Origin of the sequence: Enterococcus saccharolyticus subsp. saccharolyticus, assembly GCF_029023825.1 — a bacterium.
Classification (GTDB): domain Bacteria; phylum Bacillota; class Bacilli; order Lactobacillales; family Enterococcaceae; genus Enterococcus_F; species Enterococcus_F saccharolyticus.
On the sequence record NZ_CP118957.1, the window covers coordinates 2,485,643 to 2,543,313 of the forward strand.

General features: G+C 37.9%; 46 protein-coding genes and 1 riboswitch (2 of these 47 running past the window's edge). Of the genes, 11 read left to right on the forward strand and 35 right to left on the reverse strand.

The genetic code is table 11. The annotated features are described in order from the left end of the window. The 4 genes from PYW32_RS12640 to PYW32_RS12655 form a co-directional block, all read left to right on the forward strand. Positions 1-778 carry the 3' portion of a LacI family DNA-binding transcriptional regulator gene (locus PYW32_RS12640; RefSeq protein ID WP_016173916.1) on the forward strand. It extends 230 nt beyond the left edge of the window, so only the last 778 of its 1,008 coding nucleotides appear in the window; the start codon falls outside the window, past its left edge; the stop codon is at positions 776-778. Then, complete coding sequence (locus tag PYW32_RS12645; RefSeq protein WP_016173915.1) at positions 779-2,149, forward strand: glycoside hydrolase family 1 protein; 1,371 nt, start codon at positions 779-781, stop codon at positions 2,147-2,149. A 13-nt stretch (positions 2,150-2,162) separates the two neighbouring features. Beyond that, complete coding sequence (locus PYW32_RS12650) at positions 2,163-3,023, forward strand: ROK family protein (protein ID WP_016173914.1); 861 nt, start codon at positions 2,163-2,165, stop codon at positions 3,021-3,023. Between the two features lie 118 nt (positions 3,024-3,141). Then, on the forward strand, positions 3,142-5,181 hold the full coding sequence (locus PYW32_RS12655; RefSeq protein WP_016173913.1) for a methyl-accepting chemotaxis protein: 2,040 nt from the start codon (positions 3,142-3,144) through the stop codon (positions 5,179-5,181). Positions 5,182-5,287: 106 nt separating this feature from the next. On the opposite strand, the gene PYW32_RS12660 is transcribed toward PYW32_RS12655, so the two are convergent. The 8 genes from PYW32_RS12660 to rpoB form a co-directional block, all read right to left on the reverse strand. Then, positions 5,288-6,904, reverse strand: coding sequence for a glycoside hydrolase family 13 protein (locus tag PYW32_RS12660; protein ID WP_016173912.1), 1,617 nt, complete (start codon positions 6,902-6,904; stop codon positions 5,288-5,290). 12 nt (positions 6,905-6,916) lie between these two features. Continuing rightward, complete coding sequence (locus PYW32_RS12665; protein WP_016173911.1) at positions 6,917-7,768, reverse strand: carbohydrate ABC transporter permease; 852 nt, start codon at positions 7,766-7,768, stop codon at positions 6,917-6,919. Beyond that, positions 7,765-8,634 carry a carbohydrate ABC transporter permease gene (locus PYW32_RS12670; RefSeq protein WP_016173910.1) on the reverse strand — a complete coding sequence of 290 codons (870 nt, stop codon included), beginning with the start codon at positions 8,632-8,634 and terminating at the stop codon, positions 7,765-7,767. Before PYW32_RS12670 ends, PYW32_RS12665 begins: the two co-directional genes overlap by 4 nt. Before the next feature lie 9 nt (positions 8,635-8,643). Beyond that, positions 8,644-9,891: an ABC transporter substrate-binding protein gene (locus PYW32_RS12675; protein ID WP_016173909.1), complete on the reverse strand. Its 1,248-nt coding sequence runs from the start codon at positions 9,889-9,891 to the stop codon at positions 8,644-8,646. Positions 9,892-10,046: 155 nt separating this feature from the next. After that, complete coding sequence (locus PYW32_RS12680) at positions 10,047-11,069, reverse strand: LacI family DNA-binding transcriptional regulator (RefSeq protein WP_016173908.1); 1,023 nt, start codon at positions 11,067-11,069, stop codon at positions 10,047-10,049. Between the two features lie 216 nt (positions 11,070-11,285). After that, positions 11,286-12,476 carry a methyl-accepting chemotaxis protein gene (locus tag PYW32_RS12685; RefSeq protein ID WP_016173907.1) on the reverse strand — a complete coding sequence of 397 codons (1,191 nt, stop codon included), beginning with the start codon at positions 12,474-12,476 and terminating at the stop codon, positions 11,286-11,288. Positions 12,477-12,715: 239 nt separating this feature from the next. Continuing rightward, positions 12,716-16,366, reverse strand: coding sequence for a DNA-directed RNA polymerase subunit beta' (gene rpoC / locus PYW32_RS12690; protein WP_016173906.1), 3,651 nt, complete (start codon positions 16,364-16,366; stop codon positions 12,716-12,718). 128 nt (positions 16,367-16,494) lie between these two features. Then, positions 16,495-20,109, reverse strand: a complete 3,615-nt coding sequence (gene rpoB, locus PYW32_RS12695; RefSeq protein WP_016173905.1) for a DNA-directed RNA polymerase subunit beta — start codon at positions 20,107-20,109, stop codon at positions 16,495-16,497. A 360-nt stretch (positions 20,110-20,469) separates the two neighbouring features. Here rpoB and PYW32_RS12700 point away from each other — a divergent pair, with 360 nt between their 5' ends. Genes PYW32_RS12700 through PYW32_RS12710 form a run of 3 tightly spaced genes read left to right on the forward strand, consistent with a single transcriptional unit; the run spans position 20,470 to position 23,102 of the window. Continuing rightward, positions 20,470-21,789 carry a DUF1576 domain-containing protein gene (locus PYW32_RS12700; RefSeq protein WP_016173904.1) on the forward strand — a complete coding sequence of 440 codons (1,320 nt, stop codon included), beginning with the start codon at positions 20,470-20,472 and terminating at the stop codon, positions 21,787-21,789. Then, on the forward strand, positions 21,767-22,120 hold the full coding sequence (locus tag PYW32_RS12705; protein WP_016173903.1) for a hypothetical protein: 354 nt from the start codon (positions 21,767-21,769) through the stop codon (positions 22,118-22,120). Before PYW32_RS12700 ends, PYW32_RS12705 begins: the two co-directional genes overlap by 23 nt. A gap of 25 nt (positions 22,121-22,145) precedes the next feature. Next, positions 22,146-23,102 carry a biotin--[acetyl-CoA-carboxylase] ligase gene (locus PYW32_RS12710; protein ID WP_016173902.1) on the forward strand — a complete coding sequence of 319 codons (957 nt, stop codon included), beginning with the start codon at positions 22,146-22,148 and terminating at the stop codon, positions 23,100-23,102. A gap of 89 nt (positions 23,103-23,191) precedes the next feature. Here PYW32_RS12710 and tenA read toward each other — a convergent pair whose 3' ends face one another. The 7 genes from tenA to pplA form a co-directional block, all read right to left on the reverse strand. After that, positions 23,192-23,848 carry a thiaminase II gene (gene tenA / locus PYW32_RS12715; protein ID WP_016173901.1) on the reverse strand — a complete coding sequence of 219 codons (657 nt, stop codon included), beginning with the start codon at positions 23,846-23,848 and terminating at the stop codon, positions 23,192-23,194. Between the two features lie 21 nt (positions 23,849-23,869). Then, complete coding sequence (locus PYW32_RS12720; protein WP_016173900.1) at positions 23,870-24,514, reverse strand: energy-coupling factor transporter transmembrane component T family protein; 645 nt, start codon at positions 24,512-24,514, stop codon at positions 23,870-23,872. Then, positions 24,511-25,839, reverse strand: a complete 1,329-nt coding sequence (locus tag PYW32_RS12725) for an ABC transporter ATP-binding protein (protein ID WP_016173899.1) — start codon at positions 25,837-25,839, stop codon at positions 24,511-24,513. Before PYW32_RS12725 ends, PYW32_RS12720 begins: the two co-directional genes overlap by 4 nt. Continuing rightward, the gene (locus PYW32_RS12730) at positions 25,836-26,399 is read right to left on the reverse strand and encodes an ECF transporter S component (RefSeq protein ID WP_016173898.1); all 564 of its coding nucleotides are present in this window, start codon (positions 26,397-26,399) and stop codon (positions 25,836-25,838) included. Before PYW32_RS12730 ends, PYW32_RS12725 begins: the two co-directional genes overlap by 4 nt. A gap of 109 nt (positions 26,400-26,508) precedes the next feature. Continuing rightward, a riboswitch (TPP riboswitch) is annotated at positions 26,509-26,598 on the reverse strand. A 48-nt stretch (positions 26,599-26,646) separates the two neighbouring features. Then, complete coding sequence (gene menA, locus PYW32_RS12735; protein WP_016173897.1) at positions 26,647-27,591, reverse strand: 1,4-dihydroxy-2-naphthoate polyprenyltransferase; 945 nt, start codon at positions 27,589-27,591, stop codon at positions 26,647-26,649. Positions 27,592-27,608: 17 nt separating this feature from the next. Then, positions 27,609-28,718: an FAD:protein FMN transferase gene (locus PYW32_RS12740; RefSeq protein WP_016173896.1), complete on the reverse strand. Its 1,110-nt coding sequence runs from the start codon at positions 28,716-28,718 to the stop codon at positions 27,609-27,611. Between the two features lie 129 nt (positions 28,719-28,847). After that, on the reverse strand, positions 28,848-29,798 hold the full coding sequence (gene pplA / locus PYW32_RS12745) for an extracellular electron transfer flavoprotein PplA (RefSeq protein ID WP_016173895.1): 951 nt from the start codon (positions 29,796-29,798) through the stop codon (positions 28,848-28,850). Between the two features lie 271 nt (positions 29,799-30,069). On the opposite strand from pplA, the gene PYW32_RS12750 reads away from it, so the two are divergent. From PYW32_RS12750 to PYW32_RS12765, 4 genes are all read left to right on the forward strand, one after another. Beyond that, entirely contained in the window at positions 30,070-32,001 is a 1,932-nt protein-coding gene (locus tag PYW32_RS12750) for an NAD(P)/FAD-dependent oxidoreductase (protein WP_016173894.1), read from the forward strand. A 122-nt stretch (positions 32,002-32,123) separates the two neighbouring features. Further along, complete coding sequence (locus PYW32_RS12755; RefSeq protein ID WP_016173893.1) at positions 32,124-32,546, forward strand: NusG domain II-containing protein; 423 nt, start codon at positions 32,124-32,126, stop codon at positions 32,544-32,546. A 12-nt stretch (positions 32,547-32,558) separates the two neighbouring features. Then, the gene (locus tag PYW32_RS12760) at positions 32,559-33,110 is read left to right on the forward strand and encodes a Gx transporter family protein (RefSeq protein WP_016173892.1); all 552 of its coding nucleotides are present in this window, start codon (positions 32,559-32,561) and stop codon (positions 33,108-33,110) included. 14 nt (positions 33,111-33,124) lie between these two features. Beyond that, the gene (locus PYW32_RS12765) at positions 33,125-34,111 is read left to right on the forward strand and encodes a polyprenyl synthetase family protein (RefSeq protein WP_016173891.1); all 987 of its coding nucleotides are present in this window, start codon (positions 33,125-33,127) and stop codon (positions 34,109-34,111) included. 242 nt (positions 34,112-34,353) lie between these two features. Here PYW32_RS12765 and PYW32_RS12770 read toward each other — a convergent pair whose 3' ends face one another. From PYW32_RS12770 to PYW32_RS12865, 20 genes are all read right to left on the reverse strand, one after another. Then, positions 34,354-35,211 carry an aldo/keto reductase gene (locus PYW32_RS12770; RefSeq protein WP_016173890.1) on the reverse strand — a complete coding sequence of 286 codons (858 nt, stop codon included), beginning with the start codon at positions 35,209-35,211 and terminating at the stop codon, positions 34,354-34,356. 24 nt (positions 35,212-35,235) lie between these two features. After that, entirely contained in the window at positions 35,236-35,520 is a 285-nt protein-coding gene (locus PYW32_RS12775; protein ID WP_016173889.1) for a DUF2316 family protein, read from the reverse strand. Then, positions 35,517-35,948: a MarR family winged helix-turn-helix transcriptional regulator gene (locus tag PYW32_RS12780; RefSeq protein WP_016173888.1), complete on the reverse strand. Its 432-nt coding sequence runs from the start codon at positions 35,946-35,948 to the stop codon at positions 35,517-35,519. The genes PYW32_RS12775 and PYW32_RS12780 overlap by 4 nt, the downstream gene beginning before the upstream one ends. A 104-nt stretch (positions 35,949-36,052) precedes the next feature. Then, positions 36,053-36,883: an energy-coupling factor transporter transmembrane component T family protein gene (locus PYW32_RS12785; RefSeq protein ID WP_016173887.1), complete on the reverse strand. Its 831-nt coding sequence runs from the start codon at positions 36,881-36,883 to the stop codon at positions 36,053-36,055. Continuing rightward, positions 36,880-38,586: an ABC transporter ATP-binding protein gene (locus PYW32_RS12790; protein WP_016173886.1), complete on the reverse strand. Its 1,707-nt coding sequence runs from the start codon at positions 38,584-38,586 to the stop codon at positions 36,880-36,882. The genes PYW32_RS12785 and PYW32_RS12790 overlap by 4 nt, the downstream gene beginning before the upstream one ends. A 106-nt stretch (positions 38,587-38,692) precedes the next feature. After that, complete coding sequence (locus PYW32_RS12795) at positions 38,693-39,241, reverse strand: ECF-type riboflavin transporter substrate-binding protein (protein ID WP_016173885.1); 549 nt, start codon at positions 39,239-39,241, stop codon at positions 38,693-38,695. 2 nt (positions 39,242-39,243) lie between these two features. Further along, complete coding sequence (locus PYW32_RS12800; protein WP_016173884.1) at positions 39,244-40,107, reverse strand: SAM hydrolase/SAM-dependent halogenase family protein; 864 nt, start codon at positions 40,105-40,107, stop codon at positions 39,244-39,246. Between the two features lie 138 nt (positions 40,108-40,245). After that, complete coding sequence (gene gor / locus PYW32_RS12805) at positions 40,246-41,589, reverse strand: glutathione-disulfide reductase (RefSeq protein WP_016173883.1); 1,344 nt, start codon at positions 41,587-41,589, stop codon at positions 40,246-40,248. 67 nt (positions 41,590-41,656) lie between these two features. Continuing rightward, the gene (locus PYW32_RS12810; RefSeq protein WP_016173882.1) at positions 41,657-42,109 is read right to left on the reverse strand and encodes a GNAT family N-acetyltransferase; all 453 of its coding nucleotides are present in this window, start codon (positions 42,107-42,109) and stop codon (positions 41,657-41,659) included. Positions 42,110-42,226: 117 nt separating this feature from the next. Next, a complete protein-coding gene (locus PYW32_RS12815) occupies positions 42,227-43,465 on the reverse strand; it encodes a peptidase U32 family protein (RefSeq protein WP_016173881.1) in 1,239 nt (412 codons plus the stop codon). A 12-nt stretch (positions 43,466-43,477) separates the two neighbouring features. Then, positions 43,478-44,398: a peptidase U32 family protein gene (locus tag PYW32_RS12820; protein ID WP_016173880.1), complete on the reverse strand. Its 921-nt coding sequence runs from the start codon at positions 44,396-44,398 to the stop codon at positions 43,478-43,480. A 168-nt stretch (positions 44,399-44,566) separates the two neighbouring features. Next, on the reverse strand, positions 44,567-45,271 hold the full coding sequence (locus tag PYW32_RS12825) for an HAD family hydrolase (RefSeq protein WP_016173879.1): 705 nt from the start codon (positions 45,269-45,271) through the stop codon (positions 44,567-44,569). A gap of 133 nt (positions 45,272-45,404) precedes the next feature. Then, positions 45,405-48,269: a DEAD/DEAH box helicase gene (locus PYW32_RS12830; RefSeq protein WP_016173878.1), complete on the reverse strand. Its 2,865-nt coding sequence runs from the start codon at positions 48,267-48,269 to the stop codon at positions 45,405-45,407. Between the two features lie 13 nt (positions 48,270-48,282). After that, positions 48,283-48,681, reverse strand: coding sequence for a (deoxy)nucleoside triphosphate pyrophosphohydrolase (locus PYW32_RS12835; RefSeq protein ID WP_016173877.1), 399 nt, complete (start codon positions 48,679-48,681; stop codon positions 48,283-48,285). Positions 48,682-48,748: 67 nt separating this feature from the next. Next, positions 48,749-49,150 (reverse strand): NAD(P)-dependent oxidoreductase, encoded by a 402-nt coding sequence (locus tag PYW32_RS12840; protein ID WP_016173876.1) that lies wholly within the window; start codon positions 49,148-49,150, stop codon positions 48,749-48,751. 35 nt (positions 49,151-49,185) lie between these two features. Continuing rightward, a complete protein-coding gene (locus tag PYW32_RS12845) occupies positions 49,186-50,421 on the reverse strand; it encodes a TIGR02679 domain-containing protein (RefSeq protein ID WP_016173875.1) in 1,236 nt (411 codons plus the stop codon). After that, entirely contained in the window at positions 50,414-54,493 is a 4,080-nt protein-coding gene (locus PYW32_RS12850; protein WP_016173874.1) for a TIGR02680 family protein, read from the reverse strand. The genes PYW32_RS12845 and PYW32_RS12850 overlap by 8 nt, the downstream gene beginning before the upstream one ends. Beyond that, a complete protein-coding gene (locus PYW32_RS12855; protein WP_016173873.1) occupies positions 54,490-55,602 on the reverse strand; it encodes a TIGR02678 family protein in 1,113 nt (370 codons plus the stop codon). The genes PYW32_RS12850 and PYW32_RS12855 overlap by 4 nt, the downstream gene beginning before the upstream one ends. Further along, positions 55,599-57,071 (reverse strand): TIGR02677 family protein, encoded by a 1,473-nt coding sequence (locus PYW32_RS12860; protein ID WP_016173872.1) that lies wholly within the window; start codon positions 57,069-57,071, stop codon positions 55,599-55,601. The genes PYW32_RS12855 and PYW32_RS12860 overlap by 4 nt, the downstream gene beginning before the upstream one ends. A gap of 170 nt (positions 57,072-57,241) precedes the next feature. Continuing rightward, positions 57,242-57,671: the 3' end of an IS3 family transposase gene (locus PYW32_RS12865; RefSeq protein ID WP_016173871.1), read on the reverse strand. The gene runs 449 nt beyond the window's last position; the window shows 430 of its 879 coding nt (coding positions 450-879); the start codon falls outside the window, past its right edge; the stop codon is at positions 57,242-57,244.

The following is a 57,671-nucleotide window of genomic DNA, read 5'->3' on the forward strand; positions in this document are numbered from 1 at the left end:
TGCCAGTGTTTCTGATGAATTAGAAAAGCTTGGTTATAGCATTGTTGTGAGTGCTTTACGAGATGATGCTAGTCGGTTAAAAGAAAAACTCGATTTTCTAATGACACGACAAATTGACGGTTTATTGTTATTTGAAATTGAACCTACTGCAATTGATACGCAATATATCGAGCGCTTAACCATTCCTGTTGCATCCATTAATACACCCCTACCTTTAGCAAATGTTGATTCGATTGTGATGGATAATCGGCAAAGTACACAAACAGTAATTGAAAAAATTATTGAGTATGGTCACGAACATATTGGGATTATCGCTGCACCACAACACGACCCTATTGCAAAAGAACGTCTCGCTGGTATTCAAGCGGCAGCTGCTAACCATCCTGACGTTGTTACCACCATCTACTTTGGTGACTATTCAAAAAAAAGTGGGCATCAAGGCATGCAAGAATTACTTACAAAGAACGTTTCGGCAGTCTTTATCTGTAACTACAAAATGGCACTCGGAGCACTACAAGCCATTTACGAGAGCGACAAACAAATTGGCGCAGACATTTCCTTTGCTAGCTTCGATTACTTCGATTTAAGTGAGATTGTTTATCCTAAATTAACTGTTTTACGGCAACCAATCAAAGAAATTAGTCAATTAGCTGCCAAACGCATCATCGAACGTATTCAAACAAAAGAAACTGTCACATCAACTACCTACGTATGCAACAATGAAATCTTATGGCGCGATTCTATCGCTAAAAAACATCTTTTGGAGGACAATAAGTAAATGAAAAAATTTCCCAACAACTTTCTCTGGGGTGCTGCTATCTCCGCTCCCCAATCAGAAGGACATAGTTTAACAAATGGTAAGTCTGCTTCAACATGGGATTATTGGTATCAAACCAATCCTGAAAAATTTAACGACAATCAAGGGCCCACAGATACATCCAATATGTACGAACAATATAAAGAGGACTGCCAACGCATGCAAGAAATTGGATTGAATTCTCTACGTACTTCCATTGCTTGGACACGTCTCCTGCCTGATGGTCAAACCGTCAATGACGAAGCCGTTGCTTTCTATCGCGATTACTTCCAAGAAATGATCAATCACGGCGTAGAACCAATTGTTAATTTGTTCCATTTTGATATGCCCATGTGGCTAATGGAAAAAGGCGGTTGGGAAATTCGTGAATCTGTCGATGCTTTTGCTTTTTATGCAAAAACAGCCTTTGAATTATTTGGCGATCTTGTTGAAAAATGGACGACCTTTAATGAGCCTTTGGTGCATATTGAATGCGGGTATCTATTTGAATTCCATTATCCAGCGATTGTTGATTTCAAAAAAGCAGTCCAAGTCGGTTACCATACCTTAATAGCCCATACATGTGCGGTCAAAGCGTTTCGTGAAGTCTTACCTAAAGGACAAATCGGGTTAATTTTAAATATCTCGCCTGCCTATGCCCGCAGTGAGTCACTAGAAGACAAAAAAGCCAAGGAAGTCTCTGATTTATTGAATACTCGTAGTTTCCTTGATCCCGCTGTCCATGGTGAAGTGCCCGCAGCATTGATCACCTTATTAAAAGAACACAACTTAACACCGATGACTCAAACAGAAGATAAACAACTCTTACGAGAAAATACCGTTGATTTTATTGGCTTAAATTATTACCAACCACGTCGTGTCCAAGCACCTGAAAATCCAGCGTTTCCAGCGAAAATGCCGAGTGATTTATACGGACATTACGATTGGCCAGAAAAGAAAATTAATCCTTATCGCGGTTGGGAAATTTACCCAGAAGCGCTTTATGACGTGGCCATTATGATGAAAAATGAGTACAACAATCTTCCTTGGTATGTTAGCGAAAATGGGATGGGCGTTGCGGAAGAAGAACGTTTTATGGAAAATGGCATGATTCAAGATGATTATCGTATCGAATTTATGCAAGATCATTTAGCTTACTTGCACAAAAGCATTGTAGAAGGCAGTAACTGCTTTGGTTACCACACTTGGACGTTTGTTGACTGTTGGTCATGGTTAAATGGGTACCGCAATCGCTATGGTTTCTATCGTGTCGATTTGGACAATAATTTCGCTCGTAGTTTGAAAAAGAGTGGTCTTTGGTACAAAGAATTAGCAGAAAATAATGGATTTTAAAGGAGAAAATGACATGAGTATTGCAGTATTTGACATTGGCGGTTCTGCCGTAAAATATGGCTTATGGGAAAATGAAACATTGCAACACACCAACCAATTTCCAACACCAACTACTTTTGAAGCACTTCAATCCCAGTTAAAAGTAGTGATTGATGCCTACGAAGAAACAATCACTGGGGTCGCAATTAGCGCACCAGGCGCAGTAAATGTACCCGAGCGTCGCATTGATGGCATTAGCGCAGTCCCCTATATTCATGAACGTCCGATTTTTGATGAATTAGAAGCTTATTTAGGTTTACCCGTTGCAATTGAAAACGATGCGAATTGTGCGGGAATTTGTGAAATTGAAAGCGGTGCCGGTCAAGGTGTGAATCATGCGGTCTTTGTGGTCATCGGCACTGGTGTCGGTGGTGCTATCTTCATTAATGGGAAACTGTACAAAGGTGCCCATCTATTTGGTGGCGAATTCGGCTTGATGCAAAATCATAATGGGAATACCTTAAGTTACAATGGTACGGCGGTAAATACTGCGGCTCGTTTTTCTGAACAAATAGGCGAAACAATTACGGGGAAAGAATTATTCGAACGAAAAGATGCCGGTGATACACAAGCAACCAACGCATTGAATGAGATGTATCAAAACATCGCCGAGGCCCTTTACAATATTCAAGTATCAATTGATCCAGAAATGGTTATTATTGGCGGGGGTATTTCCGCCCGTCCAGAAGTCACAGAAGAAGTCAAAGCACGTTTGTTGGCATTATTAACAGCATCTGGTGTCCCTTCTGTGATGCCAAAAGTTCGTGCCTGTGAATACCAAAACAATGCCAATTTAATTGGTGCTGCTTTTAATTTCCACCATCTCCATTCTTAAGATAAAAGATGCAACAAATCTGCTGTAAAAAACTTTTTATGTCTTAATTTTCGTTAACTGTAACCGATTAAAAGAGTGAAGCAATGAAATTTCTTCCACACAGAAAGGTTGACTGTCAATGAAACAGAAACAAAAAAGTATCGGCACATTTGTCGCTCTTATTTTAATTTTTACAGCGTTAGTTCCTTTAGTTGCAATGTTGCTCAGTTCTTTACAAAGTACGACAACATTGTTAACAGAACGCAATGGCGAAACACAAAAAAGCGCCGCAAATACGATCATGGCGATTAAAAACGACTTAATGGATGCCACAAAATACCGCATTGAAGAACTTGAAGCCACACCAGAACTTCAAAATACCTTCGATTTACCAGCGATTACTAAGCTACTAGAGACTTCAGGAAGTGCGGATATTAATGTCAGATATATCATTTTTGCGAAAGCAGATGGCGCCTATGCGGAAAGTGTACCCTACCCTGAAGATCCAACCTTTGACCCGACAACCCGACCTTGGTATCAAGCAGCTATGCAACAAAAAGGAGAAGTCATTCGAACACAACCTTACTTAGATGCAGGTTCGGAAACGGATTATGTAGTGACGTTGGCGAAAGCCATTCAAAATAAAGATGGGGAAGAAGGGGTCATCGCAGTTGACGTATCTTATCATAGTGTCAATACGGCATTAAATAATTTAACAGTTGGTCGGACTGGTGAACTGTATTTTGTTTCTTCTGAAGGACAAGTATTAAATGCGTCCAACGAAGAAGAAGTAGGCAAGAATCTCGCTGATACTGCAGATTTCAAAAAAATTAAGGCATTACCTGACGCCTCTGGTTTTGTGAATGAGGGACGTAACAGTATTTATTTTAATAAAGGTGGCGCAGATAGTACAACTTGGGTACTGATTAGCGCGAAAAACAGTGAATATCAAGCAGAAAAAACATCATTACTACTCAATTCCGGCATTGTCGCTCTCGTTATGATGGCCATCGTCGCAGGAGTTGTCTTTATTACGACATCGCTTGTTCGCCAAATTGTCGCTATTTTAGCACAACAATTTGACAAGATTAGTCATGGGGAATTGGCACGTTTAGACACGATAAAAAAAGCGGAAAGTGGCAAAGGAATTCACGGGTTCGCGCGTCGCTTTGTGTCGCCAAAAGAAAAAGGCAATGAAATTCAACAACTCGTTGCTCGCTACAATAGGATGATTGAAACAATGGGTACCTTGATTCGTAAAGTCCAAGGTGAAAGCAATCATGTCGCAACCATGTCTGACGCCTTATTAGAACTCTCGCAACAAACCAACGCCGCTACCGAGGAAGTGACCGAAACCATTACTGGTATCGCTGAAGTGACAGGGACACAAGCGCAAGAAACAGAAGCTAGTGTGAATCAAGTACAACAGCTTTCCGATGTTGTCCAAGAATTACAAACCAATGTCACACGGATGAACGAACAATCTCAAGAATCAGTCGGTATCAACCAACAAAGTATGGAAATTATGGCAGAAGTCAATACGAACTGGCAAAACGAGTTAGCGCAAATGAGCCAATTAGTCACTAAAATGAATGCTATGAATACCAATATTCAAAATATCAATCAAATTATCACTGTGATTAACGATATTTCTTATCAAACCAATTTGTTGGCGTTAAATGCGTCCATTGAAGCCTCACGTGCTGGTGAATCTGGTAAAGGTTTTGCAGTCGTCGCAACCGAAATTCGTAAATTAGCTGAACAAAGCAAAACGTCCACGCTGGAAATCGAACAAATTATTGCCCAAATTCAAGAACAATCACAAGATGTCGTTGCCCAAACCTCTCGTTCGGTGAATGGTGGCGAAAAACAATCGCTATTGATTGAACAAGCGATTACCTCTTCAGATGAGGTCTTTGCACATAGCAGTGCCGTTATTAACAATATTGCCACCATCCAACAAGCAACCGAACGAATTGTGGCTATTCAAACCGCTGTGTTAGAAAACTTGGAAAATATTTCTGCTTCGACAGAAGAAAATGCTGCGGGAACGCAAGAAGTTTCTGCTAATGCCGAAGAAGTTCTCGCAACGATGGAAGAATTCGTTGGACATGTCGCTGAATTACAAACCATTTCTGAAGGTCTCCATCAACTAACAAATCAATTTGACGTTAAATAAAAAGAAAACACTTGATGAAATCAATGTTTAACAACAGATTTCATCAAGTGTTTTCAATTCTCATTCATTAGAGTAGACGAACCATTAAGGCTGTGCGCTACTTATTTTAATTGACTTTCACAACAAAAGCTTGCCATGGCTGTAAGGTAATGTCTTTTAGTGTGGTAACAGATTCACCATTATCAATCACATGTGCACTAATTTCATCTTCTGCTGTAAATGGTTGTGCTTCGTTGGAGAAGTTTGTGACTACTAACCAACGTTCGCCTTCATATGTGCGATAATAACTAAACACCTCATCCACCGTTGACACTAGCTCGAAATCGCCCCAAATCATAATTGGGTTGTCTTTACGTAATTGCACTAATTGCTGATACGTGTAGAAAATGGACTGCGGATTTGCTAATGCTGCTTCTACGTTGATCTCTTGATAGTTAGCATTTAATGCCAACCAAGGCGTCCCTGTCGTAAAGCCACCATTTTCTGAAGCATCCCAAGCAATCGGGCGACGTGCATTGTCGCGCCCTTTCGCATTGATTGACGTTAAAATGTCTGCTTCCGTATATCCTTCTGCTAAACGCTCATGATACAAGTTAATGGTTTCAATATCTTCTGCTTGAGAAATATCAGTAATTGGCGTATTCACCATACCAATTTCTTCCCCTTGGTAAATATAAGGCGTCCCTTTCATCATATGCAGTAAAATAGCGAGCATTTTAGCGCTGGCTACACGATATTCTTGGTCATTGCCCCAACGTGAGAGCATCCGTGGTAAATCATGGTTATTCCAGAATAATGAATTCCAACCTTCATCTCCTAACTCTGTTTGCCATTTGACTAGAACGGCTTTTAATTCAGCAATATCAATTGGTTTTAAATCCCATTTTTCTTTCCCCGGTTGTTGATCTAAACCGATATGTTCAAATTGGAAAACCATAGATAACTCATGACGTTCTGGGTCTGAATATAATTTGGCAATTTCTGGAGTTGCTCCCCAAGTTTCACCAACAGTCAATAAATCATGTTGGCCAAACGTGGCTTGATTCATTTCTTGCAAATAATCATGTAAATGTGGCCCATTACCAGTAATCCCTTCTAAAGGAACTTTACCGACTAGATCAATGACATCCATGCGGAAACCGCCAATCCCTTTGTCAATCCAAAAATTCATCATGTCATAGACTGCTTGACGAACGTCTGATTTCTCCCAATTTAAATCAGGTTGTTTTTTACTGAAAAGATGCAAATAATATTGCCCACTAGCGTCATCAAATTCCCACGCAGAACCAGAAAAAGCGGAACGCAATTCATTTGGCGCCTGACCGTCAACTGGATCAGCCCATACATAATAATCACGGTACGGATTGTTTTTGCCTTTTTTAGCTTCAACAAACCAAGCATGCTCATCTGACGTGTGGTTGACCACTAAGTCCATCACAATTTTAATCTGGCGTTTGTTCGCTTCAGCTAACAATTCATCCATATCTGCCATTGTACCAAACTCATCCATAATTGCTTCGTAATCCGAAATGTCGTAACCATTGTCATCATTTGGTGATTGATACACAGGTGACAACCAAATTGCCCCAATGCCTAACTTTTCAAGATAATCTAATTTTTCAATAATCCCACGTAAATCGCCAATTCCATCCCCGTTACTATCATTAAAACTACGGGGATAAATTTGATAGACGACCACTTCTTGCCACCAATGTTTGTTCATGTTTTCTTCCTCCTATTTGACTGCACCATCTGTAACACCAGCAATAATCCATTTTTGACAGAATACATAAATGATTAAAACTGGCAAAATAACCAATAAGTACGATGCGAAAGCTAAATTGTATTGTGTTGAAAATTGTCCTTGGAAAATAAATTGTGATAACTGTAATGTTTGGTCATCCGGATTGCTTAATAAAATCAACGGCATTAAAAAGTCATTCCAGGTCCACATGAAACTTAAAATTGCCACTGTCGCATGAATCGGTTTTAACATCGGGAAAATGACCAAATAAAAAATTTGAAACGGTGTTGCACCATCAATCGCAGCTGCTTCGTCCAATGCTTCTGGAATTTTTTTGATAAATCCAGTATACAAGAACGTATTCATTGGCAAACCGAAAATAATATATAAGAAAGTAATGCCTAAAATATTATCCAAATTAAACGCGGCAGCTTGTTTTACTAATGGCAACATCAACACATTAAATGGAATAAACATCGCACTAATAAAATAATAATACAGCATATTAAACCATTTTGACTTTTTGCGGTTTCGTGTAATAGCATACGCCGCCAAACTATTGGTTAAAATGGTAAACACTAAATTAATCGCTGTAATAAACAACGTATTCGCAAATTTTCTCGGATAATCCGTCAATGTCCAAGCATCTCTAAAGTTACTCCAATGAAATTTTGTTGGAAAACTTAAAATATTGTCCATCTGTGTGGGATCTTTTACCGCAATTAACAGCGCCATATAAATCGGGCCAGCAATCGTAAACAATGCGAGAAACAATAATAAAATCGTTAACGGCCAATTGATGCGGCCATTGCTTTTTCGAAAGAAATTTGTCAGAGTGCTCATTGCATTTTTGCCTCCCTTTTTTCAAGTATCCGTAATTGGAAAATAGAAATAATGACAACCACTAAGAATAAAATGACTGAGTTTGCTGATTGATACGCAAATTGTCCGCCGGTAAATCCTTTTTTATAGATTAATAATGAAATTGACGTTGTCGAAACCCCTGGACCACCATTTGTCATCGCCACGATTTGGTCAAACGCCATTAAGAACCCTTTGACAGATAAAACCATATTAATCGTAAAGAATGGCGCCAATAATGGGAAAGTAATTTTTCTAAATAGTGTAAAGCCACTGGCACCATCTAAATCAGCCGCTTCATAAATATCACGGTCTAATGTTTGTAAACCAGATAAATAAATCAATGTGTTAAATGCTAATGATTGCCAAACCGTCACGACAACAATGCCTATCCACGCATGCTCGGTTCCTAAAATATTGACACTTAAAGCTTCGATTCCTGCCGCAATTCCAAATTGTGGCAATAAATGAGCAAAAATAAAGTTAAAGACATAACCAACAATCAACGTTCCTAAAATATATGGCATGAAATAAACTGCTTTTAAGAATTTTTGAAATTTAATTTTGGCATTTAAACCTAGAGCAATCGCTAAGCCAATGATGTTGACTAAAATAGTTGCTGTTAAGGCAAACTTAAAGGTAAACAAGTAGCTATTGGCGATGTCTTTATCTTGAAACATATGCAAATAATTGCGTAACCCAACAAAATCCCATTCACCATACCCACGCCAGTTAGTAAAACTATAGAAAATTCCTTGTAAAAAAGGAATCGTATGGAAAATAAAGAATAAAATAGCTAATGGCATGACCATTACAAAGAACGACCAATGTGTTTTATTTTGCTTCATTTTGTCCTCCTATTCTACATATGATGCATCATATGCTTCATCCATTTTGATTAAAATTTGCTTGATATTCGTCTCTAAATTTTGCGGTTTGCTGGTTTGATTCATAGCAAATTCAGATAATAATGCTCCTAAGTCGTACCCATTTGGTAACAGATGATCGACAAAGTCATTAACTTTTCCAGATTCAATTAACGGACTTAAATCAGCTAAGGACGCATCTTCTTGTGTGACACCTTCTACCGCTGAAAAAGCAAATTGATCTTCACTATAACGTTGTGCTTGGTTTTTTTCTGTCAAAAATGTAATAAAACGTAAGGATGCTGCTTGATTAGGGGTTTCTTTGCCAATCATTAACATGACATCGACACCACTCGTCGCAAAATTATCTTCTGCAACATCACTGGCAGGTAAAGCAAAAATTTTCACGTTAGCTGCTTCATTGGCTTTCATGACTTCTGGGATCGCCCATGTCCCATTGATTAACATTGCCGCTTCCCCTTTTGCTAACGCCTGTACACCGTCTGCATAACTTGTTCCCATCGCATCTTTTTGCGTATAGGTCATGATTGTGGCTAATTTTTCAAAGACAGGTTGCCATTCGTCTTGGAAAAGCTGATTACCGTCACGACGCTCACGCATGAAACCTTCTGGTGATAAAATACCGGCTAAAGGATTAAAGACTGATTGCAACGTCCATGCATCTTTAAACGTTCCTTCAATTGGTGTAATACCTTCTTTTTTAAAGAACTCACACAATGCAATAAATTCCTGCCAGGTTTTAGGTATTTCTAAATGATATTTTTCAAATAAGTCCACATTATAAATAACGCCTGAAGCATTTGTCGCATAAGGAATGCCATATAATTTCTCTTGATCGTTTTGCAAATCTTTGGTCATTTGTACATAGGCTGGGGATAAATCGCTTACAATTTTTTCTTGAGAAAAATCCTTTAACATGCCCACATTTGCTAGTTCCGTATAGGTCATATCACCACCATAGGCAATGACATTGGGAATATCATCTTTAACCAATCGAGTACGCAATACCGTACCTGCATCAGCTGGGGATGTAAAAACAACATCAATGTCAGGATTTTCCGCTTCAAACTCTTTGACTAAATCTTGAAAAATCAACTGATTCTCTGATTTACTACTGAATACTTCAATTTTGGTTTTCGAACTTGTATCTTGTTTGCCGCAAGCAGCTAAACCAATAACCATTGCTAAAAACGCTACCATTAAAATTTTCCGTTTCACTCGTTTTGCCCCTCTCAGGTGTTACGTAACACCTAATTGTATTTTTTTACCAGAATAAAAGAAATCCTTTTATTCTGGCGTTGGAGATTGATTTAGGTGTTTCGCAACACCATCTGTTAATACTATACATTTTCTGACAACAATAGTCAACGCTTTCATTTTATTTTTTTGACTGATTGTCCTTCAAGAAATATTGAATCAATTTGAATGTTCCGTTGTCGAATTGTTTGTCCAGTAATATCAGCTATTAATAATTCGATGCCTTTTTCGGCTTTTTGCAAAATATTTTGATAGATAGTTGTAATTTGTGGCGTAGCTAATTTAGCTAATAACGTTCCATCAAATCCGACAATCGAGAAATCTTCAGGTACTTGCCAGCCATGATTGTATAACACAGACTGCGCACGAACTGCCATCAAATCTGAAGCGAAAAATAAAGCAGTTATCTGATGTATATAGTTTTCAGCAAAATCTTTGATAAATACTGCAAAGTCCTCTTCATTTTTAGGAGCAATAAAATAATGTGGTTGTAAGTGATGTTCGTCTAAGGCCTTTTTAACGCCTTCTGCCCGTCTGGCATCCACACCAACCCAATCATCAAATGATTCTCCAAAAGCGATAAAAGCAATCTCTGTATGTCCGTTATCAACTAAATAATGCGTCATCTCATAACTTGCTTTTAAATCATCTACACCAATATTCAAAATTGCTTCATTATGCAGTGGATACATATCTAAAAAGACAATCGGAATATTTAAGCTTTCTGTCCATTCTTGTAAATCTTTCGGTGAGGTCCCAGAGAGAACGACCCCTTCTAAGTCCCACATCTGTACTAATTTCAATCCCTCATCAATTGACGACACGCGTTGAAACATCATAAAATAACCGGATTCTCGAATCGCTGTTTCAGCGGCCTGTACAAACTCTCCTAAATACGGATTGTCATATGTATGCATAGAGATAGCGCTATCATCCTGAAAGATCACACCAATAATTCGAGAACCATTCTTTGCCAATAATCGTCCGCCCATATTGGAATGGTATTTTAATTCTTTTAAGGCTTTTTCCACTTTTTCTTTCGTTTCTTCCGAGACTTTAGACGTCCGGCCATGAATCACATTGGAAACTGTTGTTGGGCTCACTCCTGTGTAATTTGCAACATCTTTAATTGTTGGCATCGCTTTCCCTCCTTCCACTCTCTTATCATACAATACTTTAGAGCGAGATGCTATCATCGAAAAAAAAGAGGCTGTAATCTAAGCTTCTGTAGGAATAAAGTATCCGAACAATAGAGAGCTTACTTCTCCGGTCCAGTGGAGCCTCGTCGAAAACGCTCATGTTTCGTTCAGATACTTTCGTCTTCATTTTACTTATACTAAACCTCTTTTTGATACTTATTTAATAAATGTTAGTGCCGACATCATGCGTTTCAAGTCGGTAGCAATTCCTTGCAACTCGCTGACATGTCCCACAAATTCTTCCATTGTCGCTAAGACTTCTTCCGCATTGGCAGAAACTTCTTCCGTTCCAGCAGCATTTTCTTCCGTTGATGCGGAAATACTTTCCAGATTGCCCAGTACTCCACTCTGAATCGTCACAATATGATCGTTTGAAGCCTCAATTTCTTTGATATTTGCCAACATTGCTGAGGTTCGTTCAAAGACATCTTGTGAAGAAGTGATGGCTTGGTTAATCAAATGCGTTTGATTTTCGCCACCTTCTAATGAACGAGAGGCTTGGGCTACCATTTGCTCAGATTGTCCTTGAATCATACTAATAATCGTTTCAATTTCTTTTGTTGAGTTTTTACTCTGTTCGGCTAGCTGACGGATTTCTGAAGCAACCACCTCAAAACCTTTGCCCGATTCGCCAGCACGTGCCGCTTCAATCGAAGCATTTAATGCTAATAAATTCGTTTGATAAGAAATATCATTAATCACGTTAATAATTTGGTTAATTGCTTGAATGCTTTGATTCATCCCATTCATTCCAGAAACCAAGTCACCCATTTGTTCCATTTCTTTTTGCCAACTCGAATTGACTGCATTCATGACTTCCATACTCTGACGATTACTTGAACTTGCATCTTGCGATTGGTTATTCAATGCAATCACATTAGAAGTTAATTCTCGGATGACATCTGACAATTGTTGCATTTGACTCACACTATATTCTGTTTCTTGTGCTTGTGTTCCTGTCATTTCCGCTACACCTGTAATCGTATCAGTCACTTCGCTAGTTGCAGAGGTTGTTTGTTGCGCTAATTCTAATAATGAATCAGCCATTTCCGCAACTTGCTCACTTTGTCGTTGCGATTTAACTATCAATTCTTCCACGCCATCAATCATCGTATTAAAATTAGCGGCTAAGCGCTGGATTTCAGTCCCATGTTCGTCAGGATAGACCGAGCGTTGTGCTTTCGCTTTAAGATTAAAACGAGTGCCTTTTTGTTTTTCTGGTCGTTTAATTCTACGATACGTTCCGCCTTTCATTTCATTGAAATACGATTCAAAAACAAGAATAATCTCTTTTACTAAGTTCTGAATAGCCAACGCAAACACAATCACCACAACCAACAAGACCACTGCGACAACCGCTAAAGAGCGTAGTAACGCTCCAGTTTCACTCGAATATTCGTTGTCAAGAATCGAAGCAAAGGTAAATGTTTGACTGCCTTCACGTCCCTTATTGAAATAAACATTTGCAACATTCGGTTTATTTCTATAAATATTAATGCGGAAGAAGTGTTTATTTAAAATTATTTTTGACTATAAAAAAACGAGAGACTGTCTCATAAGACAATCTCTCGTTTAAAAATAGTCGTTTATTTAAACTCATTCAGTGCATCTTCCGCAGCCATTTGTGCTTCGATGTCTGAAATACTATAAACATTTTCACTAGCAACAGTCACTTCTTTTGGCTCCATGTTGCGGTAACGAGGCATACCAGTACCAGCTGGAATGATCTTACCGATGATAACATTTTCTTTCAAGCCTAGAAGTGGATCTTTCTTACCACGAATGGCAGCATCAGTTAACACACGAGTTGTTTCTTGGAATGACGCAGCAGATAAGAAGCTGTTTGTTTCCAATGACGCTTTCGTAATACCTAGCAATACTGGACGAGAAGTTGCTGGTACACGACCAGAAATAATCGCTTCGTAGTTGCGGTCTTTAAAGTCAGCAATATCCATCAATGTTCCTGGCAAGATATCTGTTTCACCTGGATCCATGACACGAACTTTACGTAACATTTGACGAACCATTACTTCGATATGTTTGTCGCCGATTTCTACCCCTTGCATACGGTAAACGCGTTGTACTTCACGTAATAGATAGTTTTCTACTGAAAGTACATCACTAACTTGTAGCAAGTGTTTTGGTTCAATTGACCCTTCAGTCAATGGTTCACCACGATTAATCATGTCGCCTTGCGCCACTTTCATACGTGCAGTGAATGGCACCACATACGTACGTGTATCAGTTTCGCCTTTGATTGTTACTTCTTTCGTACGTGTTGCTGCATCTTCAGAAATATCAACCACATCACCTGTTACTTCAGTGATGACCGCTTGCCCTTTCGGATTACGCGCTTCGAAAATTTCTTGGATACGAGGAAGACCTTGTGTGATATCGTCTCCGGCAACCCCACCGGTATGGAACGTACGCATGGTTAACTGTGTACCAGGTTCCCCGATAGATTGAGCGGCGATTGTCCCAACTGCTTCTCCAACTTCAACTTCGTTACCAGTTGCCAAGTTACGGCCGTAACAATGTTTACATACACCATGTTTCGTGTTACATGTGAAGACAGAACGAATCGATACTTCTTCGATTCCTGCATCAATAATTTGTTTTGCGATATCTTCTGTAATTAGTTCATTTGGTCCAATTAATGCTACACCTGTTTCAGGATTGACCACTGATTTACGCGTATAACGGCCAAGTAAACGTTCTTCAAGAGATTCGATAATTTCGTTTCCTTCGCGAATTGCTTGGATAGTAATACCGCGGTCAGTGCCACAGTCATCCTCACGAATAATAACGTCTTGGGCTACGTCTACCAAACGACGAGTCAAGTAACCTGAATCGGCTGTTTTCAAGGCTGTATCGGTCATTCCTTTACGAGCCCCATGGGTAGAGATAAACATTTCTAAGACGGTTAACCCTTCACGGAAGTTAGAAATAATCGGTAATTCCATGATTTTACCACTCGGAGCGGCCATCAAACCACGCATACCCGCAAGCTGCGTAAAGTTAGAGATGTTACCACGGGCTCCAGAATCAGACATCATGAAGATTGGGTTTTTCGCATCTAAAGATTCCATCAGTTTTAACTGAATCGCATCTTTGGCAGCGTTCCAAACAGCAATTACACGTTCATAACGTTCATCATCTGTGATTAAACCACGACGGAATTGTTTGGTAATTGATTCCACTTGTTTATGTGCTTGTTCGATAATATCGTGTTTTTCATGCAACACCATGATATCCGCGATACCAACAGTGATACCGGCATGTGTTGAATGTTTGTAACCTAAATCTTTCATACGGTCCAACATACGAGATGTTTCCGTCACGCGGAAACGTTTGAAGACTTCAGCGATAATATTTCCTAAGTTTTTCTTCTTGAATGGGCCAACTAATTCTTGTTCTTTAATAAATGCTGGAATATCTGTTCCTGCTTCTACAAAGTACTTGTCTGGTGTTTGAACAGTCAAGTTAAAGTCAGTTGGTTCGTTCAAGTAAGGGAATTCTGGTGGCATAATTGAGTTAAAGATCACTTTACCAACCGTTGTTACCATCAAGCGAGATTTTTGTTCTGCTGTAAATGGTTTATCACCCAAGGTATTTGGATTTACCGCAATACGTGAGTGTAAATGAACGTAGCCATTACGCCATGCAGTTACGGCTTCATCCATGTCACGGAAGATCATGCCTTCACCTTCACGACCATCTTCTTCCATTGTTAGGTAATAGTTACCCAAGACCATATCTTGAGATGGTGTAACTACTGGTTTACCGTCTTTTGGATTCAAGATGTTTTGTGCCGCAAGCATTAACATACGTGCTTCCGCTTGTGCTTCTTCATTTAAAGGTACGTGAACCGCCATTTGGTCCCCATCGAAATCGGCATTGTAGGCTTCACACACAAGTGGATGCAAACGAATGGCGCGACCTTCAACTAAAACAGGTTCAAAGGCTTGGATACCTAATCTATGCAAAGTAGGTGCGCGGTTCAATAGAACTGGATGTTCTCTGATAACGTCTTCTAATACATCCCAGACATCATCTTCGCCGCGTTCAATTTTGCGTTTCGCATTTTTAATGTTTGATGCTAATTCACGTTGAACTAACTCACGCATTACAAATGGTTTGAATAATTCAATGGCCATTTCTTTTGGAAGACCACATTGGTACATCTTCAAGAAAGGTCCAACAACGATAACCGAACGACCAGAGTAGTCTACACGTTTACCTAATAAGTTTTGACGGAAACGACCTTGTTTCCCTTTTAACATATGAGAAAGAGATTTCAATGGACGGTTACCTGGTCCTGTAACAGGACGGCCACGACGACCATTATCAATTAAAGCATCTACTGCTTCTTGTAACATACGTTTTTCATTTTGAACGATAATGTTTGGTGCATTTAAGTCTAACAAACGTTTTAGACGGTTGTTACGGTTAATGACACGACGGTATAAATCGTTCAAGTCAGAAGTCGCAAAACGACCACCTTCTAATTGAACCATTGGACGCAAATCAGGTGGAATAACTGGAATAACATCCATAACCATCCAACTTGGTTTATTTCCTGAAGCACGGAATGCTTCTAAAATATCTAAACGACGAATTGCACGTGTACGTTTTTGTCCAGAAGCCGTTTTTAACTCTTCTTTCAATTCAGCCACTTCGCCATCTAAATCGACAGAATCTAACAATTTCTTGATGGCATCTGCACCCATCTCAGCTGTAAATTCTTGGCCGTATTGATCGCGTTTTTCGCGGTATTCACGTTCTGTTAATAATTGTTTTTTCTCTAAGCTTGTATTTCCTGGTTCAATTACTACGTAAGAAGCGAAGTAAATGATTTCTTCCAAAGCACGAGGACTCATGTCTAAGACAAGACCCATACGTGATGGGATACCTTTGAAATACCAAATGTGAGAAACTGGAGCAGCTAACTCAATGTGACCCATACGTTCACGACGAACTTTTGAGCGCGTTACTTCTACGCCACAGCGGTCACAAACAATCCCTTTATAACGGATACGTTTGTATTTACCACACGCACACTCCCAGTCTTTTGTAGGACCGAAAATACGCTCGTCAAATAACCCTTCACGTTCAGGTTTTAATGTACGATAGTTAATAGTCTCAGGTTTTTTTACTTCACCATAAGACCAGCTTCTGATTTTTTCGGGAGAAGCCAAACCTATTTGCATACTTTCGAATTTATTTACATCGATCAAAAGGGGTTCCCTCCATTTCATTTAATGGCTACAAAACAGACGAACAAATCTTGATAAAATACACCAGAATTAGAGAATTCGAAAATTCTCTAATTCCCAGCATATCTTTAAAAATCTTGTCTTACTGTCTAATCTAATGGAGCATCTACTGGTGAATTTTCTTCATCAGCAGGTTTTACTTCTACTCCGCTTTGTGCGTTTTTCTCAGATTCACGGGCATTTTGTTGTTCCGCAAATTTCGTTAACGCATCAACTGTGATTAAATCATCATCTTCATCATCCATGTCGCGTAATTCGATTTCTTGTTCATCGATATCTAATACACGCATGTCTAAACCAAGTGATTGTAATTCTTTTACTAATACGCGGAATGATTCCGGTACACCTGGTTTTGGAATTGGTTCACCTTTAACAATAGCTTCGTATGTTTTCACACGACCAACAACGTCATCTGATTTGTATGTCAAGATTTCTTGTAAGGTATACGCTGCACCATAAGCTTCCAGCGCCCAAACTTCCATCTCTCCGAAACGTTGTCCACCGAATTGAGCTTTACCACCAAGAGGTTGTTGTGTAACCAATGAGTAAGGTCCAATTGAACGAGCATGAAGTTTATCATCAACCATGTGGGCAAGTTTAATCATGTACATTACCCCAACAGAGATACGACCATCGAATGGTTCACCCGTACGTCCGTCATAAAGAACAGTTTTCGCATCGCGCGCCATGCCCGCTTCGCGAACTGTTTCCCATACGTCATCATCTGATGCACCATCAAATACTGGTGTAGCTACATGGATGCCTAACTGACGTGCAGCCATCCCTAAGTGTAATTCCAATACTTGTCCGATGTTCATACGAGATGGTACTCCTAGTGGGTTCAACATGATATCAACTGGTGTGCCGTCTGGTAAGAATGGCATGTCTTCTTCTGGCATAATGCGAGAGACAACCCCTTTGTTACCATGACGTCCCGCCATTTTATCTCCTTCGTGAATCTTACGTTTTTGCACGATATAAACACGAACTAACATGTTCACACCTGGAGATAATTCGTCGCCTGCTTCACGGGTAAAGATTTTAACATCGTGAACGATACCGCCACCGCCGTGAGGAACACGTAATGATGTATCACGTACTTCACGTGCTTTTTCACCGAAGATTGCGTGCAATAGACGTTCTTCTGCAGATAATTCGGTTACCCCTTTAGGAGTGACTTTACCTACTAATAAGTCGCCATCTTGTACTTCGGCACCGATACGGATAATACCCATTTCGTCTAAGTCTTTTAATGCGTCTTCCCCAACGTTAGGAATTTCGCGTGTAATTTCTTCAGGGCCTAATTTTGTATCACGAGCTTCTGATTCATATTCTTCAATATGCACAGAAGTATACACATCGTCTTTTACTAAACGACGGCTCATGATAACAGCATCCTCATAGTTGTAACCTTCCCAAGTCATGAAGGCAACTAAGACGTTTTGACCTAATGCCATTTCGCCACTTTCCATAGATGGTCCGTCAGCTAAGATATCGCCTGCATCAACTTTTTCGCCTAATGAAACTAATGGGCGTTGGTTGTAGCTTGTTCCAGAGTTTGAACGACGGAATTTCGTTACTGTGTAAGTATCTAATGCACCATTGTCACGACGAACGCGTACTTCTGACGCATCCACGTATTCAACAACACCATCATGTTTACATAGTAATGCTGCACCTGAGTCATGAGCAGATTTGTATTCCATACCAGTTCCTACCCAAGGAGCTTGAGGGTTAATCAATGGTACTGCTTGACGCTGCATGTTGGCACCCATCAAGGCACGGTTGGAGTCATCGTTTTCCAAGAAAGGAATACATGCTGTCGCTACCGCAACTACTTGTTTAGGAGATACGTCCATGTAATCAACTTTATCAATAGATACTTCTAAGTTTTCACTTGTCGCACGCGCCATAACAATATCGTTTTTGAATGAACCATCTTCATTTAATGGGCTATTTGCTTGGGCTACTACATAGTGGTCCTCGATATCCGCTGTTAAATAATCAATGTGTTCTGTTACTTTACCTGATTCGCGATCAACACGACGGTACGGTGTTTCGATAAATCCGTATTTGTTCACTTTCGCATAAGAAGCCAAACTGTTAATCAAACCGATGTTTGGACCTTCAGGCGTTTCAATCGGACACATACGACCATAGTGAGAATAGTGAACGTCTCGAACTTCATAACCGGCACGGTCACGAGTCAAACCACCAGGCCCTAAGGCTGATAGACGACGTTTATGTGTTAACTCACCCAATGGGTTTGTTTGGTCCATGAACTGTGACAACTGTGAAGAACCAAAGAATTCTTTGATACTTGCAACAACTGGACGGATGTTAATTAATTGTTGTGGTGTTAATGTTTCAGTATCTTGAATAGACATACGTTCACGTACAACACGTTCCATACGTGCTAAACCGATACGGAATTGGTTTTGTAATAATTCACCAACAGAACGAATACGACGATTTCCTAAATGGTCGATATCATCGACATTGCCGATTCCTTCCATTAAGTTGAAGAAATAACTCATTGAAGCAATGATATCCGCTGGACGTACTGTACGTACTTCTGTATCTGGATACGCATTACCAATCACATTTACTTCACGTTCTGGATCTTTTGGTGCAAATACTTTGATAACTTGAACAGTCATTGGATCGGTAACGACACCGTCTTCTGATGGGTAATAAGTTACAGAGTTTAAGCCGTTGTCTAGGTGTTTACCTAAAACATCATCCATCACTTGGTGTGTTAACGCAGTTCCTTTTTCAACAATGATTTCACCTGTTTCAGGATCAACCAATGTTTCAGCTAATGTTAAGTTTAATAAGCGTGTTTTCAAGTCTAGTTTTTTGTTTACTTTATAACGACCAACCGCTGCTAAATCGTAACGACGTGGGTCAAAGAAACGTGCATTTAACAAGTTACGAGAACTGTCTGCTGTTTTTGGCTCGCCTGGACGAAGACGCTCATAAATATCTTTTAAGCCTTCTTCCGTACGAGAATCGCTTGCGTTTTTGTGCAAGTCTTTTTCAATTGTGTTACGTAGTGATTCGCTATCACCAAAAATATCAAAAATCGTATCGTCAGAACCAAAACCTAAGGCACGAACCAATACTGTTAATGGAATTTTACGTGTGCGGTCGATACGTACATAAGAAATATCTTTCGCATCTGTTTCCATTTCTAACCATGCGCCACGGTTAGGGATAACAGTTGAACCAAAACCTTCTTTACCGTTCTTGTCTACTTTTCCGTGGAAGTACACACCAGGTGAACGTACTAATTGGGATACAATAACACGTTCTGCTCCGTTAATAATGAATGTTCCTTGTTCTGTCATTAATGGGAAATCGCCAAAGAATACTTCTTGCGCTTTGATTTCGCCTGTTTCGCGGTTTGTCAAACGCAAGGTTACGTGTAATGGTGCAGAATAGTTTGCATCATGTGCACGTGCTTCTTCTACCGTATACTTCGGTGTTTTCAACTCATAATCTACAAATTCCAAGGACAGGTTTCCATTAAAGTCATCGATTGGCAAGATGTCTTCAAACATTTCTCTTAGTCCTTCATCTAAGAACCATTGGTAAGAATCTGTTTGAATTTCAATCAAATTCGGTAATTCCAATACTTCACTGATACGTGCGAAACTTCTACGTTCGCGATGCTTTCCGTATTTTACTACGTGTCCAGCCAAGTTCTTCACCCCTCTAAAAAGTCTTTCAAAATACCTATCCAATAATTACATTTATGTTACAAACATTAAAAACGTGTAACATCGAACATTTTTTGCGGCTTTTAAGCAAAAAAAAACCAAAAATAGAGGTGCTTCTTTTTTGAAGGTTCTACTTTTGTTTCCCTATTACCAAGCCGAAACGGACAATATTTCGTTCCTGCTCATTTCTTTTCAGATAGTTTTTGCAACTACTTATTATACACACTCGGTAAATTTTCGTCAAGGTCTAACACTTGAAAATTTACATTCAGTTTTCAAAATTGACTTTCCGAAAAATTTCACTGTATAGTTACCTAGAAATGACAATATAGGAAGTGAATTATGGAAAACAAAACAATTACGTTACACACACGCAATAAATTAATCAACTTAAACTCACAAGTACTCAAATACCGGTTAATGATTGCGTATAGTCTGCTATTAATTTTAATCGGCGTTTGCAGTGAAACACCGCACGATTTATGGACGGGAACTGTGCATATTTTTATGTCTCCCAGTAATTTATTAACCGATTATTTTGCTGTTGGAAACTTTGGAAGTGCCTTTTTTAATAGTGGTATTTTAACGTTAGCTAGTGTCCTTTTGGTAAAATCTCGTGGGGTCACCGTTAGCGGGCCGCTCATCGCTGCCTTTTTCACCGTATCTGGCTTTTCATTTTTTGGGAAAAATTTGTACAACTCATTGCCGATTATTATTGGTGTATATTTGTACGCCAAAACGGTGCGTAAACCCTATTCGCAATTCTTGTTGGTTGCGTTATTTGGTAGTTCCTCTTCACCGGTGATTAGTTATCTAACCTTTGGAACAGGTTTGCCTTTGCCGTTGGGTATTTTATTAGGATATGCTGTCGGAATTTTAGTGGGCTTTCTTTTACCACCACTTGCCTCACAATTTCTCCAATTTCACCAAGGTTTTTCTTTATATAATGTTGGTTTCACCTCAGGAATTGTTGCGATGTTTGTGACCAGTGCGTTTCGTTTATTTGGTGGCGACATCACGATTCCTAATTTGCTGTCGACCGAATACCACGTCAAATCGGCTATTTTCTTATTCGTTTTATTTACGTTACTCTTTATCATGGGATACTTGTTAAATCACCGATCATTTAAAGGAATGCGTACCATTTTTGCTTCTTCTGGAAAATTAGTGACAGACTTTGTCGTAATTGCTGAAATTGGCGCCACCTTTATGAACATGGCGTTGATGGGCTTTTTAATGTTAGGTTTCATTTTTATAATGGGTGGCGAACTTTCTGGCCCACTGATAGGTGGTATTTTAACAGTAGTTGGTTTTAGTGCTTTTGGGAATCATTGGCGCAATAGTTTGCCAATCTTAATTGGGGTCGTCTTAGCTTCAAAATTATCACCAGAGTTTTCACGTGAAACATTTACCGTGTTATTAACAGCAATTTTTGGGACAAGTTTAGCGCCAATCAGTGGTTATTACGGCGCATTTTATGGTATTTTGGCTGGATTTTTCCACATGACCTTAGTCTCAAACGTGGCGTATTTACACGGGGGATTAAATTTGTATAATAATGGATTTTCTTGTGGTTTTGTTGCCGCTTTTATGGTACCGTTGTTGGATACAATAACCCAAGTGAAAAGAGGGAAAAAGCATGCTGGAAAAAGAAAAATCTAGACGAATTGTCGATGAATTATTAATGTATTTCTTTTCTCATGATATTAAACAATTATCTATTGAATTGGATTTTCCAACAGAAGGTTTCCATGCGAAAATTCAAGGACAATGCCACGAATTACCAGAAGACATTTACGACTTTTTAGAAATGCTCAACACACCTCGTGATTTGAATTTAGAAAGTTATTACGATGAACTTTTAGGCGGTTCACAGTCACATCATGAAGAAGAGGATTATTATTTATTAGGTGTCATGATTGATAAGGCTGATATTATCTTTGCCAATAACTTATTGACCATTCAAATTTTCCGCAAACATTTTAGCAATTAACACTGGGGAAGGAGACGTTTTTCGAATGAATACAAAACAAAAAGTGCTCGCATTATTACGCCAAAACGGTGCGATTTTATCCGGAGAAAAATTGGCACAAGAAATTGGTATTTCGCGCACAGCCATTTGGAAAGCTGTTCGTGAATTAGAAAAAATGGGCTATCAAATTGAGCGCCATGCAAATGGCTATCAGTATTTGCCATCTGATGTATTGGAAGCTGACAGCATCGCCACCAATGAGTTACAAGCAGCAAATATTTTTTTACTGGATGAAACCGACTCAACGATGAAAGATGCGAAACTAGGGGCGCTGGCACAGCAAACCACGCCTGCGTTATATGTTGCTGAAACACAAACAGGTGGACATGGTCGTTTTGGTCGTCCTTTCTTTTGTCCACGCGGGCAAATTTATATGAGTCTTTTGTTAAATCCCAACCAATCATTTGAAGAATTACCACAATACACGTTGCTAGCAGCAGTTGCTGTCTCACTAGCAATTGATGAAGTGACCGGACGCAAAACCGATATCAAATGGGTCAATGACATTTATTTAGATGGGAAAAAGATTTGTGGTATCTTATCGGAAGCAACCAGTGATTTTGAAACGGGTCGAATTTCTCATGTGGTCTTAGGGATGGGCATTAACTTTTCCATTCCACCTGAAACATTTCCAGATGGTCTTGAGAAAAAAGCCAGCTCGCTTTTCCCTGAAGGCAACGCACCAGTTTCACGTAATCAGTTAATGCACTTAATCTGGCAAAATTTCTTTGAATTGCTTGCTGGTTTACCTGATAACAGCTACCTAAAAGTTTACCGTGAAAAATCATTTGTTTTAAACAAAACCGTGACCTTCACACAACAAGGTGTCACTTACAGCGGCATCGCCAAAACGATTTCTGATACAGGTGAACTAGCCGTTTTAACTGCAGATGGTATGAAAATTTTATCCTCTGGTGAAATTAGTCTGCAATCCATTCATTAGAAACAATAAATTTTTGCCTTAAAAAAACTATCCAAACAAAGTAGGTCCTGTGATGCAAGATTGCACTTGTTTGGATAGCTTTTTCTTTTTTAGTCCCACGTTTCTAATGTTTGAGCCATTTCCCAAAAAGCATATTCCATCTGACTACTAATCACAAATGCAGCAAGCATTTGCTCTTGTTCTTTTGGTGTGCTCTCAGCATATAATTGATCCAATAACTTTCTTTCTCCTTGGATAGCCGCCTTTGATTCTTCGCCAGCATACGTTTCAATCCAGCGTTGATACAAGACATGTGGTGAGCCTTGTTCAATCAGACGTGTGCCAATTTCTTGATACAACCACGCACAAGGCAACATTCCGGCAACCGCCACATTGGGTGTACCTTCAACCAGTTGACGGTACATATGCGACACATAATGATAGGCAGTTGGCGCAATCGCTGTCGTGTTGATTTCTTCATCTGTAATACCTAGTTCCGCAAAAAAAGTTTCACGAATCGCTAACTCTCCTAAAGCTAAATGTTCCGCGTTCGTAGCCATTAATTTCTTCACTTCTGGTCGTTCCGATTGTTCACCAATTAGTTGATACAATTTACCAAAATGTTCTAAATAGTATCGGTCTTGAATCAAATAATAACGAAAAATTTCTGGTGCTAACGTTCCCGCTTGTAATTGTTGGATAAAGGGATGTTGAAAACTGCCTTCCCAATATGGATTTGCTTTTTCTCTTGCTAGTGCTGTAAACATCTTTTTTCCTCCTACTTTCTACTAGATAACCAATGATAAATTACCGATGACAAATAATCCCCCCAATAAAATTGCGCCACTCAGCGAGTTGATGTATCGTTGGTGGTGACTTCTCTCTCCTATTTCATCATAGCCATGAGAATACATCGCTTCGGTGTAACGATCTCGCCACGAAAATGCGAGAAAAATTGTTTTAAGATAAAACATGGGTGACCAAAAATGTAATTGCTTGCCTTTTAACAAACTCGCTTCTTTTAACGCCTGAACTTCCTCTTTAATCGCCGGTAACGAATGCACGACAACTAATAAACCATAAACAAAATTCGGTGCCACCCCTTTTTGCTCTAACACCAAAAGCAACTCCTCTAAATCAACCCCCACAGCAAACGATAAGCCCAATGCCGCAAAAGCATACGTGCGCGTCAAAAGCAATAACGCGTCCCCACTGCCACTTCCATGTAGCATGACGGACCAATACGTGGATAATGCCGGAATCAATGGTAAAAAAATCAATAAAAGCAAACTGCGCCATTTCTGATGAACCAAGAAAAATACCACGGCTAATCCAATTAAAAATAAATTCAACGTAATCGTCCGTGTAAAAGAAATTTCCAGGGTGAGGATGAGAATAAATAGGGACATATTCAAGGTATTCGTCGTTTTCATTGCTGTTCACCTACCTGTAATGTTTGCTTTGCAAGCACTAGATGATGCTGACTCACACCAGATAATGGTGCTAACCGATGTGTCACGATTAAAAAATCTTGTTGTGTCGCTTGCTGTTGTATCCATTCAACAAAATAGTCACATGCGTGTTGATCCAATCCAGCAAAGGGTTCATCTAACAAAAGAAAATCCAGCGGTAAACTCAGCATGCTAATTAGCTGCACAATCTTTTTTTGCCCTTCACTTAAATGAAATAAACTTTGGTTTTTGGAAATATTAAAATATGCTAACGCTGCTTGCTGTTGCGTTAGAATTTCGGGTTGTTGATTGTTGCAAAATGCCAATTCTTCTTGCACAGTCAACGCCACGAATTGTTTAGCAGCGTCTTGAACTGCTAATGACATCGTTTGATAAAGTTGGCGCTTTTTTCGAATTTTTTTTCCCTGCAAAAACATGTTGCCATGGTATTTTTCAAGTTGTACCATCGCCTTTAATAGCGAGGTTTTCCCCCCGCCATTTGCACCCGTCAACGTGGTAATTCCTGTTTGTAACTGACTCGTTGTCTCAACTAACAAGCGTTGATTGCGTGTGATCTGCACTTTTTGAAAATCAAAAAATGGCGTAGTATCCGCTTGTTGTAAATGAAAAACCGTATCAACTGTTAACTTATCCAGAGAACCAAACTGTAATTGCCCCTCCGTCACTTCAACCACTGCATCGACCACCTCGTGATACCCTGACCAGTCATGATCACTTAAAAGAATTGTTTTTCCTTGGTCACGTAATTGTTTGAGTTTTTGAATAAAACGGACACGCGATTCTGGATCAATACTAGCAAATGGTTCGTCTAATAATAAAATTGGCGCATCTAACGCTAAAACCACAGTTAATGCTGCTCGTTGTTTCTCCCCACCAGATAATTGATTGATTGCTTTATCAGCTAAATCTGTGGTTTCCCCTAATGCCAATGCGTGGTTCATACGCTCCTGTATATCAACAGGAGCCAAACCGATATTTTCTAACGTAAAAATGAGTTCTTTGCGTAAAGTACGCATCGTAAATTGTTGGCTCGGATTTTGAAAGACCATGCCGACTGCTTGCGCTTTCTGTTTCATTGAGGCTGTCGCTAAATTTTCACCATTTAACAAAATATTTCCCTGATACGACAATTGCGCAAATCCAGCAATTAGGCGAAACAATGTCGATTTGCCACTCCCACTATCGCCAGTTACCAAGGTCAGTTGATGTGCTGGAAAAGCAAAGGTGACGTGATTAAAAATCATTTTTTCCTGTTGCTGGAAGGTAACTGCTTGTAATTCAATCATGAAACAGACACCTTAGCATCTTGCACTTTTTGATACAATTTCATGATTTGTGTCACTAAGATTACTCCGAAAAAGACAACCGAAACAAAACGCACCGCCAACAATGCCGCAACCATCCCAAATCCATACGTCCCATAACCAAATTTGAAGAACTCATAGACAAAACTCAACACGGTCGTTCCAATTGCGCCATAAAACAACGCCACTTTGTCATAACGTCGATAGCGAGTCACCATAAAGCCTAACTCCGTACCAAACCCTTGAATCAAACCTGAAAGCAAGACACCCGGACCAAAATACGAACCGTATAACATCTCTGCCAAAGCAGCTAAAACTTCTCCGAGCGTGGCACTTCCTTTTTTAGGAATTAACATCCCGGCAACTGGTGCGGCCATTGTCCATAATCCAAATAAAATTTCATTGGCAAACGGACTAAGTCCAAACGGGGTTAACGCTGCATTTAACAAAGCATACAAAACGCCTGCCCCCATAAATACCCCACCAAATAAAAAAGCTAAAAACGCGAGTAACACCACTTGTTGCAATGACCATTTTTGCATAAAAAAGACTCCTTTCATTTCCAAAATAGAAGCAAAAGGAGTCTTGTTCACAGACAATTTATGGCAAATAAAAACCTGACTAAATAAACTACTTAGTCAGGCACTCATCACAATAATTCACACATTTCCCTGCGCCAGTATTAACTGTTTCAGGTTCAATGGGTATAATCTCAGCTTTACAGCACCCCAAATGTTTCTATATTCAATTTTTTTAAAAGTATAACATACCTTAATTCAAACGTCTAGACTAGAAAAGTAAACTTACTAATAACGCAAACGCATAACTCGCGTTAAATAGCACCATATTTTGAATCGCATAGTTAAAACTATTTGGATTTGGTAATGTTTCTTTAAATTCCATCAAGTTGCGACGAACTTTCGGTAAACTAATAAACACAATTAAGATTGGCCAACGGAATACCCAGAATAAAAAGCCTAATAAAATCGCACCATAGCAACCATACATCAATACTTGGAAAAGTTGGACCCCTTTTTTGCGACCAATATAATAAACCAAGGTATAGCGATTGTTTTCTACATCTGTTTCTAAATCACGCAAATTATTCGCTAACATAATATTGGCAATCGTAAATACTAAAGGTAATGAAGCGACAAAAATAGCTAAAATCCCCCAAAGTTGTCCACCTAAAGAAAAGCTATCATTTTTAAAACTAATATCTAGGTAAAATACCCGTTGGTTGACTGTATTTAAATAGACAGTCATAGCAAATAAGCCTAACCCCATCGTCAAACCACTCGCCAATTCACCTAACGGCATACGTGAAACAGGAATGGGACCAAATGTATAAAAAATCCCAACTAGACAAACGAGTCCTCCCATAATTAGAAATAACCAACCCGTCATCAAGCTTAACAATAATCCAATAACAGCTGAAATCCCCATCATAACTAAAATCATTTTGCGGACGAGCGCGGGTGAAATTCGTTCGCGACCAATCACATTTTGTTCGTATTTGTACGTTTGAGATTGGGCTTTTTTAAAGTCCATATAGTTATTAATTGCTGTTGTTGTCATATCAAAAGTGATCATACCGATGAAAAACAACACCGTATAAAACCCATGAAATTCATTAAAACGTGCTAATGAATAAAGCACTCCTATAAGAAATGGAAAAAGACTCGCAACTTTTGTGCGGATCTCAACAACTTCTAAAAAATTCTTCAGTGACATTTTTTCCTCCTAGATTGCTATTTAAGTTCACTGCGGTCACCCATGGTATAACCAGATGCTTGATTCAGTTTAAAAGTGTCCTTAATGTCGTCTGTCACGTATACTCTACCTTCTTTTGTTACAAAAATAGCGTCCGTGCCTTTTGGTGTATGTTGTTCAATGTACGCCAGTCCTTCTTTGACTCCTTTGTCAAAAATGACTGTTGTCAAACCGTCTCCGTCAATGGATTTTTCCGTGATAACCGTTGCACTGGCAATATCATTATCATAAGGATAACCTGTTTTAGAATCAAAAATATGATGGTATTTCTCGCCATCAACTTCTAAGTAACGTTCATAAATGCCTGAAGTAACAATCGTTTTATCGCTTTCTTTAATTGACCCTAAAATTGTTCCGCGAGCGTTATTGGGGTCTTGAATGCCGACATTCCAATCTTCATTTTCACCACGCCAACTGTGACCGACAACCAAAATATTTCCGCCTAAATCAACAATTGCAGATGTCACGTCCTGTTCTTTTAAGACTTTTGCGGCTTCATCAGCAATGTATCCTTTGGCAATCGCACCTAAATCAATAATCATGCCTTTTTCTTCTAAGTACACAGATTTATCTGCATCATTGAATGTCACTTTATGATAGTCAATATGTTTTAAGGCTTCATCAATTTCTGCTTGCGCTGGTTTTCGCGCATCGTCAAAGCCAATGCGCCATAATTGAGTGATGGCACCAATCGTCATATTGTAACCGCCATTTGATTCCACGCTATAGTCATATGCATGTTTTAACAACTCGTAAATATCATCGGATACTGTGACAGGAGCAATGCCTGCTTGTTCATTGATCGCATCGATTTCCGAACCAGATTGATTGATGGTAATCTTATCCCCTAGTTCAGCGATACGCTCAAAAGCGGGCGCTAACGCATCTTCTTTCCCTTCATCATACACACGAATACGCACGTATGTCCCTAACAAAAATTCTTCTTTTGCATAAGGTTTTTCTCGTAAGCCTTTTGCAACGGAAACAGAAGATTCGGTGGTGGCATTTTTTTTCGTCTCATTGCTACACGCAGTGACACTAACGACCATAATGAGTGCTGCCAAAAGCAGACCTAACTTTTTCTTCATGTTGTTCCTCTTTCTATTTATTGTCTTGTTTATCATAGCTTTTTTTTACCTGATTGAAAAGTTTTTTTCAAAAAAGAAGAGGCTGGAATGAAAATTCCCAGCCTCTTTCCTCAAATATAGATTGTTTCTTTATTTTTCTACAAAGTTATCAATTTCAATTGTTGCTGTGTCGCCTTTTTCAGCAGCGTTGATTAATTGCTCCGCATAAAGAACAAATGTGTGGTGACTATGTGTCGCACCAGATACTACTTCGATGTCTCCAGGTGTGCCATCTTCGTTCGCCATTTGAGCAACTAATGCTTCGTTGAATTTCGGAATAAATTCTTCTGGTGATACACCGGCTTTTGATTTCATCATTTCATTGTATTCTTTGTTTGCAACTTTTGATTCGCCTACTTCATTGACGTTGTCGTATTTAGATTCTACAATTTTGCCATCTTTGACATCAATTGAGAAAACAACACGATAATCATTGCTGTAATTTTTTTCTTCCAAAGTATAGGTACCATCTTTTAATTCTGCACCATTGTCAATTTCAATTGTTGCTTTTTCGCCAGCTTGAGCTGCTTGAATTAATTGTTGTGCATAGTTTTGGAATGAATGAGAGCTATGTGTTGCTCCTGTTACTACATCTACGCCATCAGCGCTTTGAGCTGCCACTAATTCTTCATTTAATTTAGGAATGTATTCTTCTGGTGAGATGCCAGCTTTATCTTTCATGTTTTTGTTGTAGTCTGCATCTTCAACTTTTGATTTGCCTGCTTCATTGACGTTATCATAGTTAGATGCCACAATTTTGCCGTCTTTTACCTCAATTGAGAAGACCACGCGGTAGCCGTTGTTATAATTCTTTTCTTCTAAGTTGTATGTTCCATCTTGCAAGACAATTCCTGATGCTGCTTCTGTTGTTTCAGTTGCTGCAGAAGAAGATGTTGCTGTTGAAGACTCAACTACTTCAGAAGAAGCGGCTGCTGAACTGCTGGCACCACTTTCACCATTGTTATCTGGTGAACATGCTCCTAACACCAACGCTGAAAAAGCGAATACTGTAAACCCTACCATAAATTTTTTTGTTTTCATCTCGTTCCCACCTTTTTCTTTCTAAAAAATTATTCACAAAGAAGTTTGTGATTCATATAACATTTTAAAGGAATTTTCAAATAAGTCAACCATATTATCAAAAAAAGAATCAAAAATTGTTGATTTTTTTAATTTCACAGGCTACAATCTTTTTTAATTTTTTTTGTGAAATTTTTAAAAAAGTTTAGACAAACGAAGAAATTCTCGATATAATGTAGTAGATTGTGTAATTATTACCATAATATTTTTATTATCAAAGGAGAGATTTTCAATGGCAAAGAAAAATATTGTCGTTGTCGGTGCAGGTTACTCTGGAGTATCTGCCACTAAATTTTTAGCGAAAAAACTAAAAAAAGACAGCGATGTCACTATCACGTTGATCGACCGTCACTCTTACCATACAATGATGACCGAACTCCACGAGGTTGCTGGAGGACGTGTAGAACCAGAAGCAATTCAATATGATTTACAGCATTTATTCGCTCGCAAGAAAAACGTTCAATTGGTAACGGATACGGTAACAGCAATTGACAAGGAAAACAAAGTGGTCACAACTAAATTAGGATCTTATCCATTCGATTACCTAGTATTAGGTATGGGTGGCGAACCAAATGACTTTGGCACACCTGGCGTGAAAGAAAATGGCTTTACATTATGGTCATTTGAAGATGCGGTGCGCATCCGTGAACACATCTTAACGACTGTTGCCAAAGCTGCCCTAGAACCGGATGCAGCGGTACGCAAAGCAATGTTAACTTTTGTTGTCTGTGGTTCTGGTTTTACTGGGATTGAAATGGTCGGTGAATTAATCGACTGGAAAGAACGTTTAGCCAAAGATCATAAATTAGATCCAAGCGAAATCACTTTAAAAGTTGTCGAAGCAATGCCAACTATTTTAAATATGTTGGGTCGTAACGATGCTGCCAAAGCAGAACGTTACTTGAAAGCCAAAAATGTGGAACTAGTGCTAAATGCCCCAATCGTAGAAGTAGCACCTGACCATATCAAATTAAAAGATGGGTCAACGATTCCAACACATACCTTAATTTGGACTGCTGGAGTGAAAGCGACTTCGGATGCGGCTGATTTCGGATTAGAAAAAGCCCGTGGTAATCGTTTGGTTGCTAATGAATACATGGAAGCAAAAGGTTACGAAGATAAAAACATTTACGTGATCGGTGACTTAGTATTCTATGAAGAGTTCCCAAATACACCAACTCCACAAATCGTACAAGCCGCAGAACAAACAGGACACACGGCTGCAAGTAATATTGTGGCAGCGATTAAAGGGGGCGAAAAGCATAAATTCAAAGGGAATTATCAAGGGTTTATGGTTTCAGTTGGTTCTAAATGGGGTGTCGCGAATTTATTCAATAAAATTCATTTAAGTGGCTTCCTAGCGATTATCATGAAACATATCGTAAACTTGAAATACTTCTTTGATATTCGTTCTGGTTACTACATGTTCCAATATATCATGCACGAGTTCTTCCACATTAAAGACGATCGTAACGTCGCTCGTGGACATACTTCTCGTTACGGAAATGTCTTATGGAGTGTTCCTTTACGTATTTTCTACGGATTGGTTTGGTTACTAGAAGCCTTTAAGAAAATCGTTGGTGAAGGTGAATGGCTAAAACCAAGCACTTGGTTTGGTGAAGGTTCATGGTTCCAAGGCGACAGTGTTTTCCCTTGGACGTGGGATTATCAAGCAGCAACAGACGCAGCCAGCTCAGCAAGTGCGGATGTCGCTAGTGCTGCCAGTGGTGCCGCTGATGCAGGAGCGGGTGCTGAAACTGTCGCTCACTTTGGTTTAAGTTATGGATATGGCGAGCAACCAATGGCCGTTATTGAAAAAGCGCCTGATTGGTTTGTGAGTATCATGAAAGTCATTATGCCAAATATGGAAGTAGCGATGTTCTTCCAAAAAATGATGGTCTTTGTGGAAATTGGGATTGCCTTGGCAATCATCGCGGGTCTATTTACTTGGTTATTTAGTGCAACGACCATTGTTTTAGTAGCAACATTCTGTTTATCGGGGATGTTCTTCTGGGTAAATATCTGGTTCATTCCAGTTGCCTTTGCTTTAATGAACGGTTCTGGTCGCGCAGTCGGATTAGACCGCTGGGTAATTCCATGGTTACAACGTACATTAGGTAACTGGTGGTACGGGAAACCTAAATCAATGTATGGGCAAAAATAAAAAATAAGTATCATGGCTGGGACAGAGACTTCATCACGTTCCAGCCATTTTCAAAATGTTTATACAGAATTTTTAGTTTATGCTAGAATAAAAAAAGAAATCAGCAAAAGGAGGACCCTCTCGTGAATATCAAAGAATTTATCAAAAATAGTCGCTTAAAACCATGGGATGGTGTCATCGTTTTGGTCTTGATTATGAGTTCTTTTTTACCCATTATTATTTTTTCCATGCAACAAACCGCCGAAACTGCTGTTGTTGAAAAACAAGCAATCTTGCGTGTTGACGGGGAAGAAATCAAAACTTTCAATTTAATTGAAGGACAAGCAACCTATACTTACTTATACGAAGATGACGATGGCGATTTTAATTTAATTGAAATTCAAGGAGATCGCATTCGTATCAAAGAAGCCGATTGTGGCGATCAAATTTGTGTCCGCCGCGGTTGGGCATCAAAAAATGGCGAGACCATCGTGTGCCTTCCACATAAACTTGTCATTGAAATCCAAACCGCAGATGGGAGTGACATGGACGATTTAATTTATTAATCGTCCCACACTATGAGCCGATTACGAAAAATTATTTTTATTGCGTTACTAGTTGCCCAAGGTGTCATCATTGGTCTGATTGAAAATATGATTCCTTATCCCTTTGCCTTTGCTCCGGGTGCTAAATTAGGGTTAGCTAATTTAATCACGATTATCGCTTTATTCACCATGCCTAAAAGAGAAAGCTTTATGCTGATTTGGATGCGATTAATTCTAACCACATTATTAGGTGGAACGATTTCGACTTTCTTATATAGCATGAGTGGTGCGTTATTAAGCTACGGTGGCATGCTACTAGTGAAACAACTTGGTCCAAAACGTGTCAGCATTATCGGTATCAGTGCAACGGGTGGTTTTATGCATAATGTCGGACAATTGGTCACCGCTTCATGGATTGCTCAATCTTGGACGGTAATGCTCTATTTACCGATACTCTCTTTTCTAGGTATCTTATCAGGAATTGCGATCGGTATCTCAGCCAATTATCTATTGCAACGGGTCGATACCTTGCGGCGCTTTCAAACGGAATATGAAGAACAAACACACGTCTCATGGAAAACGTAACAAAGGAGATTTTTATGAAAATTCATCCAATGTGGCAGGCGTATCCACACTTACAACCAGAGTTGACTCAAACGTTGACCCTGATGGAAAACGCCATCCAATTAAAAAACAAACCAGTTCAACAAGCCATTTTAGAAATGATTCAAGCGGGTGGAAAACTTTTACGCCCCGCGTATCAATTGCTTTTTTCACAATTTGGTTCAGAACAAGACCGACAAAAAGCTGTCGCACTCGCAGCTGCAATTGAAATGCTCCACACAGCAACGTTAATTCATGACGATATTGTCGACGATGCCAATGTTCGGCGGAATTTACCCACTGTACGTGCCACTTTCGATAATGCCACTGCTGTCTATGCTGGCGATTACCTTTTTGTCAGCTGTTTTAAATTAATGGCTGATTATGCTGGATCAATGAAAAGTCTGCAACTCAATTCACGCAGTATGGAAAAAATTCTTTCTGGTGAATTAGGGCAAATGGACAATCATTACAACTTAGACATGACCGTCACAGATTACTTAGAAAATATTTCTGGAAAGACTGCTGAATTATTCGCTTTAAGCTGTTTTATCGGCGCATTAGAAAGTGGAACAACCACGCATTTTGCCAAAAAAGCGGGTGAAATCGGGCAGCAAATTGGGATGGCTTTTCAAATTATTGACGATATTTTGGACTACACGCAAACTGCTGATACGATTGGCAAACCAGTCCTTGAAGATGTTCGCCAAGGAATTTATTCTTTGCCTTTGTTGTATGCCTTACAAAAAAATCGGGCAGTCTTCATCCCTTTATTGGAAAAAAAAGCAGCGATGACCCCAGCGGACACACAACAAGTCCATCGACTGGTTCATAAATTAGGTGGTGTCCAACAAGCACAAGCATTAGCTACTGATTACACCCAAAAGGCACTTAAAGGGATTCAAAAATTGCCAACCAATACATTACAAACCAAAGAAACCTTACTTGCAATCACTGAAAGTATTTTGACAAGAGAAAATTAAAAAGAGTCTCAGCAGATGGATTGCTGAGACTCTTTTTTCTATTGCCAATAAGGATTATATAGCCCGATTAAATAATGTAAAATAACATAGACATACCACAAAAACCCAATCAATATCAGAACTTTACTAAGAATTAGTTTACTCTTTATGTCTGCTAAAAAAACACCAATAGAAACAAATAAGGTTGGTAACATAAAGTTTGATAGTACTTCAATAAAGACACTTATACGACAGTTTTTTGCTTAATTTGGAAAACTACGTCCTGAAATGGCTGCTACAGGCACTGTTTGTTCGATACGCTCCACTTCTTCATGTGTTAGGACAATCTCACGAGCTAAGATGGATGCATTAAATTGAGATAGTTTGCTGACACCGATAATGGGAATGATATCCTTTCCTTTGGTCAATGACCAGGCGTAGATTAGTTGCGCTAACGATACATTTTTTTCCGCAGCAATGACGCGCAATTGTTCAACGAGCAGAATATTTTTTTCAATATGCCCTTTTTGAAAAATTTCGATATATGACGCATTGCGTGCCATTTCGCCGGTTGCTACACGTTCTTTGGTCCATGCACCACTCAACAATCCATAGGCTAAAATACTAAAAGCAACCACATCAATCCCTAATTCTCTTGCAGTTGGTAAAATCGTTTGCTCCATCGAACGATTAAATAAAGAATATTCCATTTCAACCGATGCAATAGGATGAACATCTTTCGCACAACGTAACGTCTCTGCATCCACTTGGCTCAATTCTTGCTGGCTGATACAATCAATATAATCTGTCTTTAAGCGTTTTAGTGAATGCGCCAAATAATTTTTGACTCGACTTGGATGAACATCTAACCCATACATATTTCCTTTAGGTGACATTAACATCCCGAACTTATCAGAAATATAAACTTTTTCACGATTGTAACCTGTCAACGCTTCCACAATGCCCAACTCACTTTCGCCACTACCATAAAAATCTGCCGTATTTAAAAAAGTAATTTCTTGTGCTAATGCGGCTTGAATAATCGCCTTACTTTCCTTCGCTGCTTGTTCATTTGCAACGGAAATACTCCCACAACCTAAACCAAAACCTGTATATTGCATCAGTTATTCCTCTTTTCAATTATTTTAGTGAGATGACCAATTTTTTTCATAAGTGTAATAATAATTTGTTTGCAGAACTGAAAACGGATAGAACGTTTTTCCTTGTTCATAGATTTTTTCTTCTAGGTAATCACGTAATTTCCAAACATTTGTCGGATTATAGTGGGGTACCACTTCTAATGCATTTTTTAAATCTAATGAACTAAAACCTAAATCTCTTTTGATTTCTTCTGATGATTGATTCAATTCTTCAAAGTTCTTCGCCATTTCTAATCTAGTTTGCGCTAATTGTCGTTGATTTAAACTCATCGTTCCTCACCTTTCTTGATATTTTGCAACGCCATTGTCAATAAGCGTTGAAACTCGTTTTTTTCGGCAGTAGAAAAGTCTTGTATCAACAGGTCTTGTGCTTGTTGATAGCATGCAATTGCCTTTTGATAGCTGTCGTCTCCTTTTTCAGTCATTTGCACATTTTTAGCGCGTTTGTCTGAACTATCTGCACATGTTACTACAAACCCCTTTTCTTCCAAACGTTTAATAATTCCAGCGACCGTCTGTTGCGTTAATGAAAAATAATGTTCCATTTCTTTTAACGATACTTCGCCTTGTTCATGAATATAAATGAGCAATCGAAACTGCGAAAAAGTTAAACCAAATTGTTTTAATTTCTCATTTGCTCGTTTTTCCTTGGCATCATACAGTTGTTTAATCAACATACCAATATCATGTTCATTCAATGTTCTTCCTCCTCACTTAACAGCTCGCTGTCATTTTGCATCTTTAACAGCATGCTGTTAATCTATACGCAAAAAAAGTTAGCCCACATCATGAGGCTAACTTTTTATTGGAATGGATTATAAAATCGACCGCCATTGAGATGAAACAACAGCAATGTCATCCCAAATAAACTTAATCCTAAGACAATGACTAGGTAATCACTTGCTTTAAACGGTTCCGCAACATACCATGTCCGCTTTTTCTTTTGTCCAAAGCGACGCAATTCCATCGCTGTACTAATTGTTTCAATTCGATCCAAACTAGAAAAAATTAATGGTAAAAGAATCTGTGACATTCCCTTAATACGCTGTGAAATTTTGCCTTTTTTCGACATTTCCAGTCCACGTGCTTGTTGTGCTTGAGAGATACTAAAAAAGTCTTCTTGAATATCTGGAATATAACGGAGTGCCAACGCGACTGCATAACTAATTTTATAGCTAACTCCTAATTTACTTAGACTTGATGCAAAACTACTTGGGTTGGTGGTTAACAAAAAAGTCAAAGCTAAAGGAATGGTACTGAAATATTTTAGCGCCACATTCCCTAGGTAAAAACATTCCTCTTGTGTCAAGGTAAATCGCCCCCAACCTTCCCAAATAACATGACGAGTACCATAGAGAGAAACACCATATTCTGGTTCAAACAAATAAATTGCTAGAATATTTAGCACAGAGAAAAACAAAATAAATTTCACCACAAACGAAATTTGATGCCACTGAATATTGCCCAGTTTAAATAACAGCATCGAAGCAATACCCACAAATGCTAGAAAGCGGGTATCATACGTTGTCATTGTCGCAATAGTCACCAGCAACAAAAAAAGTAATTTCGCTGTGGCATTTAAACGATGTAAAAAAGTATTCCCAGGATGATACCCTAATGTTTGTTGATTCATCGCTTGCGCACCTCTCGATCATATTGAATAAATTTGCGGGTAAACGCGACTGGGTCCGCTAAATGAAGCTGTTTCGCAAACGTGAACAGACTGGTCTCTTTTAACGAAGCTTCTTGCACCAATTCTGGATTCGTCAATAGTTGAATAGGTGTCGTATCCGCCAATATTTGCCCATCTTTAATCACTAATGCACGATCGCTATATTCTAACATTAAGTGCATATCATGAGTAATCATGACAATTGTTTTACCTAGGTGATTCAACTCTTCAATAAACGCCATCATTTCAGTATAATTACGGAAATCTTGCCCTGCAGTTGGTTCATCTAGCACTAACATTTCTGGTTCCAAAACCAATATGGAAGCAATAGTGACCCGTTTTTTCTGTCCGTAACTTAATGCCGCAATCGGCCATTTACGAAATGGATACAATCCACAAACTTTTAACACTTGAAAGACGCGGTTTTCAACTTCTGCTTCCTCAATCCCACGCAAACGTAAACCTAAGGCAACCTCATCAAAAATCATTTTTTGCGAAATCATTTGATTTGGATTTTGCATGACATAACCAATTTTATCCGCACGTTCTTTGATTGTATCTTGACTGACATCTTTTCCTTGCCAGTGCATCGTACCATCTGGGCGAATAAAACCGCATAATGCTTTGAATAACGTTGATTTTCCCGCACCATTTTTACCAACAATACTTAGGCGTTCCCCTTGGTAAAGCGTAGTAGATACATGCTTTAAAACAGGTTCATCTTGGGGACGATAACGGTAAGTAATATTGGCTAATTCCAACAAAGCGGTTTTTTGAGTAGGTATTTCTAAATCAAATAAGGCACTTTGCCATTTGGTCATTTTCTCAGCTAACTGTTCACCAGTAAGTTGTTTGACATCAGCTAAATGGTGCACTGTTTGTAAATCAACTTGTGCATATTTTAACGCTGTCACATAGAGCGGTTCACGAATACCATTTTCTGCTAAAATTGCCGTTTTTAACAACGCATCTGGTTTCTGATCGGCGACAATTTGCCCGTCATTAAAAACAATAATCCGATCTACAGGTTTGGCAAGAGCATCTTCTAATCGATGTTCAATAATCACCACGGTCGCTTGCGTTTGCTGATGCAAAGTATCAATTAATTCAATCGCGTCTTGCCCTGCTGCTGGATCTAAATTCGCTAAAGGCTCATCAAATAATAATAACGGAGCATCATTAATCATGACACCTGCCATCGATACCCGTTGTTTTTGTCCACCAGATAAGTCTTGGGGACGTTTATCTAAATGATTGGCAATATCAACTAATTCAGACCATTGCGCAACTTTTTCACGCATTTTTGCTTGTTCGATACCATCATTTTCCAAAACAAAGGCCATATCTTCCGCAACAGTCAAACCGATAAACTGTCCGTCTGTATCTTGCAATACGGTTCCTGTGGTGAAAGACAAATCAAATAACGAGGTTTCCTGCAAATTTTTGCCTGCAATCCACGCCTCGCCAGTTATCTCTCCTGTATATTGATTTGGAATTAACCCATTTAAACAATGGGCAAACGTCGATTTTCCACTCCCAGATGGGCCAACAATCAACACTTTTTCGCCTTGTTGAATCGTCAGATTAATCTGCTTTAACGTTGGTTCTGATTGACTGTTGTATTGAAATGAAAAATCTTTAAATACAATCATTGGTTCTGTCATTGTTTTCTCCTCAGTAATTATTCTTCCCCAATCTTACCAAAATTTTGCCAGAAATGATATTGTCGCAAAAAAAGAAGGAAAATATAACATCTTCCTTCTTTCCAGTTTAATCTTTTTTTAGACTGCCTTTTTTCGTTTGTGTCGAAGCATAAGCTTTGATCAGTAAAGTACCAATCACACCAATGGCAATCGAATTAGCTGTAGCTGAAATTAAGCCTTGGAAATAAACCTTGTTTGCTGGTTCGCTGTAAATTAATACATCTAATGTTGGAGCAATAAAGCCCCAAACAATAGCATTACCAACAATTTGAACCACATTAAAACGAATCATTTCTTTTGTAGAAAATTCTCCACTAGTTAAATCAATCTTGCGTGCGGCAAATCCTAAGATCCAACCGACAATCCCTGAACAAATAATCCATGACCACCACGGACTGCCGTATGTTAAATCTTTTAATGTATGACCAATAAAACCAATCAATGCAGCCGGTAATGGACCAAATAAAGCTGCCATTAAAGCTAAAAATGGATATGTGGTTTCAATATTTGTATTCGGTACACCTGTAGGAATCGAAGCAAAACGACCCAAAATAACAAATACTGCCGAGCCAATCCCAATGGCAACGATGGTCTTCACTGAAAAATCTTTTTTCATTTTTACACTTCCTCAAAAATTATTTTTGGTGCTTTTCGTAGTTGAATTTGCCATTGCGTGCCTGTACCAATATGATATAAGTCCGAAAAAGAATCCTGATTGACCGCAACGCCAATATTCACTAACGAATTAACATAAACTAAAGGTTCTCCTACTTGAACATCCGCAAATGAACGGGCAAATTGAAGAATATTTTGGTAAATCTTTTTGCCATTATGGAAAATTGTTACTTGTAATGAATCACCATGCACAATGCCTTCCTCTTGTAAAAAAGCTAAGGGAATATTGGTCCAAAGTGAACCAAAACGAACGTCAAGCACATCAATGCTTCCAGTTAAAATGTGTTGGTTATTCGTAGCCTCCACTAATGGAAGTGTGGTAATTTCTTCGCTTGGCAGAACCTCACCTAAGGCAGAAAATGAAATTTCACCACTCGCTAAGCGTGCGCCATTATACGCATAAATATCTCGGCCGTGAAATGTATGGCTTTCTTCTGAATGAGGTAAACGACTTTCTACCTCATTAATTATACGTACTTCTTTCAACCCTTCATAATGCTGAACATGTGTCAAAGAACCATTGTCTGGTGTAATAATAATATGTCCCGAGTTTGTTTCACAAGCAATACTTCGACGATCACTCCCCACTCCCGGATCGACCACGGACACAAAGACCGTCCCTTTCGGCCAGTATTTCACCGTTTGATACAAACGATAAGACGCTACCCAAATATCGTATGGTGGAATATCATGCGTCAAATCTTGCACCACTACCTCTGAACTAACCATATGTGCAACACCATGCATCGCACTCACCGCACCATCACTTAAACCAAAATCCGTCTGCAAAACTAAATATTTTCCCATCTAACCCCTCCTTATCAACAAAGAACCTTGCCATCATCCTACAATTTTCCCACGTACAGGTCAACCAATCCTCATCGTTTCTTGAAAAAAAGGCAGAAAATGTTCGTAAAAAAAGTCTGGTCGCAACCAGACTTTTCCTTAACGCATTGTTACAAATTCTTCTGCACCAGTTGGGTGAATCGCTACTGTGTTATCAAAATCAGCTTTGGTTGCGCCCATTTTAATTGCCACAGCAAAGCCTTGAAGCATCTCGTCGACACCCACACCAATACCATGCAATCCAACGATTTTTTCTTCTTTCCCAACACAGACCAACTTCATTTCACATTTTTGGCGATATTCGTTTAAAGCAAAATACATTGGGGTAAAACGAGAACGGTAGACTTTGACTTCTTCACCATATTTTTCTACTGCTTCTTCTTCCGTTAAACCAATCGTCGCAATCGGTGGGTGTGTGAAGACAACGGTTGGTACTAAGTTATAATCCAAGTACAAATCCGTTTGTCCATTAAACAAACGTTCCGATAAACGGCGACCTGCGGCAATAGCAACAGGCGTTAGATCAATTTTCCCAATCACATCGCCTACTGCATAAATACCTTGAGCAGTAGTGTTTTGGAATTTATCCACGTGGATAAATCCACGTTCGTCTAATTGGACATCTGTATTTTCTAAGCCCAAGTTATCCACACTTGGTTTACGTCCCCCAGCAAATAATACACAATCACCCGTTAACGACTGACCGTTTTCAAACGTAACAGTATATTCTTCACCATTTTTTTCAATTTTTGCTGGAACCGAATTAGCATAAATCGCCATTTCTTGTTCTTGATAAATTTCTACTAGATTGTCTGCTAACATTTTATCGAAATGACGTAATGGACGTTCTTTACGGAAAGCCCATGAGACTTTACTCCCCAAACCGTTCATAACACCTGCAATTTCGGCTGCAATATAACCTGCTCCCAAAACAATTAAATGGTTGGGTGCTTTTGTTAACTCAAAAAAACCATTAGAATCAATCGCATATTCTCCCCCAGGAACATCCAAGGCACTCGGTTGTCCTCCCACGGCAATTAAGATATTTGACGCGGTAAATTTCTCTCCATTTACCTCGATAGTCGAGTTATCCACAAGCTGTGCATAACCTTTAACTACCTTGATATTATTACTATCTAGTCCCCTTTGGTATGCCCCATGTAAGAACTTAATATACTTTTCTCGGTTATCCACAAGTTCACTGAAATCAAAGTTATCCACATGTGGATAAATCCCATAACCCTTTGCATCACGCTTAATGGTTTCATAAATTTCACTTGCTTGCCACATAACTTTCTTAGGTACACACCCGACGTTTACACAGGTACCACCTAGTTCATTACCTTCTATTAATAAGACTTTTGCACCGTACATTCCTGCACGATTTGCCGAGGCAATTCCGCCACTACCTCCACCGATAACAATATAATCAAATGTTTCCACACGATTTCCTCCAATCATTCTACTTTCTTCTTCACGCTATCATTAGCCTGCTAATCCGTCAAGAATTTCAGATGTCTTGCGATAAGCGTACCATATCTTTTAAAACCAACCCATTTTCAATGATTGGCTCTGCGTAATGACGCACAAAAAAATCACGATCAATAGATGTCATTCGAAACCCACATTTTTGATACAAATATAACTGCGTCATACCTGTACTGCCTGTGCCTATTTCTACCGTTCGATAGTGACTTCTTTTAGCTTCATTCAAGATATAATTCAGTAATTCCTGCGCAATTCCTTGACCTCGGTAATCCTCATGTACAGCTAGATTAACAATTTCCACTGTTTCTGGACGTGTGGGGATAATGGCTATGACACCAACGATTTTTCCAGTAATGGTTGCTTCCCATAACGTTCCTCTGTCTAGGTATTCCTCTACTAAGTCCTTTGATGGATCGGCCTCCAGTAACAGTTCTAGATGTGCTGGAGTTACGTAATGAACTTCTGTTATCTCCATTTGTTTTTCCTAACCCCCTTACAGAAAGCATATTTTTGTTCTTTCTCTATTTTCTGTATCATACAATAAAAACAAAAAAGCTAAAACAGATTGGTTTTCTCTGTTTTAGCTTTACATTTATTTGCGTTTACGAATCATATCTCCGGGTTGCACAGGTTGTACAACGGGCATCGTTAGCAACATCATCGGGTTTGGTGCACGATCAATAGACTGGTCTTCTTCATCGTACATCTCTGTAACGACTTGCTCAAAATGATGGAATCCTGGACCATAAAACTCAATTTCATCACCCAATTCAAATAAATTACGTTGGCGAATCGTTGCCATTTTGGTTATTTCATCATAACTTAACACTTCACCGACAAATTTGTATTCGGGAATTTTGCGTCGTTCACCAAATAGTTGTTCATTTTCAGAAGGCGTATTGTAATAAAAGCCTGTTGCTAATTCACGCTGAGCAACTTTCCACAACTCATCAATCCATTCTTGTTTGCAGACATAATTTTCAGGGTCTGCCATATAACTATCTACTGCTGCTTTATAGACATTCGCTACCGTAGATACGTAATGAATGGATTTCATACGTCCTTCAATTTTAAAACTATCGACACCGTTTTGAATCAAATCAGGAATATGCTCAATCATCGACATGTCTACGGCACTCATGGAAAATTCTTCTGTCGTGCCATTTTTAGTTAAACTATGACGTTCGCCACCAAATGGCAAGTCGTATAAATCATATTTCCAACGACAAGACTGACAACATCCTCCTCGATTGGCGTCACGCATGGCCATATGATTGGATAACGTACAACGTCCAGAGTATGAAATACACATCGCACCATGAATAAATGCCTCAATTTCAACATCTGTATTTTTGCGAATTTCGGCTACTTCGGCCATTGATACTTCACGTGCAAGAACCACACGCTCCAAGCCCTCTTCTTTCCAAAATTCAAGCGTTTCGTAGTTCGTTGCAGAAGCTTGCGTCGATAAATGGATCGGCAATCCCGGTGCTTCTGTCGCGCAAATTTCAATTAATGCTGGATCAGAGACAATCACGGCTGAAATTCCTACATCACGCAATTCACGGAAAAATTCTCCTGCACCTGCTTGATTTTGTTCATGCGTGACCATATTGGCTGCAACATACACTTTTGCATCATGTGCTTTCGCAAATGCTACACCTTCTGCCATCTGTTCATAAGTGAAATTCCCTGCACGGCTACGAAGTCCATAAGCATTCCCGCCAATATATACCGCATCTGCGCCGTAACGAATGGCTGTTTTTAATTTTTCTAAAGTCCCAGCTGGAGCTAAGACTTCTGGGCGTTTTAACGCTTGTTTTACCGTCATATTGTTTGCTCCTTATTTAATTTTACTTGGTTCAATATAATAAAAACCGGTATCTAATTCACGATTTTCTGGATGTAAAGTTTGTACTTTTTTGTACAAGTCTTCTGCTAAAGCTTCCGTCCATTCATTCGCTAACACCGCTTGACGTGCTTGATGAAACAAACGCGCAATTTCAACAAAGTGCTGACCACTACTAAAGACCCCATCAAGCTTCCAAGTTTGGTAACCAATGTCGTTTAAATCATCCAATTCTTTGATTAAACAAACATCATTACTAGCAAAAATATGTGTGCCATGACTATCTTCGTAAATCGAATAATGCGTATGGTCTTTTTTGGGTTCAGATAAAAATAAGCCTCGCGCTTTGCTTTTGTCTTCTGTCTGTTGCGTAAAATTATAGTAATTTTGCAACAGCGGACGTTTTGATTGATGGATACACGTTGCGCCATAGACCAAAACTTCTACAGGAACTTCCACAGTTTCAACCAAATTTTTCATTTCATCAATAGGGACTTCACGCGCTAATACAGCACCACTTGCGCCACGTTTTGCCCAAAAATTAATTTGACGCGCACTGGTAACTAGCGTTTCCCCATCATAAACAAAGGATAATTGCCATTCAGGGTGTTTGTTAAGAACATAGATAACACCTACGTCCCCAACAGAAATTTTGTCGACATTCAGTTCGTTTAAAAAAGCTAAATATTCAGGAATCAACTTCATTTTTTCAGGATGCATCAGCCCATTAACAGCGACCATCGCTTGTTTGCCAGCTTGATGCGCAAGTTTGACTAATTCTTTTTGTTCTTCTCTTGAAAAAGAATGTGGCAAACGTAGCCCAAATAATTCTTCTCCAAAGAAAATCGTATCAACGATTGGCAATAATTCTTTTGCTTGTTCTATTGATTCAACAGTAGCGATTAATTCAATCATTTCGTTATCCTCCTTGCAACTAATTCATATTATCACAAGCAGAATAATTTTCCAACATATATTGTGTTGAAATTCACTAGATTTATGCACAAATCGTGAATAATGTAACTTGTTGCCATTCGATAAAAAAAGTATTTCCAATCATTTGCTGATTAGAAATACTTAGCATTAGTTCAAAAATATTTTTTTAATGAGTGGTGTGGCGAGTTGCTTTTCTTCTAATAAATAATCTTGCCTAGGTGTCATCTCCGTTGCAGGATGCTGCCTGCGATTCAACCAAATGGCTTGCCATCCCGCATCTTTCGCGCCAACAATATCATTGGCATACGAATCGCCGATATACGTTGTTTCTTCGGGAACTAACGACATCACTTGCTCCACATGACGGAATAGTCGTACATCCGGTTTAGCAATTCCGACTTGAGAAGAAATAAAAATTTGATTTTCAGGAATCCACTTCATTAAGCCCAATTGATGCACTTTTTTCCATTGATGTGCGGTTGGTCCATTGGTAATGACGCCTGTTGGAATATTCTCTTCCTGACAAAATTGTAGTGCCTCTTTCATATCAACAGTTAGTTCAATGTCACCTTGAAAACGTGCATAATCCGCTTGAAAAGCCAATGCTTGCTGGTGAGAGAGTTCAATATCAAATTGATCACACGCCCGTTGAATGCGCAAAACCCGCATATCTTCCATCGCAATACCGCCACTTTCAGACAAATGAAAATACGCATCACTCACTTTTCGAAATTCCAAATACAATTTTTCCATTTTCTCTGCTGGAAAGACCAATTGTTCTTGAATCGCTCGTTCAAATGGAACCAATTGATCATATAACGTATCATCCACATCAAAAATTAATGCTCGCATAAGACTACTCCTTTCGTTGTTAGCAATCGGATCGTTGATTGCATTTTTTGGACTTTCTCTTGAATAATCACTTCTACAACTAACACTCAATTAATTGATGTATTTGATTGAGTATTTTTGTAGGGATATATCATTATTTATCTTCTTTTAAATAATGATACAATTTATTCTCTATCGTGGTTTTAAATTTTAATTTCAACTGAACAACGCTTAATTTTTTTCCATCATTAACTACTTTTTCTTCTTGTTTAATTGTATTAGATACAGGCTCTACTTGTCCTAAATAATAAAAATCTCTTCCTTCATCATCTGATTTTTGGACAAACATATAAAATTCCCAATCTTGATGACTTTGAAAAATTTTTACTTCTGGAGAATTAATTGTTCTAGGAGCTTTGGTAAAATATTTCATATTATCCTGATCCAATAATTCATCTTCATAAGCTAATAAAGCACCTTGGAAATTATCTCCCTTTTCTAAAGTCACAAAAATGACAAATTTTTTGTACTCTTCTTTATACGTGTAACCGCCAATATTTTGTTCAACCATCATTTCTTCCCAATTTAATAAACGCAAGACATCCCGTCGACGATATTTTTTATATAGAGTTAATGGATTTTGTGTATCATATTCTTGAGAACGAATTTCAGAAACTTTAATTAAATCTTCCAAAAGTTTCATAAAATAGCGATTTTTTTTCCCTTGTTTTAGTGTTTCGGACAAACAAATATTCTCCTGATTAACTGCAATTAATTCAGCGCCTTTATAATTTGTTCTAAAAGTTCCTGTATAAAATTCTAAAGATAACACCTTTAAAACAGATTTAATTGTCAGAAAATCATTTGATAAGTGATTTTTAAAAAATAATAATTGTAATTCATCATAAGTCAAACTTTCTTTTATTAATAATTCTTGTAATAAAACTATCTCTTGTTTTCTCATACCAGGTAAAATTTCTGTGGTAATAAAAGATAGAATTTTGCTTTCCTTTGATGTAATAATCTCTTCATTTTCCTTTAACTTGACTAAAAATTCATAATAATTCTTATATTTAGTAGCGATAATTCCCACATCAATCACACCGGATTGTTGAAAATCAAGTAAAGATGGTACCTTATTTATGCGATGTTTTAATTGATAGTAAGCTGCTTTTAATTCTTTCATTGAGTCTAAAGATGCTGCATTAATCGATTCAAAAATACGTTCTTTTGCAATCTTTTCAAAATTGACTACTGAAACTCCCGTAATATAATTTGTTTCAAACGTATCCTGTCTTAGATTATTTTTATTTCGTGTATTATCTCCTGAAAGCGCCATTGGAATCATATAGTTATTTTTATAATTGCCTATAAAATCAATCACAGTCACATATTCTTTTGAGCTATCTTTACGTAGACCTCTCCCTAATTGTTGAATAAATATAATACTTGATTGCGTATTCCGAAGCATTACTACTTGATTGACTTTAGGTATATCAATACCTTCATTGAAAATATCCACTGTAAAAATATATTGTAATTTTCCTTCTTCTAACAGGATAACTTGTTTTTCACGTTCTTCAATACTATGATCTCCTGTCAAATATGTTGAAGGAAATCCTCTTTCATTAAAACTTTGCGATAGTTTTTTTGCCTCTTCTTTTTGACTACAAAATACAAGCCCTTTAGGATTATTCTCATAACATCCATAATAGTGAATTTTTTCAATCAGAAAATTCACTCGCTCATGTGTAACTAAATCTTGTAAATCACTTGTTTCTGAAATTATCTCACCATTTCGTTCATAATCTGTTACTCCAAAATAATGAAATGGGCATAGCAACTCTTCTTCTAATGCTTCTTGCAAACGAATTTCATAAGCAACATTATAATCAAATAATTCGAAAATATTTAGACGCTCATCTTTTCCAGTACGCTCAGGAGTCGCAGTCATACCTAACAAAAATTCAGGTTCAAAATAATCTAGCACTTTTAAATAAGATTGAGCCCCCGCCTTATGAACTTCGTCTATTAGAATATAATCGAAACTATTTTTTAAGAATCCATGAAGATATTTTTCTTTAGAAATAGTTTGAATAGTGGCAAATAAATAGGTCGCATGGACGTCTTTTCTATTCCCAGATAAAATACCAAAATCTGTATCTTCTCCACCAATAATTTTCTTAAAATCTGCCATCGCTTTGTTTAATATTTGCTCACGATGAACAATAAAAAGCATTTTTTTAGGTTTAAATTGCAAAACGTCAAATGCCGCAAGAAAGGTTTTTCCTGTTCCAGTAGCAGAAATAATTAATCCTTTTTTTTCACCATTTGATCTTAATATTTTTAGATTATTTAAAGCAGCTGTTTGCATTTTATTAGGTACAATATACGGAAGTGAATTATCCTCCACTACACTTTTTTCCAATGTTTTTCTCAAAATTGGTTGATAATTTTGACGATATTCGTTAATCCAGGCTTTCGTCAATGGCCTTGCTTCATTCCATGTCGTAGTTAAATCATTTTTTAGCTGATAAATAACATCTCCATGATCATAAGAAGTGAGGCGAATATTCCATTCATAGTTAATTTTTAATGCATTCATTGTTAGATTAGAACTACCAATAATAAAGGATTGATAACCTTTCTGTGTAAATAAATATCCTTTAGCATGGAATCCTTTTTTATCTGAAATCTTCACTTCAACATTGGGCAAATTTAATAAGTCTTCGAAAACTTCTGGTTTATTAAATGCCAAGAAAGTAGATGTTAAAATTTTTCCTTTGATTCCACGTTGATTTAAATCAGATAATTGCGTTTTCAGCGCACTCAAACCGCTTTGAGTTATAAATGCGATCGAGAAAAAGAAATCATCACATAGTTCCAGTTCGGCTTGTAATGTATTTAAAAAAAACTCTTTTCTATCTGGATTATTAATGATGATTTTGGGATCATATACAGAATTGGCAATATTTTTATCAATAAATCCTTTATATAAAGATCTTTCTAGTACATCCATATTTCGCCCCCCGTTACATTATTTGTTGAATTTTTTTTACAGCAGGAATATCCGCAGGCGCCCAATCTAAAGACGTCAACTTAGAAGGTTCTAACCATTTTATTGCAATATGTTCTGTCAATATTGGTGAGCCTTGCTTTAATTGACAAATAAACGTGGTTAATTGAACTGTTCCAAAGTCATAGTTGTGAGTTGTTGTTTCAAAGATTTCTTCTGCTACTTCAACCTGAATTAACAGTTCTTCTGACAGTTCTCTTTTTAACGCTTGTCTAGGAGTCTCTCCCGTTTCTATTTTTCCACCAGGAAATTCCCATAAATATGCTAAAGATTTTTCTTCACCACGTTGAGCACATAAAATTTTTCCCTCATTTATTAAAATAGCACCAACTACATTAATTTGTTTTTTTATCATTGCATAACGCATCCTTCAAAAGTATTTACAATTTCGTATTATTTCCATTCTACTAAACTTTCCTCAGTTACTCCACCAACCGAAACACTTTCTCTTTTTCGCCACGTAAATAGTACACAATATTCTCGGCAGAAATACGTTGCAGTTCTCGAATAGAGTTTGTTGTATAAAATGCTGCATGTGGGGTTACTAAGACATTGGTTCGTCCAACTAGGGGATGATTGACTAAATCTGGTGTTTCATCGGCTAAAACATCTAATGCAGCCCCTTTTAAGCTACCACTATCTAACGCCTCCACCAAATCTTCTTCAACGATACAAGCGCCACGCCCCATATTTAGAAAATAAGGTGTTTGTTGCATTTTTTGAAAATGTTTTTTAGCAAAAAAAGCAATATTGGTTGCATTTAGGTTCATATGATTGGTAATAATATCGGCTTTTGCAAAAATAACAAATCGGTAAAAACCCACCAAAACTACATTGCGATAGTTTCAGTGGATGATTCCTATGATACAAAAACTTCTGTGATTTCTTCTATTAGCAATTCAATAAACCCTTCTTGCATTGCAATTGTTTGTGTTTGTTGCATGTATTGGGCAATTTCCTTTAGTTGTACATCTTCAATAGCACGTAATTTTTTATAGCGTCTTTCGTTCAACTTTACCTCGGTACACGCCTCGGTAAAATTTACAAGTGACATGCCTATTGTCTGAGCATGATCAGGAAATAACTTTAACAACTTTTGCGCCATGATTAGGCCTTCTGGATCCATATCTCCCACATAATATAACTGTGTCTTACTTGCTACTAATTTTCGTAACATACACCAAACAGCATAGGTAAATTGTCCACTAGAACAAATAATAGGAACATCGGGAAATCTATCTATCAAAATAGAGTACACACCTGAATTTTCAACAACTAAAACTTTATTACCCACAAACGGTTGAATAGTAGTTGTCTGTAAAATTTCTTTCAACGGAATATTCCAAGAGCACTGTGTCAAACAAGCTTGATACCACATTTCGTTCCTATCTTCCTTGTATCCCAATAAACCACTTGCTGCAACATAATTTTTGATGTCGTCTCTTAATAAATAAAACTCTCCTAACAACTGATGCTTGTGTTCTGTTTCTGCTATCTCAGTAGAGTCATCCGCAGTTGAATAAGTAGTTAATACTTGCAAGAATAAATTACCCGTCTCTGTTCCTTCATCAAAAGCGTGAGGATTTCCTGTTTGCTGAAAAGCAAACACAGGCATTCGTGTGTATTTTTTGGGAAGATTTTTCAACGCATCCGCGACTATTTTAAAACTGTCCCATGACATTTCCTCTTTTTTAAACCAACTCTGAAGTTGTTTATCGGTAAGCTGTCTACAAAAAAGCGGATCAATAGTCTCTAATTTATTTAAAAATTGCATGTACCTATCTTCGTTTTGTTTGTTTACATCTGCCTTTAAAATAAGTTCTTCTTTGATTAAAAAAGTAATAAAATCTACAATCGTCCATGATAAGATACTTTCAGTCAGAGCTTGCTCGAACTCTGGAATCGATAATTGTTTTTTTTTACGCCATTCAAGAGGTGTATAACCCAAAAATTGTGCCAGCGGTAGCGTATCAACTTTGCCCAATGACTTTATTTGAATGGATTTACCGAAATCGCCATTTAAATAATATCTTCGATGACACTCTTTAGCTAATAAGAAAAAAATGGGCTTATTGAAAAAGTCTCCGTTATTCATCCATTATCAACTCCTCTAATAAAAGATGCTTCTGATTGCCATCCCAATAATAACGAATTGCCGTTACTAAATTGATATTTTGTGGACGTAACAATTCATAAATCATCAGTTGAGAAACAGTCGGATAGTCTCCAAATAGCGCTTGCGAATTCATCACATAATTGAATCCTAATTGTTCACATGCTTTGAATAATTCCGCAATATTACGATCATCAATACCAGCAAATGCTTCATCCAAAGTAATCATTTTTGGACAAAACTCTTTGGCATCTGAATAGCGTGAATGAACTGCCGCAAAAAGTGGTAAATACATCGAAATAGCTTTTTCTCCCCCACTAAATTGATTGAATTTCTTGTCTGAAAGAGTTTGTGATTGATAGCCTTCATTTGCCCGTTTATATGTCAACTCAAACTCAAACCAATCTCTATAATCCAAGACTTGTGTAATCGCTTGGAATAACGTACTACGATTTTCCTCATTTTGTTGCGCGATGTCTTGTGCAAGTTGTACTTTTTCTTGGAAATGGCGTGAAATTGCCAGACGATCCGTTTCAGATAAAAGTGTTACTGGTTTTTGTAATAGCGACACTAGTTTTTTAGTTCCTAAGTCTTTTTCTGACGTACTTGCAAGACCTTTCCAATGAATAGATAATGATAATCCTGAAGAATTTTTTTGTTCTTGCAACAAACGATTCATTTTTTCAATCCATTCCATGGACTGATTGATCCGAACACGCAAAATATTGCCAACGGATTCCAAAATCACTCGTTTAAATAATTTTTCATCGTCTTTTTGTAATAAGTCTTGCAAGGTTAACTTTTGTGCCTTTAATTGTTCTAATAAATCAAAAACAGTCTGTGTTTGTCCTTCAGATAAAAAGGCAGGTTTCTGGTATTGGTTATAATATAAAAATTCTCCCAATTGTTGGTTTTCTGATGGGATATCTACACAAGTGACTGTGTTCAAGCTCGGTTGATAATCTGGTAATTGCTCACGAATAAAACTGAATTGTTTAATCACATTATCACTTCTTGATTTCAAACGTTTCACATCGACTGTTCGACGTTTTTCTCTCGCTAAAGTAACCAATTGATTTTGATAGTTGCTATCATTTGTCATTTGATAGACTTCTTTTTCAAATAGTTGTTGCCAAAGACGTTCTTGGTACGTAATCAGTGCCAATTCTTCTTGATTCGCCGTTAGCTTTACTTGATTTTCAGCTACTTTTTGACTCAAAAGAATGATGTTATCTTCTGTACGATTACGCAGTTCATCACGACTATGCTTTTCTTGACGCGCAGTATGAAGCTGTTGTTGTAAAGCTTCAACATTAGCAATTTCTTGTTGTTTTAAATTTTCTTTAACAAAACGTTCATGTCGGTGGTAGGCAGCATTTAGCTCATCAATCATTTGAATTAATTCTTCTACTTCTCTTTGATATAAACGGACTGTTTTTTGCAAAGAATCCATATGTTGATAATTGCTACTTAACAATTGGTATTGTGTATAGGCATCTTTAATATTTGCACTATAATTTTCTGCATAAGTGACCATCTCCTGGTACACAGTTGATTTTAAAGCGAGTCCATCTCCTGCAGCTAAGTCATGGAGCACAATGGTTTCTTGCCTCATTTGCTGGATATAACGATTGACTTCTTGCTGTTTACGCTCAAATACGCCTTGTTCTGACTGCCATTCATTTAATACTTTGTTTTTTTGATCAATTGCTTCATAAACTTCGGTGCCTTTTGGACGTTGTTGATATGATTGTTGAATTGCCTGACGTATTGTTTTATTCTCTTCCACACGCATTGCTAATTGATGACTCTCTTCGCTCCATACAGCTAATTCTTGTTGTAAGTTCGCAATCATCGTTTGTCGGTAACGAGCTTGACTCGTCGCACCAATATAAGAAGCCTGATAGTCGATTGGCATTTGCCCTTTGATATTCGCTAAATAATAATGACCCTCTTGGAAAATACTCGGCAATTCACTATCCACTTCGTCAACCACAACACTTTGCAAAATATCGGCTACCAATGGTTGTAAAATAGGGTCAATTTCTTGATTAACTGTTAAAAAATCAGAAAGTGTCGTCGTAAAAAATTTTGGTTTAGGCAAAATTTGGCTATCATCTGCCAATAACAAGCCTTCTGTGGAAATTAAACTGTCCAATAATCCTGAAGCAAACAACGCCCCTTCTAAGCCATCTTTCGTATTTTGAGAAACAGATGGTAGAAAATCGACACTTTGATAAAATGGTACATAGTTTTTTCCTGTCAATTGGTCACGATTTTTTTGTCGGTCTTTAGATTGGGGAACGACAGGCATCTTTTGTGCTTCCCATTCTCTGATTTCTTGTTGAAGTCTTTGTTTTTTTTGTTCGACTTCTTGACAATGGCTTTCTAATGCCACCAGTTGTGTTTGATTATCAGTTAAAGCTTGTTGATAGCTCTCTGTCACTAACGCTAACACTTGTTCTTCACGTATTTCTTCTTCCAATAACAGATTCATTTGATAACTAATTGTAGCAGACTGCTTCTCAGATAACGGAAAAGCTGCGTGTTGTCTCCAGCTCTCCAAAGCTTGTTTCCAATGTTCAATTTCATCTTGTCTTGTTTGTTGCCAATGGCGCATATCACGTTGTAATTCATCCAATTTTTGTTGGATTTCACCTAATGCTCGCTCTTCTGTTCGTAATTGTCTTTCTAAATATTCAAATTTTTGAATACGTTGAGACAATTCTTGAAAATGTTTTTTTCGTTTGGTAATTTCTGATTGCCAGTACACATACTCTTTTTCGGAAAGAGTCGCTTGAAATTTTTTGGTATAGTCGCTATCCAATAATTCTAAATGAAGTAATGTCGCATATCCTTCACACTCGTTATCCTCTAGATATTCTTCCATCTCTTTCACATATTTTTCTCGTTGTTGCTGTTGTGCATCCACTGTCTGTTGATAATCTGTTAATTGTTGTTGCTTTAGTTGTTTATTTTGTGTTTGGTTGTGAATATCTTGTGCAATACTATCTAATGTTTCTTTTAATTCTTCTCCCCGTCTGACTAAGTTAATTCCATCATGTTGGTGTAATTCTTCAATAATCTGCTCTAATGCTTTTAACTGATTATTATTTTCTATTTTCAAAACTTCTTCTTGATTCAATTCCAACATGACTTGCTTATTTTCTTCACTTAATGTTTGTACGTCTCTGGTTCGTCTATTTTTCGTATTACGAATCTCTAACCACTTTTCGGCAATTTGTCCGATAAACTCTTCCTGCCAGCGAATATACACTTTAGCAAAACGATCCAAATCACGGATTTCAGTAGTGACACTCCCTAAACGTTCTTGGTGTCCTTCTAATTGTTCAATCGTTTTCGATAAGGTGAGCACTTCTTCTTCTTTTAATTTAGGTAAAGAGTCTCGTAAAATACCATAAATCACAGTTGGTCGAAAGTCTTTAGATAATTTAGGGCTTCGTAAATTAATTAATAACGCAATCAATTCATCAAATTGTTCCATAGTACTAAAACCAAAAATTCGCTCATTCACAAATTTTTTGTATGCGTGTTGCGTCTCAAACAAACGTCCTTTTCCTTCTAAACGATTTTTCAATTTTATTCTTGTAAACGGCACCAATTCATCTTTACGTATCTCTTCATAAAGTTCCAAATCAATCCCAATTCGTTGATTATTTTCTACAACAAAAAACCACTTACTTAATTTCCCTCCACGACGTGCGTGTAAGCCAATTCCTACCGTTAAATACTCCTCACGATTTTCTTTTTTGACTTCTAAAAAAAGATAGCCTGTACGCTCATCCTCTTCAGATACATTTTTTTCACCTAACAAATATTCATCCATTTTGCGATCACGTGAACCAAACGAATCCAAACGGTATGCACTTGTATCCCCATCAAATAAGACTGGAAATAAACTTTGCATGGTCAATGATTTTCCCGAACCATTCGTTCCACGCAATAGCATTTTCCCATTGGCAAATTCAAAAATTTGATTTTGATAATACCAAAAATTCAACAATCCTACCCGATTAATTAGCCATTTACTCATATTTTCGCCTCCATTTCCGCAATTAAACGACCAAAGACTGGCAAAATTGAAATTGTTTCGTTCTCTTCTATTAATTGCCAAGATTTTGCTCGATTCAGTAAAGTCACTGATAGTTGTTCTAACGACATCTCTTTAAATTCTTTTGACCAATAAGAAGAATAGCTTTGTTGCAGTTTTCTGACCAATACTTCCCAATCTTCTACGGTCAATTCTATCACTCCATACACAGAGTAATCTGCTCCATCTGCTCTGAGAATTGTTGCTAATTGAATCAGTATTTCATCAACCACCCGTCGACTAGGGAATACTTCTGACCAACCTTCCCTTTTTTCGAGAGTAAACGCAGCATAGTCACGATAGAGTTCAAAATAAAAATCTGTGTAGTCTTCAATATACTCTTGTGTATGGAAGTAATAATTACGTAAGCGGACAAAAATCTCTTCATTTTCTGCGGTGCGATAAATGACTGGCTCCATCATTAAACGTTGATATAACAATTGGTTTCCTTCCAGATTGCGGCTTGTTTGTAAGTCTTGCCAGTAGTGCTCAAAACTTTCATACGCTATATACGATTGTGGCGCCCGCGATAAAAATGCCCGTGCTTGTGTCGTTGTTGTAAACAACACTTCTTGGTTCATTTCTGATTGCTCAAAATTTTCTTCTTCTCCTTGAATTTTTTCAATGAGATGTAGTTCTTGTAATTTTTTGATTACCCGTACCAAACTTTTCCGTTGATTGTAATTGGTCCAGTCAAGAAAAATTTCTTCAGGCGCCAATAACTCTAAATCACGAATCAATTCATCTAACATAAAAGGCGTCTCGTTTTCTAATCCTTCAATATACGCCATAGCGCAACAAAATAAGGCATAATCAAAAGAAGATTGAAAACCAATATCACCCATCCAAGAGGCAAGTTTATGTGGTCGTTTAAGCAATTGAATATACTGCTGACGAATCACTAAACTCATGCCAAAACGTCGCCGTAATTCCTTTTGTAATTCATTTTGATGTCTCCTTAAAAAATTATAACTATCAAAATCTACTGTACGAACAATCCAAAAATTTTCAAAAAGTAGTTTGAATGCTCTTCGCCATTCTTCTGGTTTCATACAACTCTCCTCATCTCTACTTTAGGCATCTCTAATTGACCGTCTTCACAACTAACCGTAATATCTTGTGTTAAATCAACTGTTACCATAACTGCAAAATCTAATTCTGTCGTAATTTTTTGTGTAATTACTGTTTGTTTTTGTATTGCTGTAGGCATATAAGAAGAAATAGCCAAACTTATCCATTTTAAAAATACCGTTCGAGTTTGTTTGTCGAGTGATTGAATCGTAGAAAAATCTAAATAATCTTCTTGAAAATAGCTATCAATTTTTTGGCGAAATTGGATTTGTTGTTTTTTAAATTCTGCTAATTGTTTTTGTTGTTCCACTTTATTTAAGGTAAAACTTTTTGCACGTCGTTCCTGACCTACGCCACGTCCTCGTCCATGAAAAAGCAATTTTCCTGGAAGTAACGCCCAACTATCGGCACGATTACTTGTTGTATTACTTCCTTCATTTACATAGTAATGACGACTGTGTTCTAGCCCGAAAATACCTGCATACATTTTTTGTGCGTCTTCAAGCGTTTCTGCTTGATAGAACCATCTAGCCAAATGTAAATAATCTTTGTTACGACTTTGGTATTGATGAATTTCTTGACCAAAGTAATAAATTAAACCCGTAATTTTAGTGATCATTTGATCCGTTTGTTGCATTAAATTTTCGTATTCACTCGGTCGATCTGCAGTACCAATAAACCAATTTTTTAATGCTTGAATCTCTCCTAAAACCTGCTCCTGTACCTCTTCATAAGTAATCTGATCCATCATGGGTACTTCTTGCTCTTTTTGGTAAATACCTGCAATTAATTTTCCTTGTTCAATTGTATCAAATTGTTTAACTACAACAATAAATTGGTGATACAAATTTTGTAGAGTACTAATGAAATCACGCAAATAAGAAACAAATTTATCTTTGTATACAAGAAATTGTTCTGTTTTCATTCGACTATCTACTTCTGGACTAGTAATATAACCAATATAGTTTGCTGTATCTTCCCCGACTTTGCGAAATTCCTCGCGAATTTTTTGCCATAATTCCACAATATCTTCGGGTTCATTTATTAATTTTTCTAATAATCGCAACAGTGTTCGAATCCCCTTTTCATCCAATGCACCTCTTGCTGTATGTTTCTGATGAATTAATTGATAGACCATCTCTTCAATTAAGATACCATTCTCCGTAATTTGATAGCGAAAATTTTTGTTACGATATTCCTCAATTGTTTTTGGACGGAGCATCTCTTGTTGTTTTTGTAAATTCCCCCATATTACCAATTGCTCTAAATCTTGATCTAATTCTAATTGTCCATAATTTGAAGAAAATTCTTCCTGCATCATTTGTAGAATTTCTGGACGATATAAAATTCCTTGCATTTGTCGATGACGCTTATAAAAAAAGCGCATAATTTGACGATACCGTTCTACATTGCCAACAACTAAATAACTCGCAGTTAATACTTTTTCCATAGAAAATCCTCGCTCTCTTTATTTGAAAATGGTATGGTTCTACATATTTAGACAATTTTTGCTTGCTCCGATTGCACTTGACAATGAGCCTCTTAGAACGTGATTCACTTTGGGTGAAGAGACTCAGAAAATTAATCCTTTCTCTAGAAGTACCACACTCTGACTCATTATCAAGTATTCGCTTGCGCCAATCTCTGATTTCTAACTTCAAAAGGTGTTCGATAATCTAAACTTGCATGAATTCGTTCATAGTTCCACCAATAAGTAAATTCGTAGATCTTATCATGTAAATCTTTCAAATTACGAAATTTTTCTCCTTCAACGCCTTCTTTTTTCAATGCTTTAAAGGTTGCTTCTGCTACTGCATTATCAAAAGGACAGCCTTTTTTACTTAAAGACCGCTTAATTTGATGCTTTTGTAAGAGTTCACTAATCCGATAGTTGGCAAATTCCGTTCCACGATCAGTGTGAAAGATTTGAATATCCTGTAAATTATAACGGACTTTCTCCAATGTTTCTGCAACCATCTTTGCATCCTTTTTAAAACTACACGTAAAACTAATGATTTCTCGATTATATAAATCCACTATAAAGCAAATA

Excerpts from the sequence above, each read along its gene's own strand:
- PYW32_RS12775 (WP_016173889.1), bottom strand. The coding sequence starts at position 35,520 with ATGAGTTTAAATCAACGACAATTAGCGCAAACTAGATTAGAAATGGCG.
- PYW32_RS12820 (WP_016173880.1), bottom strand. The coding sequence starts at position 44,398 with ATGATTGAATTAATCGCTACTGTTGAATCAATAGAACAAGCAAAAGAA.
- PYW32_RS12730 (WP_016173898.1), bottom strand. The coding sequence starts at position 26,399 with ATGCAAAAATGGTCATTGCAACAAGTGGTGTTACTCGCGTTTTTAGCT.
- PYW32_RS12855 (WP_016173873.1), bottom strand. The coding sequence starts at position 55,602 with ATGAAACCAGAAGAATGGCGAAGAGCATTCAAACTACTTTTTGAAAAT.
- PYW32_RS12835 (WP_016173877.1), bottom strand. The coding sequence starts at position 48,681 with ATGATAAAAAAACAAATTAATGTAGTTGGTGCTATTTTAATAAATGAG.
- PYW32_RS12770 (WP_016173890.1), bottom strand. The coding sequence starts at position 35,211 with ATGCAATATACAGGTTTTGGTTTAGGTTGTGGGAGTATTTCCGTTGCA.
- PYW32_RS12800 (WP_016173884.1), bottom strand. The coding sequence starts at position 40,107 with ATGGGAAAATATTTAGTTTTGCAGACGGATTTTGGTTTAAGTGATGGT.
- PYW32_RS12670 (WP_016173910.1), bottom strand. The coding sequence starts at position 8,634 with ATGAAGCAAAATAAAACACATTGGTCGTTCTTTGTAATGGTCATGCCA.
- pplA (WP_016173895.1), bottom strand. The coding sequence starts at position 29,798 with ATGAAAACAAAAAAATTTATGGTAGGGTTTACAGTATTCGCTTTTTCA.
- PYW32_RS12815 (WP_016173881.1), bottom strand. The coding sequence starts at position 43,465 with ATGACGGTAAAACAAGCGTTAAAACGCCCAGAAGTCTTAGCTCCAGCT.
- PYW32_RS12680 (WP_016173908.1), bottom strand. The coding sequence starts at position 11,069 with ATGCCAACAATTAAAGATGTTGCAAATTACACAGGAGTGAGCCCAACA.
- PYW32_RS12750 (WP_016173894.1), top strand. The coding sequence starts at position 30,070 with ATGGCAAAGAAAAATATTGTCGTTGTCGGTGCAGGTTACTCTGGAGTA.
- PYW32_RS12665 (WP_016173911.1), bottom strand. The coding sequence starts at position 7,768 with ATGAGCACTCTGACAAATTTCTTTCGAAAAAGCAATGGCCGCATCAAT.
- PYW32_RS12705 (WP_016173903.1), top strand. The coding sequence starts at position 21,767 with ATGCTGGAAAAAGAAAAATCTAGACGAATTGTCGATGAATTATTAATG.
- PYW32_RS12830 (WP_016173878.1), bottom strand. The coding sequence starts at position 48,269 with ATGGATGTACTAGAAAGATCTTTATATAAAGGATTTATTGATAAAAAT.
- PYW32_RS12740 (WP_016173896.1), bottom strand. The coding sequence starts at position 28,718 with ATGAAGAAAAAGTTAGGTCTGCTTTTGGCAGCACTCATTATGGTCGTT.
- PYW32_RS12765 (WP_016173891.1), top strand. The coding sequence starts at position 33,125 with ATGAAAATTCATCCAATGTGGCAGGCGTATCCACACTTACAACCAGAG.
- PYW32_RS12860 (WP_016173872.1), bottom strand. The coding sequence starts at position 57,071 with ATGGAAAAAGTATTAACTGCGAGTTATTTAGTTGTTGGCAATGTAGAA.
- PYW32_RS12725 (WP_016173899.1), bottom strand. The coding sequence starts at position 25,839 with ATGATTGAATTACAAGCAGTTACCTTCCAGCAACAGGAAAAAATGATT.
- PYW32_RS12660 (WP_016173912.1), bottom strand. The coding sequence starts at position 6,904 with ATGAACAAACATTGGTGGCAAGAAGTGGTCGTCTATCAAATTTATCCC.
- PYW32_RS12785 (WP_016173887.1), bottom strand. The coding sequence starts at position 36,883 with ATGAATCAACAAACATTAGGGTATCATCCTGGGAATACTTTTTTACAT.
- menA (WP_016173897.1), bottom strand. The coding sequence starts at position 27,591 with ATGTCACTGAAGAATTTTTTAGAAGTTGTTGAGATCCGCACAAAAGTT.
- PYW32_RS12700 (WP_016173904.1), top strand. The coding sequence starts at position 20,470 with ATGGAAAACAAAACAATTACGTTACACACACGCAATAAATTAATCAAC.
- PYW32_RS12790 (WP_016173886.1), bottom strand. The coding sequence starts at position 38,586 with ATGACAGAACCAATGATTGTATTTAAAGATTTTTCATTTCAATACAAC.
- tenA (WP_016173901.1), bottom strand. The coding sequence starts at position 23,848 with ATGTTTACAGCACTAGCAAGAGAAAAAGCAAATCCATATTGGGAAGGC.
- PYW32_RS12645 (WP_016173915.1), top strand. The coding sequence starts at position 779 with ATGAAAAAATTTCCCAACAACTTTCTCTGGGGTGCTGCTATCTCCGCT.
- PYW32_RS12760 (WP_016173892.1), top strand. The coding sequence starts at position 32,559 with ATGAGCCGATTACGAAAAATTATTTTTATTGCGTTACTAGTTGCCCAA.
- PYW32_RS12720 (WP_016173900.1), bottom strand. The coding sequence starts at position 24,514 with ATGAAAACGACGAATACCTTGAATATGTCCCTATTTATTCTCATCCTC.
- PYW32_RS12650 (WP_016173914.1), top strand. The coding sequence starts at position 2,163 with ATGAGTATTGCAGTATTTGACATTGGCGGTTCTGCCGTAAAATATGGC.
- PYW32_RS12810 (WP_016173882.1), bottom strand. The coding sequence starts at position 42,109 with ATGGAGATAACAGAAGTTCATTACGTAACTCCAGCACATCTAGAACTG.
- PYW32_RS12845 (WP_016173875.1), bottom strand. The coding sequence starts at position 50,421 with ATGAATAACGGAGACTTTTTCAATAAGCCCATTTTTTTCTTATTAGCT.
- PYW32_RS12795 (WP_016173885.1), bottom strand. The coding sequence starts at position 39,241 with ATGAAAAAAGATTTTTCAGTGAAGACCATCGTTGCCATTGGGATTGGC.
- PYW32_RS12825 (WP_016173879.1), bottom strand. The coding sequence starts at position 45,271 with ATGCGAGCATTAATTTTTGATGTGGATGATACGTTATATGATCAATTG.
- PYW32_RS12655 (WP_016173913.1), top strand. The coding sequence starts at position 3,142 with ATGAAACAGAAACAAAAAAGTATCGGCACATTTGTCGCTCTTATTTTA.
- PYW32_RS12710 (WP_016173902.1), top strand. The coding sequence starts at position 22,146 with ATGAATACAAAACAAAAAGTGCTCGCATTATTACGCCAAAACGGTGCG.
- PYW32_RS12850 (WP_016173874.1), bottom strand. The coding sequence starts at position 54,493 with ATGAGTAAATGGCTAATTAATCGGGTAGGATTGTTGAATTTTTGGTAT.